Genomic DNA, 56,727 nt, shown 5'->3' on the forward strand with positions numbered 1-56,727 from the left:
TAGTAAATTTGATATGTAGTCAATAATTGCCTTCATTGCGGCTGATTTTTCAATTACACTTTTAATAGAAAAAACAACTTCATTCATATGCTGAGTGATTTTCGTGATTATTGCTAGCTGTGCTTCGATGGATGTATCAACCGTAGAACCATTATTCTGGAGGATTTCCGTTTGCAAAAATATATGGTTAGTGCACATTTTAACATTTTCAGCTAGTTGTCTAACCTCTTTAGATATAACGCTAAATCCTCTTCCCGCCTCACCTACTCGGGCAGCTTCAATCGCTGAATTTATTGCGATTAGATTTGTATGATTGGCAATTTTTTGTATGTCTTTAATTGCATCATTAATTTCAGTCAGTGATAACTTCAGATGAGTCATTTGTTTTTGAATTTCTGCTGATTCTTTGCCTGCCTCATTGATCTCAATAACGAGTGATTCAAGGGAATGCATTGCTTTATTATTTTGTGCGTTTAGTTCTGTTATTTTATCTTTTTCTGTATTTAATTGTTCATGAGTTGAAATTAATGATGTTCTGATCAGGTTGAGTGTTGATATGCCAGAAGTGAAATGATGGCAGATGATTTTATTGTAGTTTTCTGCTTTTTGTTCAGCGATGGGGGTGTCAGCTTCGATGATGTCGGAAGAAGTGTTGTAATTATAGTTACTATTTCTTTTAACTATCTTAGCGATAATTTTCCTGATCATCTTATCAATCCTTTTTCGATAATAGGTTTAAGAAAATAATGGTTTAATAGTTTATCGCCTATGTTATAGATTACGTCAATATATTTTTAATTAGTATTGTTTGATGTATTATAATTTCTTGATAATTGTTTTGTTGAATTGTTTTACAGAAATGGCCTGGTGTTTTTTAAATGCGCGTGTTATCTATTAAGATAAGGATTATACTTCAGTTGAACACTACAGATAATGATATTTCAGAGTATTAAAATCTCCATCTGTTAGTTTTATATTTTAGCTTAACCTAAATATTCCTGTGATATCACTCTCCAGCCTGGATGTGTAGTTGGATTACATCATTTATGTGTGCATTGAAAAATTCAGAGAGTGGTTAGATGTATCACTATATATCGAGTACATGACCAAAATTGAGAATGTGATAACCGCCGGTTAAAATGCAACATTATTAATGTATTTATAATAACAGCGGTGCCCGGATCCGGACTAACGCAGCAGGCGGTGAACAACGCGCTTGTCGCGCTGGCCCCGCAGGGGTGAGCCGCTGGAGACGAATAATCGAACGGAGCTTGATGGAGAGTCCGTTTCTCCAAAAGCAAAAACCCGCCTCTAGGGCGGGTTCTTTAAATAGTGGTGCCGGACTCGGAATCGAACATGTATACAATCCTATGTTTTATCGAATAAAAATAAGTATGTAGTGTTTTTTACCAACGTATATTTACCAACAAATCATAGGTGTTGTCAATTTAAATCAATAAGTTACGCTATTATTCGTTAGTAGACATCAGTAAACATCGGTTTTTAGATAGTGTAAACATCGTGTTGTCAAATAAAAAAGCACTTTTTGCTAAAAAGGATAACTAATTGTTTTTAATTAAGTTATCTTCTTTTATCTCCGTTTCCACTCTAAAAGCCATGAAAATGCCAAAAATAGGTGTTGATCGTCATAAGCGATATTCGAATAATACATTCCATCAAATAACAAAAGGAAAAATATATGAAAGAAAAAACAAAACTAATCCGTATCTCTGAGGTAATCGATCGCACAGGATTTTGCAGAGCTTGGATTTATCGACTGATTAAAAATAATAGTTTCCCGGCTCCCGTAAAAACAGGTGAACGATCTATCGCATTTATTGAAAGTGAAATCGATGCGTGGATTGATGAAAAGATTTTTTATTCACGTAATCAGGCTGCGTAAAAACACTCTCACTTACTATTTGTTATCTTGAATATGATTACACTATTTATAGTGTAAAACGTCTAAAATCGCATACAGAGCGTTTTAAGGCTATATATGGAAAATATTAAATACTTCGAGTAAAGGCCGGATAAAATCCAGCCTTTTTTGTTTTCTTTTATCTAATTGATCATGATGTTTAAAATATTTTTCATTCTATATTGACAGGTAATATATAGAGATCTATAAAGAATAAAGATACAAAAAAAGCCAGATATTAAATCTGACTTTTTAAGGACTAAAAAAGTTTTCGCTGACTTTTTTAAGTCTTGTAATCAGTTATACGAGAACGTGATTACAAATATAAATAAAGTATTATCTAATCAACTTATATTTGTCAAATCTAAATCCCAACTTTTTACAAGTCTTTTAAATACCATTTCCAGAACCCTTTTTAATCCTCAAAAGCAATAACGTTAAAACCTGCTGTATCAGGTATAAGAATGAAGGTTCCTCAAGTGATTGGCGGTTCTTATGTTATTGTGGCAGTGCCGGGTGATACGTAGCTGCCAACCTGAATCGCAATACCTAAAGTTTTTTAGAACATTAGTATAGCTTCTTTAGTAAAACGAGAAGTGTTTTAAAATAACAATGGTATTGTTTGCGTGGGTCGTGGGGGAAGTATCAGAATGGAAACGTTCTGAATATTTTCAAGACGCAATGAGCATCTTCTATCTTTCCATTTTTGGCGTGGGGGGTAGGGGGGGAATGCTTAAAGAAAAACTAAGTTTTCCTGACGGAAAACTACTACGACTGAAAGTCGCCATCTAAAACCCCAGAACCTAAGCTGATAAAATTCTAGTACTACTAGTACAAAAAATAAATAAAAATGGAATGGAAAACTAGAGCGGGAAATATAAAATAGTAAGGTGCCATTTTATCAGGCACCAATAAATATAAACTAAAGATATTATTTTTTCCTTGCTGTTCTTATATACCCATCCTTGTCATAAATCTTTAATCCTTCAGTATCTATTATATAATAAGAACCGAACTTATCATTGTTCTTTTTATATTTATTATCAAGTTTTGTTATTTTATAGGTCCCACTACTACCATCACCATTTAATCGTTTTAAAAAATATCCTTGTGATGTTTTTGTTATTGTAAATGTTGCATCCAAAAATTCAGGCGAACCAACGTCGTCATACCATGAGCCTATAACAATATCTTTATCGCTTTTATCTGATACTGATTCAGGTAATTGCATACTTTTAAAGCAAACTGCCATTCGTTGTATATCACCTTTACTTATTAGAGCACCGCTGACCATATCAATATTATTTTTTAACATGAAGTTAATCAGATCTGGCTGACAAAATTTAACTTCCCATGCTTTAGTTATTGCTAAGTTTTGCAATTTAGCTGTTTTATCATGAGCAGCATTTGGCACGCTCAAAAGATTTTTTTCAGAGGTATCAAAATCCATTCTATACGCATTTAATGGTTTTTCAGTTGTTCGATATGATTTAATATATTTTATTGCTCCCTTTTCGGAAGTCGTCGATACTTTTTTACCGTATTCATCTAAACCATGATTAATATTATCAGCCCATGCTATAGATTGTGTGGATAATGTAAATAAAATGGCTAAGGTAAATTTATTTATTTTCATCATAGATCCTTTAAGGTATTGATGTTTATAAAATAGCATATTGGAGTTTTTATTGAAATCTTTAATTCGGCAATTGGTTTGTTGTTTTTATGTTATTGATTTTATTGTTGTTTGTAATGCATGGACGCCAGCAAAAGCAGAAAAACAAGTTTTCTACTTTTCTGTCGCCGCCGATCAAAAGCAGCGGCATTTTTTACGCAAAGCTACCTATTACGCACAGCTACCAATAGACAGTATATTATTTACCCTATCTTTTATTTGCTTTTTATTCGGCGTGAAGTGTATTTATTTATGTAGCCGCTATTGACTAGATCTTATTATCGGTTATTTATTTAAATATAAGTTGAGTTCAGCTTTATTTTTAGCTTTTCGGAAACTGAGGCAAGGTGTAATCCCGTAGCCGGTATTATACCCCAATCTTCGATTGGCCCTATCTCGCTTTGCTCGTAGGGTTGAAAAATATCTACCCTTCCGCCTATTCCCCTTATCAAAGGGGAGGCGGTAAAATCCGGTAGTTTTTATAAATATATATAGGAGTGTTTAAAATGAATGAGAATGATATAGATCAGTCCTTGCTAGAACTATTAGCAAGATATTTTTATTATATAGACCCAAATGAAGAAAATACAGCATTTCTTGAAGCAAATAAAGATGAACAAGATTTATGTTATTTTGTAGCTTATCGCTATATTAAAGAAAATAAAACTCAAGATCTTATTGATGCTTTGAAAGATCAAAAAGATGAAGATTATATCAAAGCAATGAAAGATTATGTTTATGGAGGTGGTAAATATGGATACAGATAGAAAAAGAGGCCGCAAGGGTTTAAATCACGCAGAACGTAGAGATATATCTATACAGTTTAGATTAAACAAAGCAGAGTTTGACTATTTAAAAGAACTTGTGGAAGCCTCCGGCCTTGAAAGAGGCCATTACATTAGAAAAGAGATTTTAAACTCTGAACCTATTGTTAAAAGAAAAATGCCGGATTTTGAACAATCCTTGTTTAAGGAAATACAGCATCAAGGTAATAATATAAATCAGATTGCTAAAAAACTAAATACCAACGAAGACTTTAAACAATCTGTAGCCGCAGAAGCTAACTTTGCTATAAAGCAACTTATGAAAAGAATATTAAAGGCTTGTGAGGTTTATACTGTATGAAAGGAAACGTAGCTAAAACAGGGAGATCATTTAAAAATAGAGTTGAGTATATATTAAAAGATGATCACGATTTCATATGTAGCAACATGGCAAGTGATTATAATAATGTTAGTGATTTAACTGATGAGTTTAAAACTGTAAGCAGCTTTAGACAAGATATAAAAAAACCTGTTTTTCATGCGTTTTTATCTCTTCCAAAAAATGAACATTTAACAGATGAACAATGGCAGGAGATAGCAAAAGACTATTTGAAAGAAATGAATATTGATATAGAAAAGCATCAATATATTTGTGTGCGTCATAACGATACAGATAAAGAACATATCCATATTGTAGCCAATAGGATTGGTTTAGACGGTTCTGTATGGCATGGTCAGCACTCAGCATTTAACACAATAGCAGCTTGTGAACGTTTGGAGATAAAGCACGGCTTAACCATTACACAAAGTCTCAAAGGGCAAAAATCAGAGGTATCAGCACCAACCAAGAACGAGATCGAGCAAGCCCTACGCAAAGGTGAGAAACCAGCTCGTATCGTTCTACAGAACGCATTACAGGCGGCTATGGTAGGAAAACCAGACCTTGAGACATTCATAGACAGACTGCAGGCTGTAGGCATCGATCCGGCCTTCAACGTTGCAAGCACTGGCAACGTCGCCGGAGTGTCGTTTGGTATCAAAAATAATGAAAAAAATATTTATTTTAAAGGCTCACAGTTAGGTAAAAAATACAGTTGGAACACTATTAAAGGCAAGGTGAAATATGACAAAAATAGAGATGATGAACTCATTAGAAGATTCGCAGCAAGAAAAACAGATGACGAAAATAGTATTGGACGATCACCTATTGAACCAAATATCAATGACGGTAGAACCATTATCAGAAACGATGATGATATTATCGGAGTCGGTCAGTACAGCATTAAACCAGACACAACAGACACTTACGAGGGTAAACAACTCGTTAGAAGCAACCACAACAGCTTTAAACTCAGCGAAAAATATAATAGACCAACAGGCCCAAAAGTTAGAAGAACAACACAAAAAGCTGCACAAGTACTCAACAGAGTTAAAAAACAATACAATAAAGAACCAATCAAAACTTATAATCAAGGTGGCTTCAATAGTAGGAGTTCTAAACTTAGCAGCGGTTCTATCAGTAGGATACTTGATCATGCAGAAACAGCCACAACAGCCACGAATAACTTTAGACTCAAAGGCCGTCGCAGTTTCAATAGTAGAGCAACTAAGATCGAAGAGATAAGAGAAAGGTTAAATATTAGAAAACCTGTTATTCAGCCCAAAAATAAAGAAAAAGTGATTAAAGAAGAAATAAAGAAAAAACCATTATATATGTTTGATTATGAAAATAGATTTAAATCCAAATTGAAATCAAACTTAAAAAAAGAAACATTAAAACTACAACAGCAGGAAGCAGAACAGAGTGTCAAATATCCAACCTTTAAACCAAAATAAAAGAGGCTTGAAACCTCTTTTATTTTTTAGTATTAAATTGTTATATATCTACATGCTTAAAACAAAAAGAACAGCGTTTAATGGTCGTTAGTCCTGTAAGTTCTTTAGCTTTGTTATAAGCAGACTCCTCTGATACAGAACATATTTTTTGATACTGGCCTGTTGTAAATCCAGTTTTTTCTTTATCTGACACTAAAGGATTTATAGCGAAACAGTTCACATGGTGGAGGCATGTGCTATTTATGTCAGATTTACTTGCCGTACCTTTGGCTTTCTCTAACAGGTTAACAACGTATCCTTCTGGATTATCGTTTAACCACTTTTTGTACGCATCTTCATTGTTATTGAAAATCACAGTATCCATAAATCCCCCTATAACATTTTAGCGAAGTCAAACGGCATAATATGTCTTTCTTTGTTTGCGTCCAAATAATCAGCCCACCATTGTATCATCAAACGACGCTGCGTAATATGTTTTGCTTTATGAGTATAAGCAGCACGAACATTGTTTTGCTCTTTATGACTCATTTGTCTTTCAATTGCGTCTTCAGTCCATATACCTGACTCAACAAGAGAACTACAGGCCATTGTGCGGAAACCATGCCCACAAATTTGAGTTTGAGTGTCATAGCCCATAAGTCGCAATGCTTTATTAACGGTATTCTCGCTCATAGGTTTACGATAATCATGACAACCGATAAATATCAAACCCTCACCATTGCTAATATCATAGCTAATATCTTTTAGCTCTTTTAATATTTCAATGGCCTGATGACTTAACGGTACATAATGAGGTATGCGCATTTTAGATCCTCTTTCAGAAAATCTAAGGAAGGTGCGAATAAGCGGGGAAATTCTTCTCGGCTGACTCAGTCATTTCATTTCTTCATGTTTGAGCCGATTTTTTCTCCCGTAAATGCCTTGAATCAGCCTATTTAGACCGTTTCTTCGCCATTTAAGGCGTTATCCCCAGTTTTTAGTGAGATCTCTCCCACTGACGTATCATTTGGTCCGCCCGAAACAGGTTGGCCAGCGTGAATAACATCGCCAGTTGGTTATCGTTTTTCAGCAACCCCTTGTATCTGGCTTTCACGAAGCCGAACTGTCGCTTGATGATGCGAAATGGGTGCTCCACCTTGGCCCGGATGCTGGCTTTCATGTATTCGATGTTGATGGCCGTTTTGTTCTTGCGTGGATGCTGTTTCAAGGTTCTTACCTTGCCGGGGCGCTCGGCGATCAGCCAGTCCACATCCACCTCGGCCAGCTCCTCGCGCTGTGGCGCCCCTTGGTAGCCGGCATCGGCTGAGACAAATTGCTCCTCTCCATGCAGCAGATTACCCAGCTGATTGAGGTCATGCTCGTTGGCCGCGGTGGTGACCAGGCTGTGGGTCAGGCCACTCTTGGCATCGACACCAATGTGGGCCTTCATGCCAAAGTGCCACTGATTGCCTTTCTTGGTCTGATGCATCTCCGGATCGCGTTGCTGCTCTTTGTTCTTGGTCGAGCTGGGTGCCTCAATGATGGTGGCATCGACCAAGGTGCCTCGAGTCATCATGACGCCTGCTTCGGCCAGCCAGCGATTGATGGTCTTGAACAATTGGCGGGCCAGTTGATGCTGCTCCAGCAGGTGGCGGAAATTCATGATGGTGGTGCGGTCCGGCAAGGCGCTATCCAGGGATAACCGGGCAAACAGACGCATGGAGGCGATTTCGTACAGAGCATCTTCCATCGCGCCATCGCTCAGGTTGTACCAATGCTGCATGCAGTGAATGCGTAGCATGGTTTCCAGCGGATAAGGTCGCCGGCCATTACCAGCCTTGGGGTAAAACGGCTCGATGACTTCCACCATGTTTTGCCATGGCAGAATCTGCTCCATGCGGGACAAGAAAATCTCTTTTCTGGTCTGACGGCGCTTACTGCTGAATTCACTGTCGGCGAAGGTAAGTTGATGACTCATGATGAACCCTGTTCCATGGCTCCAGATGACAAACATGATCTCATATCAGGGACTTGTTCGCACCTTCCCTAACGTTCTCGATCTCGTCTCTTTCTGGCGGAATAACCCATAAGGCATTTTTAAAATCTATTTCAGGCCAGCGAGCGAAGCGTAGTTCACTCGACCGAATGAAAACTAATAAAGTGAGTTTTAAAGCTAATACAGTGAGCCTACGGCCTTTATACGCATCTATACGACTTAAAAGATCAGGTATCTGCTCAAGTTCAAGCGCTGGATAATGCGTTCTTTTAGGTGTGATTAACGTGCCGCCAAGTTCATTAGCGGGATTATGGGTAATCATATCTTCTTGGACAGCATAACGCATAATAGCGGTAATACGCTGTTTTAAACGTGAAGCGGTTTCGTGTTGGCCCTTGCCCTCAATTTTACGCAGAGGTAGCAACAGATCGCGCGTAGTCAACTTGGTAATATCTTTTGAGCCGATAGCAGGGAAAAGATGATTAATAAGACTGTTTAAAATACGCTCACTATGCTGAGGTATCCACCGCTCACTAACAGACATTTTTTTGTGCCAATCACGAGCTACGGCTTCAAACGTAAAATCTCCTCGCTCTTCGGCCTTTACAGCTTTTTTCTGTTGAAGTGGGTCGATACCACTGGCTAACAGAGATTTCATCGCTAAGAGGCTTGTACGAGCTTCTGAGAGCGAAACAGAAGGGTAGGTGCCAATTGAGAAGACTTTTTGCTTACCATCATAGCGATAAGCCGCTTGCCAATACTTCGAGCCGTTAGGATGAACGAGCAGATACAGCCCTTTGCCATCAGAAATTTTAGTTGGCTTGTCGGAAGGCTTGGCGTTTTTTACAGCAATATCAGTTAAGCGCATAACAAGCCTCCTGTGCAAATGTTGGTAAAAATCCCATCGAACTGAGATTACCAACATTTTTACCAACAAATAGAGGGAGCTGCCAGTAGATTTTAACGGACAGTAGTAGACAACTGGAAGGGGATAACTTGTTGACTTTATAAAGCAAAACGGACGTCAGTAGACGTCCGTTTCTAAATGAGTGGTGCCCGGACTCGGAATCGAACCAAGGACACGGGGATTTTCAATCCCTTTAAAAGAGCCCAAACGATCCATCAGCACTAACAGTTTTTACTGGTTTACCTTGAGAAAAATGTTTAAGTTTGGTTCTTCATGACTTAAGTATTGCTTAAATACGGCGTTTCGAAGCTACCAGAATCCTACCATTATGAGCCTATACCCATAGAAGAGAAATTATCTCCCGTTCTCGCGATTCAATGACTAAAAATCAGACGGTGCAGGCTTTTAGATACTGATATTATATCTTTTGGGTAAAGTATTAATCTCTGTTGAGATAGGCTCTTAGCCCTAAAATAGCCGAGCAGCAAACGCCAAAACAACAATACTAACATTACCATTAACTGTCGCGATGGTTCTGAGTCGATCGTCTTTAAGTGTTTTACCATCAAATGTTGCGATGGTGCGGAGTCGGTCGTCTTTCAGGGTTTTACCGTCAAAAGTTGAGATGGTTCTGAGCCGGTCGTCTTTCAGGGTTTTACCGTCAAACGTTGCGATGGTCCTGAGTCGGTCTGACCTGCTCCCCGTTGATTAGTACACCCCGATGTTAGTAATGTCTTCATAAGCCACATGAGGACATCCCCATGAAGAAGCGTTTTTCCGACGAACAGATCATCAGTATTCTCCGCGAAGCCGAAGCTGGGGTACCCGCCCGTGAACTCTGCCGCAAGCATGCCATTTCCGATGCCACGTTTTACATCTGGCGTAAGAAGTATGGCGGTATGGAGGTGCCTGAAGTTAAGCGCCTGAAGTCGCTTGAGGAAGAGAACGCCAGACTCAAGAAGCTGCTTGCCGAAGCCATGCTGGATAAAGAGGCGCTTCAGGTGGCTCTTGGGCGAAAGTACTGACGACAGACCAGAAGCGGGAAGCCGTGATGTTGATGTGTGATGCGACCGGTCTGTCGCAACGTCGTGCCTGCAGGCTTACAGGTTTATCCCTGTCGACCTGCCGCTATGAGGCTCACCGTCCGGCTGCTGATGCGCATTTATCAGGGCGCATCACTGAGCTGGCACTGGAGCGCAGGCGTTTTGGCTACCGTCGTATTTGGCAGTTGCTGCGCCGTGAAGGGCTTCATGTTAATCATAAGCGCGTGTACCGGCTTTATCACCTCAGTGGCCTGGGCGTAAAACGCAGAAGACGTCGTAAAGGGCTGGCAACAGAACGTCTGCCGCTGCTCCGTCCGGCGGCGCCCAATCTGACCTGGTCGATGGATTTCGTCATGGACGCACTTTCCACCGGTCGCAGGATCAAGTGTCTTACCTGCGTCGATGATTTCACAAAGGAATGCCTGACGGTCACTGTTGCCTTTGGGATTTCAGGCGTTCAGGTCACGCGTATTCTGGACAGCATTGCACTGTTTCGAGGCTATCCGGCGACGATAAGAACTGACCAGGGGCCGGAGTTCACTTGCCGTGCGCTGGATCAATGGGCCTTTGAGCATGGTGTTGAGTTGCGCTTAATCCAGCCGGGCAAGCCAACGCAGAACGGATTTATTGAGAGCTTTAACGGACGATTTCGCGATGAATGTTTGAATGAGCACTGGTTCAGCGATATCGTTCATGCCAGGAAAATTATTAATGACTGGCGGCAGGATTATAACGAATGCCGCCCGCACTCCACGCTGAATTATCAGACACCGTCTGAATTTGCAGCGGGCTGGAGAAAGGGTCATTCTGAGAATGAAGATTCCGACGTTACCAACTGAGTGTTGTATCTAATCGTGGGGGCAGGTCAGTTGCATTGACAGATTGAATCTACAGCGGCTTTTTTTAATATGTCCCGTTCGTCGGTAACCCGTTTCAGCTCTTTCTGGAGACGGCGGATCTCGGCCTGAGCATCTGACTGTTCTTTATTAGTGGAAGAATCCGGACCGTACTTCTTTATCCAGGCGTAAAGGCTGTGGGTGGTGATATCGAGACGTGTTGCAACGCTGGCAACAGAATAACCGCGATCAACAACCTGTTTGACTGCTTCAGTTTTAAACTCTTCGGGATAACGCTTACCGCTCATGGGCACCTCTCTTTAAGCCATCTTAAATGACTCTGAGGTGTCTGTTAAACCCATGGCGATTCAAACAGCAAGCATTTATAGAGGCTTACGAAGCGTTAAAGGCAAGCTGTGGCAAGGATGAATCGATAGTCTTTATCGACGCAGTTCACCCAACACTATCAACAAAAATATCTCCTGGCTGGATACGAACTGGTCAGGATAAAGTGATTGAAACAACGGGTAATCGTAGCCGATTGAACATTATTGGCGCACTGAACTTGTCGGATATTGGAGCAACCATTGTTCACAACTATGAGAGCATTAACAGTGAATCGATTGTTCGCTTTTTCTGTGAGTTAAGAAAGAGTTATCCCTTAGCTCATAAGCTTCATATCATCTTGGATGGCGCGGGATATCACCGCAGTGACTTAGTCAAAGATGCGGCGTTTGTCCTGAATATTGAACTGCATTATCTTCCACCTTACAGTCCAAACCTCAACCCAATCGCGCGGCTATGGAAAGTAATGAATGAGAAGTCGAGGAACAACGTTTACTTCAAAAGAAAACGGGACTTCAAGGCGGCAATAGACCAATTTTTTGCAGTGACTCTTCCAGAGATCGCAGGCTCTTTGACATCTCGAATTAATGATAATTTTCAGGTTCTCAAGCCAGCATCTTCAAGTTGATTCGGTATATAATATGTTTTCAACGAATCTGGAGAAATGAAGTGCCATGTGTGTATGGCACTTCATCTCTTATTTACTCATTGACTCCGTTACCGTCTGCCAGGTTATGAAACCACCACTCAGATTATATGTCCGGAAGCCGTGAGCCTGCAGAATACGGTATGCCACATGCCCGCGCAGGCCACTCTGACATCCTATAAAAATTTCTTTATCTTTAGGCAATTTTCCAAGGTTTTCCCGCAGGGAATCAAGAGGGATGGATAGCGCGTCAGGATATTCACCAAATTGTTTCAGTTCGGCAGGAGAGCGAATATCAAGTAAACAATAACTGCCCGGTTCCCGTTGTAACACATCGCTGACATGACATATGACCGTATCTCCTTTCATTACATTTGTCGCCACCATACCAGCCTGGTTAACGACGTCCCTTGCACTGTTAAAAGGTGGAGCATAAGTCAGCTCAAGATGTTCGAGATCGTTGACGGTAAGCCCCGCGCGCTGTGCGACAGACAGGACATCGATGCGTTTATCAACCCCTTTTTTCCCTGATGCCTGAGCCCCGAGAATTTTACCGGTATCGGGGCTGAACAGCAGTTTCAGACTGATCATCGTTGCCCCCGGGTAGTAACCGGCATGATCAGCGGCATGGACGTAAACCTTCTCGTATCGGGTGCCATGAACTTTCAGCTGCTTTTCATTCGCACCGACGCTGCCAATACTCAGCGAAAATACCTTACAAATGGATGTCCCCTGACTGCCATGGTAAAGGCTGTGACGATCTAGCATGTTATCAGCAGCAATGCGTCCCTGGCGGTTGGCGGGCCCTGCCAGAGGAAAATTAGCGGGTTCCTGAAAGACAAAGTCTGGGGTTTCAACGGCATCCCCCACGGCGTAGATGTCAGGGATACTGGTCTGCATACAGGCATTGACGCTTATGCCTCCCCGTTTACCCACTGCGAGCCCGGCTCCTGTGGCAAGGCTGTTCTCAGGTTTTACCCCGATGGCGAGAATAACCATGTCGGTCTGCAGAAACCCACCCTCAGACAGTGCAACGCGGAATCCCGTCTCTGTCCGCAGTACCTCGGTGAGCGCCGTTCTGAGACGCAGATCCACGCCATGACTCCGGATTTCCTGATGCAGGGCAGATGCCATTTCAGGATCAACCGGAGCCATAACCTGTTCCCCCATCTCCAGCAGGGTCACACTGATCCCCCGTTCGCTCAGAGCCTCCATCACTTCAAGTCCGATAAATCCCCCCCCGACAAGCGTGGTGTGAGCTACGTGATGTTGCTCAATCCACCCCAGGATAGCATCCATGTCAGTAAGATTTCGCAGCGTAAAGACACCCTCTTCCTGTAGCCCGGGCAAAGGAGGGACAACCGGAGCGGCGCCGGTACTGAGGAGCAGACGATCCCATTCTTCGCTATAGACCTCCCCTGAGGTCAGATTTTTAACCGTCACCGTTTTATTAACCGGATCCACTGACGTCACTTCATGACAGATACGGACGTCTATGTTAAAGCGGGATTTAAAATCCTCCGGGGTTTTCAGAATCAGTGACTGCCTTAAAGGAATTTTTCCGCCTATATGATAAGGTAATCCACAGTTGGCGAAAGAGACATCGCTTCCCCGTTCAAACACAACAATACTGACATCCTCTGATAACCGACGAGCTCTGGCTGCAGCGGATGCCCCGCCGGCAACACCACCAACAATCACTATTTTCATTACATCCTCTCTGTTCACCCGGGGCAAAAATGCCTGCCAGATATAATCGTTTCCCCGGGCCGGCAGGACGCTACAGACCTGACGAACACGATGGCAAAATTACGATACCGTCAGTATACTAAATTATATTATATAAAAACACATAGTATGAGAAATCAGCAATGCTCATGAATGAAGACACAAAACGTCAGACAGATATGAAGAATGCGGCCCTGAGGGCAGCAGATGTCTTACGGGGACTGGCCAACAGCGACCGGTTGCTGTTGATGTGTCAGTTAAGCCTGGGGGAAGCGAATGTGGCCGGGCTGGAAGCGGCGGTCGGTATCACTCAGCCGACCCTGTCCCAGCAGCTGGGTGTAATGCGCCGCCTGAAGCTGGTCGAGACCCGACGGGCAGGTAAAATGGTATATTACCGTATTGAGGATAACCGTATCATGACGTTGTTAAATACCTTATATGATCTCTACTGCCCGCAGGCAGGCACCGGTAAAGGAAGCCATAACAACGAATAATATGATCCTGCTTTCCCCGTAAACCGTTTTATCCGTGCATCATTAACCCTGTTCAGGCTGTGAAATGCCAGACCGGAACCTGCGATACCTTAACGGGAAAACAACAGTGGTCCGGATATACCAGCCGATGATGCCCGTCACGGACTGTATTTCTCGTTCACGCATTCACTGATTAACCCACTGATTCAATGGTGTTTAATACTGTGACGGTCAGAAAAAACAGCCACAGGAACACGGATGATTCTGCACTGTCAGTAATAGCCTGTGGCTGACAAACCGTTTTTTCTGCTGCCACGGGGTGACATTATTCAAGCAGGCTACGCAACATCCAGGCAGTTTTCTCATGTAACTGGATACGTTGTGTAAGCAGATCTGCTGTGGCTTCATCATTCGCATTATTAACGAGCGGGAACAGGGAGCGTGCAGTTTTAACCACGGTCTCCTGGCCCTGGACAAGATTTTCAATCATGTTTTTTGCTGCCGGAATATCCTTATCTTCATTAACCGCTGTTAAACGTGAAAATTCATGATATGTGCCGGGTGCGAAGCATCCGAGCGAGCGTATACGTTCAGCGATATCATCAACGGCAGTGGCCAGCTCATTGTATTGATTTTCAAACATTAAATGTAAGCTGTTAAACATGGGGCCAGTTACATTCCAGTGATAGTAATGTGTTTTTATATACAGGGTATAGGTGTCAGCAAGAAGCCGGGACAGGCCGTCTGCAATCTCCACCCGGGATGATTCAGCAATACCAATATCAATGATTTGTTTACTCATAACTACCTCTTACACGGTTTCAGTGGAATATACGATATGCGATTATTCTTTCCGGTCTGAGCAAAACACGCCTCAAATTTTTATAATAACCAGGTACACCTGTCGTCTGTCACACTAGCGATGCGCCAGAGCAATATCCTGCGACGGAACAATGAATTTCGCCGTGGCACGTGCCACTGTCTGCTGTCCTTTTGTCAGCCATGCTTCAAGCAGGTAAATCCCCCTGCGTTGCCCAAGCAGTCTGGCACATACCATCAGTTTGTCTCCGGTACAAACGGGTGAAATGAATCTTACCGTCAGTTCAGCCGTCAGGGCTTGCACACCCTGCATGAACAAACAATGAGTCATTGCTGCATCCAGCAGGGTACTCGTCATTCCGCCATGTAAAAGACCCGTATACCCCTGATGCCTGTGATTGGCCGTGTAGTCCGCACATACAGAGCCATCCGGGTGCTCTGAAAACATTAAGTTCACCGTATCAGGGTTGTTGTCGCGGGAACTACAGACCATACAACAGGTATGGGCCTTTCTGGCATCAAGATAACAATTCATCTGTTTCTGCTCAGCGTCCGGTTGTACTGACGGGAGGCATCCGGAATTCAGTCAGCTGAGGGGCTCCCCCGGCATCATTACTGCCTCCTCCACACATTCCGGCTCCTGGTTTATACACAATACGGGTCTGATAAAAATCACCGCCCGTGATGAAATAAACTCATGAATGGCAACAGCGCCCGTTTCCGTGATGATGCTGACGCCCACCCTGGCACGCATTTTCTGCTGTGTTCCCGTCAGAGTGACAGCATTTTTTCCCTTTCGCCTCATGATGAAAGGACTGGCGTCCCTGCTCCGGCTTATTCAGTTCAGTCAGAACACGGGTATCCGGATCACACAGTTCAGTGAACAAACGACGACCACAGTCAGTCTGGTACACCGCGATCTGATGCCCCAGTAATTTACCCAGCATCCGTTCCCCGATGTTACGGACCACAACGCGGCTGACTTGCTGTTGAACCAGCAGGTCAACCAGCTTCCGTTTACCTGAACAATCTGCGCCCAGCGCGGGATTTTCTGTCCGGCTGAGCTCCACACCGCGCTCATCCACCAGGACAAGGTGACTCGCTTTGGTAAAATGATTTGCTACCCGGTCGTCATTCACTGGAATGGCTGTGATCATCTTGTGTAACTCCTTCCCTTTCAGAGTGCATTATTAAGGCCTTGCCCTGAGTGAGACAGTCCACAACCTTAAAACGGGCTGCTTTCAGGACATTGGCCAGTGTCTGCCTTGAAACCCCCATTGCAACAGCCGCTTCCTGCTGTTGCATGCCCAGTAAATCGACCAGCCGTAACGCTTCAAACTCATCTTCTTTTAAATGAACATGTTCAAGCTGGCTCATCGGTCGCGCATTGGGCTTAAAACAGGTATCCGCAGGGCGGCCACAGATGTTACGGGGAATTCTGGGTCTTGGCATGAAGGCTCCTTATTGGCATATGCTATATATACACTCATAAACTGGCATATGCAATATACTCTGCTCACCGGTGGAGAATTTTTTGCTTTACCCTGGAGTCTGTAAGTGGGCAGCAGGTCATGAGAGATGAAGAGAAAGAAAACAGATACTGTATAAGACTCAATTTAAAGTGCTGCCATAAGGGGGTCGTCTCAGAAAACGGAATCTATGGTCACTCCCGTTTTTGCAACACCGATTTTGACGACAAGTTGGCTTGCTTGAATCTATCCGGCGTCTGAATGGGATTTTATTCCCGCGCCTCGATGAGTTCCGCGCCTGATGAACCTCCAGAAAATATACGGCTTCAATGAGCCTTTCCGTTTTACAGGTTCCTCAACAGGCCGGTGGGCCGTTAGTATCATCAATATCAGTATTCGCAAAACCAGATGAATGATTGTTTAAACTGGTGTATTTCTGCCTTTATGCTTCGTAAGTTTGCTGTCGCGCCGTCAGTGCCCAGGCTATTCTGGCCAGCTTGTTTGCCAGAGCACAGGTGACGACAAAGTTGCTTTTCCGACACAACAACTCCCTGACCCAGTCGGCCAACTTGCCAGACTGGTGTTCCAGTTTTTGTATGAATACCCTGGCACACTGAACCAACAAAGTTCGGATCTTTTTGTTGCCCCGCTTGCTAATCCCTAACAATGTCGTCCGACCTCCCGTGCTGTACTGTCGGGGTACCAGCCCTGTTGCCGCCGCAAAGTCACGGCTGCTGGCGTACTGCTTCCCGTCGCCAATCTCAGTTGAAATAGTACTGGCAGTCAGCGTTCCAACGCAGGGAATACTCAGCAAGCGCTGTCCAACCTCATCTTCGTCCAACTTTCGTTTCAACTGAGATTCCAGATCTTTAATCTGCTCAACAAGATAGTGATAATGCTGTTGTAATTTCAGCAGTAACTGGCTGAGATAAAGAGGCAAACTACTGTCCTCAAGAAGGGTACTCAGTCGACTAATAACGGCAGCACCTCGCGGAACGCTGATACCAAATTCCAGCAGAAAAGCATGCATCTGATTAGTTGTTTTCACCTTATCCTGAACCAGGGATTCACGGACACGATGCAGAGCTCGCATTGCCTGCTGAGATTCGGTTCTGGGCTGCACGAAACGCATAGATGGACGTGATGCTGCTTCACAGATAGCTTCAGCATCAACGAAGTCATTTTTGTTGCTTTTAACGAATGGGCGGACAAATTGCGGTGATATCAGCTTTGGAAAATGCCCTAACTCTGCCAGCTTGCGTGCCATAAAGTGAGAACCGCCACAGGCTTCCATCGCGATGGTTGTTGCCGGGCATGTCGCCAGAAATTCGATTAGCTTTGGTCGGGTGAATTTTTTACGGTAAACGGCCTTCCCACGATGATCCTGACAATGAATATGGAAAGAGTTCTTACCCAGATCGATACCAATAAGCGCAATGTTTTCCATGATGGTTCTCCGAATGAAAGCCTGTCCTCAGCATAGTACTGGGAAGGAGGGAGTGACCATCTCATTAAATAAAGCACGCTAAGCCGGTGGCAGCGGTCGCAATGGCCTGAACTTCCCCGCACCGACCTTGGCACTGCTGCGCCATAGGTAATCGCCGGTCAGGTTGATATGCTCCCACCCCAGCGGGGACAGATATTGCAGCAACGTGTCGTCCAGCGCCTCGCCCTTATTCAGCCCCGCATGGACGCGGCGGCGCAGCTCCACGCTTTGCAGCCAATCCAGAATGAACAGCGTGCGCTCGATGCGCCCATACATCCGCACCTTGTCGTTGATCGCCTTGCCGGAAGCCTGGAACTGCTGTTGATGCTTGTTCTTGGCCGCATTGAACAGCTTGCCGATGATACGGTCGTGAAGGTCGATGATTTCATCAGTGACGGTGGCCATGCCCTCGATGGCCAGTGCTACCAAGGTGGCGTAACGCCGCTGCGACTCGAACTTGGCCAGGTCGGCGGGCGTCATCTGGCCGCCTTCGCGGGCGATCTTGAGCAAGCGGTTTTGGTGTACCTGCCGTTCGATGCCAGCAGGTAGGTCAAGCGCCTGCCAGGCTTTGAGGCGTTCGATGTGTTCAAGCATGTGGCGCGAGTTTGGCTTGGCGGGCGATTGGCGCAGCCACGCTAGCCACGTCATTTTGCTACCATCCTTGCGCTTGAGCAGTTCGTCCAGGCACTGGCGATGGACAGGTATCAAGGAATCGGCCAATGCCGCATGGATGCTTCGGTTGGCACGGGTAATGGCCTCGGCGCTTGCGCGCTCGATGGCATTCATGGCGGGTAGGATGATGCTCTGCCGCCGCAGGTTTTCAACAAGGGTGCTGGCCAGCACAATGCCTTTGTCTGTTTGCAAGGCCAGTTCGGTCAATGTATGCACGGCTTGCCGGTAATGACTCATGGTGAAGGGCTTGAATCCAAACACCGTTTGCAGCTCGACCAAGTGCTCCCGCCGTGTCTGCTCGCGCTGGCCGTAATGGTTCCAGCTTCCCACCGGCACCTTGAGTTGTGCGGCCACCATGCGCAGCAGGGGCAGAAATGGAGGATCATCGACGCCCAAGAAGATGCCAGGGAATCGCAAGTAGCAAAGCTGCACGGCGAAGCCCAATCGATTCGCGGCGCCGCGACGCTGACGGATCACCGACAGGTCGGTTTCGTTGAACGTGTAGTGCCGTATCAGTTCGTCTTTGGCATCTGGCAGTGTCAGCAGACTTTCGCGCTCGGTGGCGGACAGGATTGAGCGGCGTGGCATGGTCAGTCTTCCCGCAGGTACTGGTACAAGGTTTCGCGGCTGATGCCGAAGTCACGGGCCACCAAGGTTTTCTGCTCGCCTGCCGCAACTCGCCGTTTCAACTCGGCAATTTGTTCGCTGTTCAGCGATTTCTTTCGTCCCCGGTAGGCCCCGCGCTGCTTAGCCAGCACGATTCCCTCGCGCTGACGTTCGCGGATCAGAGCGCGCTCGAACTCAGCAAAGGCTCCCATGACCGACAGCATCAGATTGGCCATCGGTGAGTCCTCGCCGGTGAACGTTAGCCCTTCTTTGACGAACTCCATGCGCACGCCCCGTTGTGTCAGCCCTTGGACGATGCGGCGCAGGTCATCAAGGTTGCGTGCCAACCTGTCCATGCTATGCACCACCACGGTGTCGCCCTCGCGGACGAAGGCCAGCAGCCTTTCAAGTTCGGGACGTTGTGTGTCCTTGCCTGAAGCCTTATCGGTGAATACCTTGCCGACTTCTATTTGTTCCAGTTGTCGATCAGGATTCTGGTCGAAGCTGCTGACGCGAACGTAGCCGATACGTTGACCTTGCAAGATGCCTCCAAAGGTAAAAATGTCAGGATGAAATCTATTACCCTTGGCTGAATGTGTCAATAAATATAAATTAATACCCTACTCTGACGTTGTTTGTGCTCAACATCTGACATCAGGTTAGGGTTAGTCTTAACTGACACCACCTCCCAGGGCCTGATATAAAGCAACACTATCGACTAGGCGTTGTGCCTGGACCGCAACCATATTGATCCGGATTGACTGTGCCTGTTGCTGCGCGATGAGCAGTTGCAGGTAGCTGGCCGCGCCCAGCCGGTATTGCCGCTCGACCGACTGCAAGGAGGCCTGTGCAGCCATATCAGCGGCAGCGAGGGCAGTCAAAGTTTGTGCATCGCTTTCCACCGCGCGCAGGGTGTCGGCGACGTTACGCAAAGACTCCAATACGACGCTCTGGTAATTGGCTACGGCGGCATCAAAAGCGGCGAGCGCCGCTCTTTTTTCAGCGGGTAGCCCTGGATTAAAAAGAGGCTGGGTGAGCTGCGCAACCAGGCCCCACACTGCCGAGCCACCACCGAACAGGGCACCGGTGGTCAGCGCCTGAGAACCAAGGTTGGCGCTCAGGTTGATCTGTGGGTAGAGCTTGGCGACAGCCACACCATAGTCTGCATTGGCCGCATGCAACAGCGCCTCTGACGCCTGGATATCCGGTCGGCGGCGCACCAGTTCTGAGGGCACGACGAGCGGCATCTCGACGGGTAGAGTGAAATCGGCCAGAGTGAAGGCCGGGATGCCACCCGTGCCTGGGGCACGACCGGCTAGCACCGCCAGTAGATGTTCGGTTTGTTGCAGTTGTTTACGCAGCGCAGGCAGTTCTGCCCGCGTTTGCTCCGCCTGAGCTTGTAGGCTCAACGCTTCATCAGGTGAGGCCTGACCGATACGCACGCGTTCATGGGCCAGGCGCAGTTGCTCATCCTGCACGCGCAAAATGGCAGTAGTGGCTTCTAGTTGCGCGGCGAGGCGTGCTCGGGTAATGGCAGCGGTTGCCATGTTGCCGGCAAGGGCCAGGCGCGCAGCATTCAGTTCGAAGCGACGGTAGTCGGCGCGAGCAGCCAAGGCTTCGAGTGCGCGCCGGTTGCCGCCAGCCAGATCGAGGTTGTAATGCACGCCAACGCTGGCGTTGTAGAGGCTGAATTGACGTGCGTCTCCGCTCAACCCTTGGCTACTGGGACTCATTTGCTGGCGCTGAGATCCCAGTGCGACATCTACCTGTGGATATTGCGTCGAGCCCGCCTGTGCGGCAAGAAGCTCCTGCGCCTGTCGCAAATTGGCGCTGATGCTCGCCAGCGTCGGGCTGACATGGAAAGCTTCGTTTATCAGTCCGTCGAGTGCGGATGAACCCAAGCTTTGCCACCATTGCGTTTCGATCGGAAGCCCTTCGACTAGACGTTGTGTTTCGCCGAACTGCGTGGGAGCGGACACGGTTCTATCAGCTACCGGTGTTGCAGTGTAGCGAGCCACATCGGGTGCGGTGGGACGCTGAAAATCAGGGCCGGCGGCGCAGCCGGCCAGACCGGCGGTGACCAGACCAGCTACCAGGTAAGTTGCCGCAAGCCGTCTTTCGAGGCTGATGGGGCGCTGGCATGTTTTAGCGTGCTCCATAAAAATGCTCCACGAAAGGTTTACGGAAAGCTTGGTGGCAGCCCAAGCAGCTTTCCTGCACGTGGGCGAATGATTGGGTCACCGCCTTGCCGTCGCTGCTCGCAGCAGCCAGCTTCATGGCCAGCGCCGCCTCGTGAGTCTGCGCGTCAAAGTTTCTGAACTTGGTCGCATCAGCGCCGAGGTAAGCAAGGATGCGCATTTTTTCAGTAAGCGGTGGCTCGGGGTGTGCAGCAACTTTTGGGGCGAGCTGAACGACCTGAACCCATTCCTCCTGCGAAATCGCACCGGTAATAGCCTGCATGTTGCGCCCGAGTTCCTGCATGATCTTGCGTAGCGCCAGTGGCTCAACCTGGGTAGCGTCACCAGCCCAAGCTGGCAACTGAAAACCCCATAAAAGCAGGCAGGCCGTAACGGTCAGGGTGATAGTTCCAAATGCGTGGCTGTGTTTGCGGTGGGTCATGAAATTCTCCTGTAATTCAATCGTTCTCTCATTCGAACTCCCGCCCTTCGCCAGCTTCCTCATGGGTCACGCCGTCGCGGATGTGGTAGATGCGCTTGAATGTGGGGATGATCTTTTCGTCATGGGTGACGACGATGATGGCGGTCTCGAACTTCCGGGCCATGTCGTTGAGGATGCGGATTACAGCCATGGCGCGCTCGGAATCCAGCGGCGCAGTGGGTTCATCGGCCAGGATCACCGGCGGACGATTGACCAGTCCGCGCGCGATGGCGACCCGTTGCTGCTCGCCACCGGAGAGTTGCGAGGGCATTGCGCGAGCTCGGTGTTGCACATCAAGCGCTGTGAGCAATTCCAGTGCCTTCGCGCGCGACTCTCCATTCGCGACGCCTGCAAGCATCGGCAGCAGCGCCACGTTGTCGGTGACATCGAGAAACGGAATCAGGTACGGCGCCTGGAAAACGAAACCGATCTTGTCACGCCGTAAGGCGCGCAGGTCGCGGACTTTCCAGCCATCGGCGTAGATCACTTCATCGCCCAGCGTCATGCGACCGGCGGTCGGTTCGATCACCGCACCCAGACACTTGAGCAGCGTGCTCTTGCCGGACCCGGAAGGGCCGATCAGTCCCACCACTTCACCAGGCGCAACATGCATATTCACGTCTCTCAAGGCAAAGACAGCGGTGTCACCATCGCCATACCGCTTGCTTAAACTTTCGATGTGTATCCCTTTGCCACTCATCTCAACCTCCAATGGCTTCGGCCGGATCGACCTTGAGTGCTATGCGAATGGCGACGAGGCTAGCTAGAACGCAGATCACGAGCACGGCAAAAAAACCGGCGACAGAATCCATTGGCGTGAGCAGGACATATTTTGGAAAAGCCGGTGCTGAAAAGGTGGCTGTGATCTTGCCGACCACGAAGCCAATCACGCCCAGGGCGAGCGCCTGCTGCATGATCATCGCGGCGATGGTTCGGTTGCGTGTGCCGATGAGCTTCAACACCGCGATCTCACGGATTTTGTCCATCGTCAGCGAATAGATGATGAAGGCAACGATGGCCGCGCTAACGATGGCCAGAATCACAAGGAACATGCCGATCTGCTTGGCCGAGGTGGCGATCAGCTTGCCGACGAGGATGTCTTCCATCTGTGCCCGGGTGTAGACCGTCAAACGCTTCCAGCGCTGGATGGATTCGGCAACCTCGTCCGGCGCATGACCAGGTTTCAGAGTGACCAGCACGGCATTGACGAACGCGTTGCTGCTCTGTGAAGCAATCACGGCATCCAGCAAACCTGGATCACCGGGTCGATTGAAGACCGGGTTGGCTTCGGTGCGACGCCGGCTTTGCCAGATGGCATCGTTGTCCTTGAGGAACTGGGCCTCCTGGGCATCTTTGAGCGGAATGAATACCATCGGGTCGCCGCTGGACGACACCATGCGCCGTGTCAGCCCCACGACGGTGTAATGATTGCGGCGAATGGCAAGACGATCTCCCAGTTTGAAGCCGGTGGCGATGTCGGCCACAGCCTCGTAGTGACCGCGCGTGATCTGGCGTCCAGCGACGAGATAAGGAGGCCATCCGGGTGTAGCCCCCAACGCACCGGGCGCGATGCCGACCACCATGGTGCGTACATCACTCTCGCCCTTGCGTACCTGCATGGTCAGGTAGGTCGCGTTCGCTGCCTGTGAGACTCCCGGCATGGCGAGAATGGCGCGATACACGTCATCGTTGAGGCTGGACGACTCCGCATAAGGACCCAGAGTATCCTTTTGCACCACCCAAAGGTCAGCGCCACTGTTGTCGAGCAACGCCTTGCCGTCGTCCACCATGCCTCGGTACACCCCAGCCATGACTAGGGTGACGCCGATCAGCAGACCCAGACCGATGCCGGTGAAGACGAATTTCCCCCAGGCATGGAGAATGTCGCGGCCGGCCAGGCTGATCATCGTGAAACTCCCGGGATATGCTCGACCACATGGATGCGGCTGCGCGCCGTCAGTGCCTTTTCGCTATAGGTCACAACCTGGTCCCCATTCTTGAGCCCTTCGCGCACCTGCACGTAACCATTGAGGTCGGAAGTGCCGAGCTTGACCGGGGAGAAATGCAGATCACCATCCACGATTTGCCAGACACCAACTTTATCGCCTTCACGCTGGACGGCAGCGTTGGGGATCAGTGGAGCGGCCGGAAGCGCCGGCAAGTCAACCGTGACTTCGGCCAGTTCACCCACTGGTGGCAAAGGTTCTGGTTTGTTATCGAATGTCACCTTGGCAAGCGTTTCCTCGGTTACCGCGTCGGCCTTGGGTTCCACCCGCAGCACGCGACCTTTCAAGGTCTGGCCACCACGCGAACGCAGGACGATATGAGCCGGCAGCCCCCCAGCCAGCCCCGATGCGCTGATCTGGTCGAAGCGCACATTGATCCACAAACTCTTGGGGTCGATCACTTCCACCACGGCCTGGCCCGCGACGATGGTCGTGCCGGGATCGGCATCGCGCACGGCGACTACACCGTCGACCGGCGCGATCAGGCGCAGATTGCTCCGCTGCGCGACGAGTGCTTCGCGGTCGGAGCGTGCCCGGGCAATATCTTCCCGAGCGGCGGATAGGGCGGCATCGGCGATCTGCAGTTCCTGCCGCTTGGTGGTGACGATTTCCTCGCTGGTCGAGCGCACCGCAAACAATTGCTCATAGCGGCGCGCCTGGGTTTGCGCGTAGGCTTGCCGGGCTTCTGCCTCGCGCAAAGCCGCTTCCGCCCGCTTGAATACAGACTCCTGTGAGCGCACCCGATCATCAAGGTCGACCGGCTCCATCTCGCCGAGCACCTGTCCGGCCTTGACCTGGTCGCCTACATGCACCTCCAGGCGTTTGACGCGCCCGGCAAACGTCGGTCCGATCTTGTAGGTGTAGCGCGCCTCCACCGTGCCGATGCCGAACAGCGCCGGTGTGATAGCCTGTGATTCCACGCTTGCCACCGTCACAGCGACCGGGGCGAGCGGCCCTGATCGCAGACCGACATAAATAAAAAGCACCAGCAAAGGAATGATGACGGCAAGCAGTGCCAGGGTGCGGCCTTGCAAGGGTAACTTTTTCATTGCGCACTCCTTATGCCACGCCGATAAATTGCAAAGACGCGCGGCGCATCGCGGTGCATACGTCCCACATCACCCGCCAACAGCGATTGCATGACCAAGCCCTGGATCGTGCCAATGAACAGCGTTGCCGCCGCCTCGTTGTCAAGCGAGGGAGACAACTCGCCGCTGGCCTTGCCTTTCTCGATGAGACGATGCAAACGTTCGCCGTAGCGCTGAATCAAGGTTTGCACCATGCGCTTGGCCGGTGTCGATTCGGCACGCTGAAGCTCACCAAACATCATTCTTGGCACGCCTGGGTGCTCAGCTACGAATTCGATATGACTCATGAACATCGCCTCCATGGCTGCCAAGGGCGACTCGATTCCTTGTGCGGATCGATCGATTCTGGCTAATAGGCGCTCTGCTACCCACTCCATGACCGCCTGCCAAATGGCTTCCTTGTTCGGGAAGTGCCGAAACAGCGCACCCTGGGTCAAGTTCATGTGTTTAGCGATAGCCGCAGTGGTTATCTCGCTTGGGTTTTGTGAACCGGCAAGCGCCACGACGGACTCGACAGTTACGGCACGACGTTCATCGGCCGGCAGATGCTTTGGATGGGTGTCCACGAGCACTCCTGGTAAGATAGTAATTGATTACTATCTTACCACAAGAGGCAACTCAAACAAGAGAAAACCCGACGTACTCGTCAATATCTAGAGTCTGCAATGGGCTTAACGTGCTTTATTTAATGAGATGGTCACTCCCTCCTTCCCGGTACTATGCTGAGGACAGGCTTTCATTCGGAGAACTATCATGGAAAACATTGCGCTCATTGGTATCGATCTGGGTAAAAACTCTTTCCATATTCATTGCCAGGATCGTCGCGGGAAGGCTGTTTACCGTAAAAAATTTACCCGGCCAAAGTTGATCGAATTTTTGGCGACATGCCCCGCTACAACCATCGCAATGGAAGCCTGTGGCGGTTCTCACTTTATGGCACGCAAGTTGGAAGAGTTGGGGCATTCCCCAAAGCTGATATCACCACAATTTGTCCGCCCGTTCGTTAAAAGCAATAAAAACGACTTTGTCGACGCCGAAGCTATTTGTGAAGCTGCATCGCGTCCGTCTATGCGTTTTGTGCAGCCCAGAACGGAATCTCAGCAGGCAATGCGGGCTCTGCATCGTGTCCGTGAATCCCTGGTTCAGGATAAGGTAAAAACAACCAATCAAATGCATGCTTTTCTGCTGGAATTTGGCATTAGCGTTCCCCGAGGAGCTGCCGTTATTAGCCGACTGAGTACCATTCTTGAGGATAATAGTTTGCCTCTTTACCTCAGCCAGTTATTGCTGAAATTACAACAGCATTATCACTATCTTGTTGAGCAGATTAAAGATTTGGAATCCCAGTTGAAACGAAAGTTGGACGAAGATGAGGTTGGACAGCGCTTGCTGAGCATTCCCTGCGTCGGAACACTGACAGCGAGTACTATTTCAACTGAGATTGGCGACGGGAGGCAGTACAGCACGGGAGGTAGGACGACATTGCTGGGAATTAGTAAGCGAGGTAATAAAAAGATCCGAACTTTGTTGGTTCAATGTGCCAGGGTATTCATACAAAAACTGGAACACCAGTCTGGCAAATTGGCCGATTGGGTCAGGGATTTACTGTGCCGGAAAAGCAACTTTGTCGTCACTTGTGCTCTGGCAAACAAGATGGCCAGAATAGCCTGGGCCCTAACGGCACGACAGCAAACTTATGTAGCATAACGGCAGAAATACACCGGTTTAAAGAATTACTGATCTGGTTTTGCGAATACTGATATTGATGATACTAACGGCCCACCGGCCTGTTGAGGAACCTGTAAAACGGAAAGGCTCATTGAAGCCGTATATTTTCTGGAGGTTCATCAGGCGCGGAACTCATCAAGGCGCGGGAATAAAATCCCATTCAGACGCCGGATAGATTCAAGCAAGCCAACTTGTCGTCAAAATCGGTGTTGCAAAAACGGGAGTGACCATAGATTCCGTTTTCCAAGCGGCCCCCTTCCTCAGTGGAACGAAAACTCACGCTAACAGGGTAGTGACCGGGTAGCCACGATAACTGCCAACAAAATTAGCTTATAGGTTAATTCTACCTTGTCTGAAATTAGCCTATAGGTTAATATTAATAGAAATGGGAGGTCACATGTTTAGCGTTGTTTATCACCCGGAAGCCAGGGAAGAAGCCACAGCATTACCCGTAAAAATCAGGGTGAAGTTTGACCGTCTCATCGGCAAACTGGAGTATGACGCCCGATTACTGCGGGAGCCGGACACGAAGCCCCTGGGCGATGGACTTTTAGATCCGCACGATGGGGACGGACATAGCCAGGGGAATCTGGGTATACCACAAAGGCAATACCATCATCATGCTCCGTGTTTTCATCAAGAAGTCACAGAAAACGCCAGCGAAAGAAATCGATCTCGCCAAAAAGCGGTTAGCGGAGGTACTTAATGAAACTGGTAAGCCATAAAGAACTGCATAACGAGTGGATGCAGGACGATGAATATCGCGCTGCATGGCAGGAAGAAGAACGTAAGGAAAAGCTCAGGGAGCTGCTTGCTGAATGGCGCAAGCATGACAACCTGACAAAAGCGCAGGTTGCTGAACGCATGGGGGTTACACCTCCGGTTATTTCTCGCCTGGAAAACAACATCACCAAAGCCAGCATCGACACACTGACCCGCTACGCTCACGCCTGCGGCATCAAGAAACCTGTCATTGCCCTGTACTGAATAGCCAGCCCTCCGGGGCTGGCCTTTTTGTTTCGGTCAGTCCCAAAATTTTGTTAAAGCAAGTTTAAAATGTCACCTGTTTCTCCAAAGTTGAAATGTCACTTCTAAGCCAATCTATTTATACATAATCTTTACATCTTTCCCCGGTGACAAAGTGCTAATTGGTCTGTAATGTTCAATGTGTGGCAGGCAAGCCGCCGGTGACTTAGGGAAGGTGCGAACAAGTTCCTGATATGAGATCATCATATTCATCCGGAGCGCATCCCAGAGGGACATCATGAGCCATCAACTCACCTTCGCCGATAGTGAATTCAGCACTAAGCGCCGTCAGACCCGAAAAGAGATTTTCCTCTCCCGCATGGAGCAGATTCTGCCATGGCAGAATATGACCGCTGTCATCGAGCCGTTTTATCCCAAGGCGGGCAATGGCCGACGGCCCTATCCGCTGGAGACCATGCTGCGTATTCACTGCATGCAGCATTGGTACAACCTGAGCGACGGTGCCATGGAAGATGCCCTGTACGAAATCGCCTCCATGCGCCTGTTTGCCCGATTATCCCTGGATAGCGCCCTGCCGGATCGCACCACCATCATGAATTTCCGCCACCTGCTCGAGCAGCATCAACTGGCCCGTCAATTGTTCAAGACCATCAATCGCTGGCTGGCCGAAGCAGGCGTCATGATGACCCAAGGCACTTTGGTGGATGCCACCATCATTGAGGCACCCAGCTCTACCAAGAACAAAGAGCAGCAACGCGATCCGGAGATGCATCAGACCAAGAAAGGCAATCAGTGGCACTTTGGCATGAAGGCCCACATTGGTGTCGATGCCAAGAGTGGCCTGACCCACAGCCTGGTCACCACCGCGGCCAACGAGCATGACCTCAATCAGCTGGGTAATCTGCTTCATGGAGAGGAGCAATTTGTCTCAGCCGATGCCGGCTACCAAGGAGCGCCACAGCGCGAGGAGCTGGCCGAGGTGGATGTGGACTGGCTGATCGCCGAGCGTCCCGGCAAGGTAAAAACCTTGAAGCAGCATCCGCGCAAGAACAAAACGGCCATCAACATCGAATACATGAAAGCCAGCATCCGTGCCAGGGTGGAGCACCCGTTTCGCATCATCAAGCGGCAGTTCGGCTTCGTGAAAGCCAGATACAAGGGGCTGCTGAAAAACGATAACCAACTGGCGATGTTATTCACCCTGGCCAACCTGTTTCGGGTGGACCAAATGATACGTCAGTGGGAGAGATCTCAGTAAAAACCGGAAATAACGCCAGAAATGGTGGAAAAAATAGCCTAAATAGGCTGATTCGATGTGTTTGCGGGAAAAAAATCGGCCCAGATCCGCGAAATTTTAATCAGCGAGTCAGCTTGGGAAGAAATGACCTGCTTATTCGCACCTTCCTTAATATAAAGACACAAGCAGAGACATTTTTGGCACGATATAAAAACGCTAAGTTAAAAAATCACTATGACGTGTTGGGTATCAAATGTTCACTGGCATAAACCTCTGTTTCTGATGTAAAACAGATTTTCTGAGGAGGCGTAAAACCTCCTCGTACTGCGAAATTGATTTAGTGATAGCGATCGATCACGCCAACCAGATAGTGGTCGGTTTGCTGCATGTTGATGCCCGCTTTTTTAGCGCTGCGGACTTCATCCAGAATGATTTGCAACAGCGTCCCGTCCACGATTTCCTCTTTTCTGTATCGCTTCAGGAAGTTAATCGCTGACTTATCGTTTGCTGCCTGGGCGTCTTCCGTCAAAGAGGTCAGCGCATTAATGCGCTTCTGGTAATCGCTTACCGTCTGCTCAAACAGATCTTCCAGCGTGGAAAATTCACCGCACCGGGCGTGTTGCTCCTGTAACACCGGCGTGGCGCCGCTCTGTTTGATGTATTCGTACATGCGCATCATTTGCGTCACCGTATTTTGCGCCTGATGACGCAAAAATAGTGCGGTGCCATTAAGGCTATTCTCGCTGCACCTCTGGCTGAGCTGAAGATACAAATTTGAGGTATAAAACTCCTGATTCATTTGCGCATTCAGTTTTTGAACTATTCCGCTAGCGATCATAGGACTTCCTTATTTCTTGTCATCTCAGAAAACGGTCACTCTTCGAAAAAACAACCAGAATAAAAGCGATTCTTTCGCTTTTTTTATTGCGCCTGGTTACGCAGTCATATTCATTTTAAGTCGGGATGCTCCTTATTTAAATATCCAACCCTACTATCGCATTTCTATCTGGCATTATTCTGTGATGGTGTTTCGATATTCACACTCCCTGTGCCAATCCTTTCTTATCGACAGTAGGAAACTTCCTCCGGCTATTCTGCTGAACACGATTAGGGGCACTGTTGCAAAGTTAGCGATGAGGCAGCCTTTTGTCTTATTCAAAGGCCTTACATTTCAAAAACTCTGCTTACCAGGCGCATTTCGCCCAGGGGATCACCATAATAAAATGCTGAGGCCTGGCCTTTGCGTAGTGCACGCATCACCTCAATACCTTTGATGGTGGCGTAAGCCGTCTTCATGGATTTAAATCCCAGCGTGGCGCCGATTATCCGTTTCAGTTTGCCATGATCGCATTCAATCACGTTGTTCCGGTACTTAATCTGTCGGTGTTCAACGTCAGACGGGCACCGGCCTTCGCGTTTGAGCAGAGCAAGCGCGCGACCATAGGCGGGCGCTTTATCCGTGTTGATGAATCGCGGGATCTGCCACTTCTTCACGTTGTTGAGGATTTTACCCAGAAACCGGCTTTGTTGAATAAATAAGATTTCGTGCGAACGACCCTGTAGCTGGCTGGATTTTCAGGCAATACGCACGCTTTCTGGCATCCCAGCCTTTGTCATCCTGTTCAACGCACGCACCATGGCCATAGCTTCCGCTACCTGACCATCGTAGTCACGCAGCGTCAGTGAATCTCCCAACAACTGCTTCATTCTGTACATTGCCGTTTCCGCTATCGAGCGACGGTTATATTCCGTTGTCCATTTCCACCGTGCATTGCTTCCGCTCAGCCGCTGATTAGCAACGGCACGGTTGCGGTCTGCGTACTCACCGGGCCAGTAACCTGCTCCTTTTCGGGGAGGAATAAGCGCGCTGATTTTTTTGCGGCGCAGTTCATCGTGACAGAGCCGGGTATCGTAAGCCCCGTCTGCCGCGGCTGCCCTGATTTTTCTGTGAGTCTGCCGGATAAGGCCCGGGAAGGCTTCTGAGTCCGTGACGTTATTCAGCGACAGGTCTGCACAGACAACTTCATGTGTGTTGCTGTCAACAGCAAGATGCAACTTTCGCCAGATACGACGGCGCTCTTTGCCGTGCTTTCTGACTTTCCATTCGCCTTCACCAAAGACCTTCAGCCCGGTGGAATCAATCACCAGGTGTGCGATTTCACCCCGGGTGGACGTTTTGAAACTGACATTAACCGACTTTGCCCGCTTACTGACACTGGTGTAATCCGGGCAGCGCAACGGAACGTTCATCAGGGCAAAAATGGAATCAATAAAACCCTGCGCAGCCCGCAGGGTCAGCCGGAATACGCGTTTAATCACCAGAACGGTGGTGATGGCGAGATCAGAATAGCGCTGGGGCCTTCCTCGTGATGAAGGCGTTGCCGACTCATACCAGGCCTGAATCGCCTCATCATCCAGCCAGAAAGTGAGGGAGCCACGGTTGATGAGAGCTTTGTTGTAGGTGGACCAGTTGGTGATTCTGAACTTTTGCTTTGCCACGGAATGGTCTGTGTTGTCGGGAGGATGCGTGATCTGATCCTTCAACTCAGCAAAAGTTCGATTTATTCAACAAAGCCTCTTTATCCTTACATGCTCGAATAACAGTCATGCGTGATACGCCAGCGAGCCTTGCCGTTTCGTTTATTGACTTTCCGTTTTTCTTGCGGAGAGTTCTTATTTATTCATGTTTTCCCTTGTCTGCCAGCCTTCCCCTGTATTTTCCCTTCCCCTGGCGCTTGTAATTCCCTCCATCTGCCTTCTGCGGCGATCTTCATAATCTTTACGAGCAATTGCGGCTAACATATCCAGCATCATATTATTCACTGCCCGGAGCATACTACGGGTAAAGTCATCAGTTGAGGATTTGGATAGCGCAATATGACTTGTAGGCAGATCAAGGCTTATTATTGAAAGCGATTTCTCATGAATCATCTTTTTTAAAGACTCCCAGCCGTTATCATCCAAACGTGAAAGCCGATCTACTTGTTCTATAACTATCGCATCTCCTGGCTCTGCATCCTGAAGCAGTCTCATCAGTTCCGGTCGATGCAATGCTGCACCTGAAGCATTTTCAACATACCAGCCAGCTATACCCATTTGATACCACAGTTGACATAAGCTCCATTTGCTCTGAAAATGAACAGGCTTATACGTTGCTTTTGCAATCACCAATGGTTCAGTAGCCTGTGAGAATCGCCTTCGGGTGGCTACAAAAAAGCTCCTGCAACCTGAAAGGGAGCAAACTTTGGTAAATCTGCACACCTTTGAGAGCAGATATCGTCAATGTAAGCGCACTATGACGCGACGATAAAGGTTCCTTCTGTACTAACCAGACAGTCAGAATGTTGTTTTTTCTGACTCCCCGACGGGAAACACTTCCCGGTCGGGCAGGTGTTTCCCTTTTTTTATGGAGAAACACCATGTCTGTCATCTCTTCTGCGGTTTTCCCTGAACATCTCCTTACTCAGCTTCAGCAGTCTGCTGACGCAGCTGTCCGGAGATTGAAATCTTTCATTTATCTGCATCGCAACAGCAGCTGGTATGTCAACGGTTCGGGCAATTATGCCGTCCGTGCGCATATCACTGCTGTCAAACACCAGGGCGTTAACGTCTTTCTTACCGTTCGTACAGGTTGCCACCGCGCCGAGTATGTTTTTCACCGCCTGCCGGTTTCCTTTCCTGAGGGAATAACAGGTCGTCGAAACGCATACCGCCATGCTTGCCGTCAGGCACAGCATCTGGCACACCTGCGCTACCGTTTTCTTTTCGGAGGGCATTCTCATGACTGAAGCACTGCACGATGTCACTTTCCGTATTCTGTCGATGTCTGAGACGCGACGGGATGTATGCCCCACTCAGTATGGCCCCGTAAGTGGCGTTTTCATCCGTGGCGAAATCCTCAGAGATAACGTCTCCTGTGGCGAACAGGTTTTTGTCGCACCGCTCGGTGATTGTGATCCGGCTGACCTCGAACTCTGTGTATGGTGTCAGTATTACGGATATTCTCCCCGGGTGGAGGCTGGCGACATACTGGATGGCGTGGCCGTTTCGGGCATAAATTCCGTAGATCCACTGTCGGTAGCTGCGTTGAAAAGCCTGCGCTTTAATCCTGAATATGTGTATCAGGAGCAATCTGATTCATATGCACTGAACTGATCGGTTGATGAACGCCGGTCAAAAAATGTTGTGGACCCTGACGGGGATATCTCTCCGTCGGAGGGAATATCCCGTTATTTACCTGAGGATATACCCATGCACACAGACGTTTATACGCTTAAAACTCCACTGGACACGCTCAGCTGGCTTTGCCTGCTTGAAAGTGAACTTCTGAGCATAAGGGCATTCCAGCGTCTCGATCTTCATACGGACCGGGATGAACCGAATGAACTGACGTTTCTGGAAGATTCCATCATTGGCACCGGCACAGCTTATGGCTGGTTTGTCTTTTTACTCGGGGAAGGCGATATTCCGCCTTTGCCTGATACGTCTAAAAATTTGCTCTTCACGCTGGACGAGCTGGGAAAAGAAATTAACCGGCCCTTCTGGGAGAAGGCCGTGGATGAAGGTATCCAGGATGCCCGGTGTGATCGGGCTATAGCGGCTCTCGAACGGATGTAACCAGCAGTCAGAACACACCCTGACGGGGATTTACTCCCGTCCGGGGGATAAATCCCCCCTTTTTTATTCGCGGAGGATTTATCGATGAAAAACCTGTTTTCTTCGCCGGCTTCCATGTCGGTTGTCTACACCATCGAGCACGTCAGCACGGTTCCGTTGCGACACTGGCATGCTTTCGTTCTGGCCGTCACAGAAACTTTCTGACAACTGCCGGTGCGTCTGCGTCCGGGGAATACGTATTTGCCGTCGCTTAATCGCGCTGCCGATCTGTTTCCGGTTGCTGATGTCATGGCGTTTTGTGGCGACACAGGCGGCAGTGTCTGGCCGGTCAACATGACCATTGAGCGTGAGCGCAACCGCAATACGCTGAGTATCCAGGAGCTGGATTTTCAGCATCAACCCTGCGATTTCTTTGCACGCATTGTGATGGTCCTGCTGCATAACCAGTGTCCGGGCAGCTTTCGGATACATTCTTCTGACGAAGGCCGCAGCTGGGCGTTACCGTTACGCTGGATTGAGCGACATCTCGGCCTGCCTGAGCAGCCGACGCTGACCGCGCCTCAGCCGGTACTGAAAACGCCGGTGCGTGGTGATGCGTTTGATTCCCTGCTGCTGCAGCTGCTCTCCGGTGGTGAGCGTGTGCTGAGCAACGACGACTGGAATGCGTTTACGGAGGCTGAATTTCAGCTGTATGAACTGAAACGGGTCGCGGAAGAAACTGACGCGCTGTAAACGGTACTGACTTTAACCCCGTCGGGAGAGATCACTCCGGACGGGGCGGCTCTCCCGTTTTTACAGGAGAGCCCATGCTTTTTTTCGACAACAAAGATTTGACGAACGTCCTGCTGACCGCCCGCATGCAGGGAGGTCAGCTTCACCTAGCAAAGGATGAGGGTGTTTATCTTATGCCGGCCACCGGTGCCTGGCAGGGCAACGATCCGGTGCCGCGTATTGCGAATGCCGCAGGGTGTCACCCTCAGAAAAATGAGGACTGGTACGACACGGCACGCCTGCTTGCCGGCGGCGATGATTTCATTGAATCACTGTCGATAAGCGACGCGGTAGCCACCTCTGTACTGTCCGGCAGGACGGACTTGAGGATCCTGATTACCGACACACAGATACAGGTGCTCACCGCAGCGACTGACCGGGTGAAAGTCGCGCAGTACCGCCAGAAAGCCGATCAGCTTTTGACGAGTGCAGTCTGTCACTTCAGTGCCTGTGTCTGGCCTGATGAACTTTGCCGCTGGCGTGAAAACACCGTGCGTCTGCTAAAGCAGGCGGCCTTCATCAGTTGTAAGCGGGCGAAGCCTGAAGATCATCAAACCTTTCTGAACGCCTGTGGCAGGCTGCAGGCCAGGTTATCGCAGGTGACCCCGCAGGGGGCGCTGCGAATAACCGGACGTTAACTCACCCCGGCAGGGACTTTTCCTGCCGGAAAAGTTCCTGCCGGAAAAGTTCCTACCTCTTTCTGAACCGAAGGAGGCCCATATGGGACTGGATATTTTTCTCTACAGCCAGCACAGGCAGATCGTCGCAGTACCGGCACCGTATCATCCGGTGTGTGAACTGAGCCGCGATTTTTCACTGATTACCTAGGTGGATAAGCATGTCGGTGAGGTGGAAAACGCGACCTGTCTGGAACTGTCACGCGAGCATATTCAGCAACTGAAAGAGAGGCTGGACTGTGCGATTGCGACATTTACAGAGGGTAATGAGGATAATCCGCTTCTTCAACGCCGGCTGCAGTACGTTTTCACCCTGCGTGACAGGCTGGAAAGCCTGCTCAGTGATTTTGACTTTGAACATGAATACCTGTGGTTTTATGCCGCATGGTAACTGACTTCTGAATTTCCCGTCGACGGGCGTATCTCTGCGCCCGCCGGCGCAGGGGTATGCCTCTGATTAAAGGTATATCTCATGAAAAAAACGACTTCACACAAGGCGGCCCGCCGTCCGGCAAAACAGACTGACCTTTATCGCCAGATCACCGACCGCATTGTTATCGCGCTGGAAAACGGCGTCGCGCCCTGGCGTAAGCCGTGGCGCGCGGCTGCCGGCAGCGGTCTGGCCGGTCTGCCCCTGAATGCCACAACCGGACGTCACTACAGCGGCGTGAATGTCCTGCTTCTCTGGATGTCAGCGGAAGAGCAGGGTTTTCGCAATAACCGCTGGATGACTTACCGGCAGGCACAGCAGGCTGGCGGGCAGGTGCGTAAGGGAGAGAAAGCCACCCTGGCGGTGGTTTATAAGGACTGGACGAAGCAGGCGGAGGATCGCGAAGGCAACCGCCTTTATGACAGTGACGGTAAACCGCTGATGGAAACCGTGCCGATGCTCAAACCCCTGCAGCTGTTCAACGCTGAGCAGTGTGAGGGGTTGCCGGCAGAGGTTGCGGCCTCTCCTGAACAACCCCCGACGGTGGATGAGGACGGCATACTCTGTCCGGATGTGATGAACAGGGTGATCCAGATGTTTAACGCCACAGGGGTTAAACACCGGATGCTGCCTCAGAACCGGGCTTATTACCGCCCGCTGACGGATGAAATTGTGATGCCGATGGCTGAGCAGTTTTTTACGGAGGCGGACTGCTGGTCCACGCTGTTGCATGAGCTGGTACACAGTACCGGTCATGCGAAGCGACTTAACCGGGAGGGGATAACCTCCTCATCTCGGCAGTTCGGGGACCCGGTGTATGCCTTTGAGGAGCTCATCGCCGAAATGGGCAGCGCGTTTTTGTGTGCTCAGCTCGGCGTGTTCGGTGAGGTTCAGCACGACAGCTATGTGGACCACTGGCTGAAGGTGCTGAAATCTGACAAAAAGGCCCTGTTCCGCGCCTGCCGGCATGCCCGGGAAGCGTCGGAATATCTGCTGGCACTGCATGAAAGTCAGGCTGTGGCGGCGTAATTAACTTATCCGGTGACGGTTATTCCGTAACTGTCGCCGTCCCGTGAGGACACCGCTCCTCACGGGGCTGTGTCCTCTTTTTTTTATGAAAGAGGAGTATTCACTATGTCAGAATGGTGTCATAACCGCCTGGAAATCACCGGTAAATCCGTCTGCATCGACGTCATGCTGCAGTGGATAAACGGGACTGACGTCCCGCGTCACCGCCATGCCGTGCAGCAGAGCATACAGCTTTTTCTGGCCGGCGCGGCGGGGATACTCAAGCCGGTGCGCACCACGTCGTATCCACCCTTTCAGGGGCTGGTCCGTGCAGGCACAGGGCTTTCCACTGCGGCCAACCAGGCGTTTGAAAACTGGCTGGCATTGTTGCTGAAGGATGCCGTTCTTGATGCGGAAACCATCCGGGCCATTGACCGGCTGTATCACCAGTCAGGTCTGGGTGCGCTGAAATGGGAAAACATCCCCGTCTCAGCCCGTGACGTTATGGCAGAGCTGACCGGCCGGCAATACACCGACTGGTTTGGTCTGGTCAGTGCCGGCGAGGAGTCTGATCCTTCGGCTGCCTGGGAGCGGCTCAGCCAGTATCCTGAACGCTCCCAGCCCTGCGATATGCTGGCCGTCATACCTACGCGGCTGGCAGCAGAACTGAACGGTTCCGGGGGGCTGATGTCAGGCGTATCGACCACAACCAGCCTCTACTGCCGGCAGTACGGCATGGAGTGGCCTGCCGGGCACAATGTCAACTGGCAGCGGCATTCGCCAAACAGTCTTATGTTGCAGATGGATACGCCCTGGCTCCCGCCGTCAGGTGAGGTTGTCGGGGAAATCTCAGCGGTGTTTGACTGCGAGGTGCGTCACAGCTACAGCGAGCCCGTGAGCGGGCTCAGCGGTTACGACTGCTATGACGGCGGTGAACATGTCGACGGATACAAAGGTGCGGCCGGCGCGTCTCAGCCTGGTCAGGTGCTTTATCTCGTCAGCGATGAGCCGGCGTTACCGGCTCAGGAAGCAGCATCTTATCGTGAGGTCCGGGGGTAAAATCCTGTTCCTCCGTTAACCCCGCCACGGCAATGCCGTGGCTTTTTACCCTCAGGGGACACGTCCCCTGGTCAGGGTGCATGTTCCCTTTTTTTATGGAGAAGACGCATGCATGGCATGATTAACCACGAAAAAGCCTTTGTTAAGTTGTTCAGTCAGACGGCCCGGTATCATCACCGGTTTAAAGTGTTCGAAGACTTCATCTGCTGCAGCGTCATCGCGCTGGAAAACCGGCTTTGCTTTAGTGAAGCCCGGGAGCAGAAGTATTTGCGTATAGTTCGTGGATACGAGAAGTAGGACGTCACGCGCATGTCGCAGCTGCTGGCCCACGTTGTTAACGGGCTGGGTGAAGCGTCCGGGGACTTCCTGGGGCGCGTCTTCATGCAGCTGGAGCTGGGTGATAAATACAGGGGGCAGTTTTTCACGCCCTGGGACGTGGCCAGAATGATGGCTGCCATGCAGCTGGGCGATACTGAAGCGCTGTTCCGTGACAAACCCTTCATCACCCTGAGTGAACCTGCGTGCGGTGCCGGCTGCATGGTACTGGCATTTGCCGATGTTCTGCGAAAAGGGGGGGTGGCCACCGCACCGGTATCTGTGGGTCTCCGCGACAGATATCGATCCGCTTGCGGCCGGAATGGCATACATACAGCTGTCCCTGTGCGGGATTGCCGGCGAAGTGGTGGTAGGCAATACCCTGGCGAATGAACGACGCCGGATACTTTACACACCCGGGCATTATCTCGGCGGCTGGCCTGTTCGTCTGAGTTCACGGCTCTTTCAGGCGGCATAATCACATCCACACGCTCCCGGCCGGGAGCGTTTTTTATTTCTGAAGCAGGGTATCTGGTTTTTTATCGTAGTGAACGCTTCCCGCTGTCAGGCTGTTTTTTTCACATCTGCTGCTGCGGGAGAACACAGTGACCTGGAAAACAACAGCCGAACAAAACGCCATCATCGAATGGAAGGGTAATCATCTTGTGGTAAATGCGTTTGCAGGCACAGGAAAAACCTCCACGTTAGTGAACTACGCTGAAGCCAACCCGGAAAGTAAGATGCTTTACCTCGCCTATAATCGCGCTGTGCGGGATGAGGCTGAACGCAAATTCCCATTTAATGTAGAGTGTAAAACGTCGCATCAGCTTGCATGGGCCCGTTTCGGCAAGCATTTCCGTGACCGACTGACAGCCAGTCTGCGCATTACGGATGTGGCCAGAAAGCTCAATACCCGCCACTGGCCGCTGGCGCGGCTGGCGCTCAGCGGGCTGAACATGTTCCTCTGCAGTGCTGACCCCGAGCCGGGGCTGATACATCTGCCGTCTGAGGATGATCGCCACGGTCTCGATGCAGGTAAAATTCTGGGGGCGATCCAAATCCTGTGGTATGAAATGAGCCGTACTGATTCAGTCTTTCCCGTCACGCACGACACCTACCTTAAACTGTTCCAGCTTTCTCATCCTGACCTGTCAAAACGCTGGGACACCATCCTCTTCGACGAGGCACAGGACGCCAATCCGGTGACCAGTGCATTTGTGCTGAATCAGCCCTGCCGGGTCATTCTGGTCGGCGACCGTTACCAGCAAATATACCGGTTTCGCGGGGCAGATAATGCACTGAGTGCCCCGCAGTTGGCGCAGGCAGACAGATTGTGGCTGACAGCAAGTTTTCGGTTTGGCCCTGAGGTCGCGCGGATGGCCAACATCCTGCTTGAACGTGCCGGAGAGGAAAAGCGCGTGACAGGTAACGGGGGGCAGGATGCTGTCGTCAGCAGCCTTCCGGCAGGGGCTGAGCATATTGCTGTACTGAGCAGGACGGTGTCCGGCGTAATCGGCAGCGCCCTGACGGCAAGCCTCATGGAGAAAAAAGTCTTCTGGATCGGAGGGATTGAAGGCTACAAAACGGAGGAGCTGGAAGACCTGTACTGGTTCTCCGCCGATATGCCTGAAAAGATGCAGTCCCCGCGCCTGGGCCGGGACTACCGGGATTTCGATGAATACTGCTCGATAGCAAAGGCCACCCAGGACGTGGAGATGAATCAGGCTATTCGCCTGCTCGATGACTTTTTCCCGCTTCCGCAAAAACTGGCCATTATGCGCCGTCAGGTCGTCACTCATGAAAAAGACGCTCAGGTCACGGTTTCAACCGCACACCGCAGCAAAGGCCTGGAATGGCCGGTGGTAATGCTGAGTGAGGATTTTACTGACATTACCGATCCGCTCCTCTCGCAGGAAGAGCGACAGGATGAGACTAACCTGCTGTATGTGGCTGTCACCCGGGCAAGAGAGACGCTTGTGCTTAACGAGCTGATGCGCTGGCTCAGCGAGGCCGGCGAGGACGATGATGATAACGGCAGCGAAGCCGGTGAGGGCGATGATGAAAACGATGCCGTTATGCCCGGCGACACGGGAGAAACTTCCGGGACTGAATAACTGGTTTTTTATGGTGCGGAGCAGGGAGGGTCATAACACTGAGCAGCCCTGTACCAGGAGAACATCATGCTCAGCAGAATCCGGACCCTGAGGTCTCTGTTTTCAAAAGGCGAACCAGAAGCAGTACATCCTATATCCACAGTCACGCCCGTCGGCTACCACGCCCCGCGTGGGGCCGGTATGCTGTGCGCCACCCCGCTACGAAAAACCTGCCTGCAGCAAATATGGGAGAACTGCTCTCTGCCCGCAGACCTGTATCAGCGACTCTATTTAGCGCCCCTTAATGGTTTATTAGCCAGGGTACAGAATGTGCCGGCCGCGCAGCAGGGACGGTGGTCGCAGTCAGACGGCTTCGGCGACCTTACGCTGCAGTTCACGACCTGTGCGGTCAGGCTGGCAAAAGGGTACATGTTCCCCCCCGGCGCGGCACCGGAAGAGCAGGCAGAGCAAAACGTGATGTGGAATGCGGTGATTTTCTGGTCGGCGCTGTTCTGGCACCTGCCTCTTCTTGCGACTCTGGAGGGGGAGTTGCTTGACGGTAAAGGCTGGCTTCCGGGAATGACCGTTCCGGACTCGCCTTATCGTTTTCGGTTTCGGGAGGCAGAGAACGCATCAGCATTTGCGGCCCTTGCCGCCGGACAACTTATGCCGGCAGAGGCGACGGGCTGGCTGGCAGAGAATCCCGAGGCACTGGGCAACCTTGCCGGCGCGCTCTGGAATCAGCATTCGGGCATGCCATTGATACGAAGCCTGATGAAGCAGGCCGCTGAAAAGGTGGAATCGCCTTCGCAGGAGATATCAGGGGCACATGAGACAGTCAGTACCCTCGCAGAGCCGGCCCTTTCCATTCTACAAACGCCGCCTGATCAAGAGACTGAATTACAACCCTCATCAGATGTAACACCCAAAACTGCATCGCCCGAAATCTCAGATATGCAGGTTACTCAGCTTGCATCTTCTATCACACCTGTCTCAATGGTCGATGGCTTCAATCCGGTCAGCAATGAGAAGGCAGGTGGGGTTACGGAATGTGATCCTGGCGATAAAGAGGAAGCTGATACAGAGATGCTACTGAGTCTTTTCAGTGCAACCGAAATGACTGAAGTGACCGGGGCCAAAGCGGGTGAAGAAGATTCCTCAGCCAGTACTAAAGCAGATGACGGGTCAGAGTTTTTATCTCTTAATGAACTGCCTCTCGAAACTGATAAGCATCAGATAAATCAGAAGGTAGCAGAAGACTCTTTCCCTGAGCAAGGTGTTGAGGATAACATCCCGTCACACAGCGTTGACATTGACGTAAAAAAAACACTAAAAAAAGAACAGGCTGGAACTGACTTCCTCAGGTGGCTTTCTGAAGGGCTTAAGAGCAAGCAAATCGACATTAATCAGCCTGATTCCAGGGCGCATGCCGTCGCAGGATTCATCTTTCTCAGGGTGCCGGACATATTTTATCTTTACATCAGAGAAAGCGGGACAGAGCTGAGCAGGGATTCCATACAGCTGGAATTTGAGAAGCTGCATATTCACAGAGTGCGGCGGGGCGAGCGTTTTAATAAGGCAAAACTTTACCACTCGCCTGACAAAGCAGGCACGTTTAAACCTGTAAGTGGGTATCTCGTCAAGACTACACACCTTTTCAGAGGGGTATCTTCCCCTGAAGACAGCGGGCTTCTGTCTTTCCTTTAAAGGAGGGGCAGTCCATGAGTGCCCTTACGGGCAGCTTGATATAGAAAAAGGAAATGCTGTATGTCTGACAAAAACCATCATACCACATGGGAAGAATTGCTTGAGGAGTACTTCTTCGCCCGAAACCTGCGCGCTGCAACAGAATGGAGCTATACGAAGGTTGTGAAGGGGTTCCGGAAATTCACGGGTGCTGACAAAACCCCATTAATGGTTACTCATCATGAAGTACTAAGATGGCGGCGATATGTACTCAGAGAAAAGCAACAATCTGCGCAAACCTGGAACAACAAAATTGCACATCTCAGGGCCCTCTATAACTATGCGATGGAAAGCGGTTTATTGCCTGAGGGCAGAAATCCTTTCAACAATTGTACCGTACAGCGCGACAGAAAGAAAAAGCGCACGTTAAACCGCTCTCAGCTAACCCGACTTTATCTGATAATGCAGCAGGCTGAAATTGAGTCAAACAGGAAAATTTTTGCACGTGGCGGGCGGAGTGCGCTTTACCCGGTCTGGTTCTGGATAACCGTTCTGGATACGCTCAGATATACGGGAATGAGGCAAAATCAACTGCTGCATATTCAGCTCAGGGACGTCAATCTGACAGAAGGCTATATAGATCTGCGCCTTGAGGGGAGTAAAACGCACAGGGAATGGCGCGTTCCCGTTGTCAAACAGCTGCGTTTGCGGCTACAGCTTCTCCTCACACGGGCAACAGAAGCCGGAGCCGGGCCAAAAGATAATCTTTTCGATGTCAGTTTTTATATTGCCGGGAGAAAGCCGAAGTTCGAAAGAAACGATGTGAGTGTGATGCATCAAAAGATCCGCTCTTTCTTTCGCCGTTTGTCAAAGGAGTGCGGTTTTGCCGTTTCGCCGCACCGTTTCAGACATACTCTTGCTACGGAACTGATGAAAGCACCTGAAAGGAATCTTCAACTGGTTAAAGATTTACTGGGTCATCGTTGTGTCAGTACAACAATGGAATACGTGGAGCTCAAGATGGACATTGTGGGAAAAACACTGGAAGAAGAATTGTCGCTGCACACAGATCTTTGTGTAGAAAGGGAATTACAACTATTGACACAAAACTGATTGACTGGGATTATTGCCAGTGATCGAGAACAGGGAGCCTGCTGTCACAGGCTCCCTGACTTGAGGGACTGATTCAGAAACGTTAACCAGTGCAGATACGCCTACACCGGAGGACATTCCGTAATGACCGGCCCCTGTATTAACCGCCCGTTAAGGTTCTCATCTCTTAACCAGCGTGCTTTGATGCAAAATTAGTGGTGCCCGGACTCGGAATCGAACCAAGGACACGGGGATTTTCAATCCCCTGCTCTACCGACTGAGCTATCCGGGCAACGAGGCGCATTAAACCCGATTCGCTTCGCTTCGTCAACGAAATTTCTTCAAATCAATGCAGACTGCACAATCTATCACCACATTGCTGCTAATGCACGCATTCTCAGCCAAAAAATGCCGTCCAGGCGGCGGAAAGCGGCATTGCCAGCAGCAGGGCAGGAAGCATATTCACAACCGCAAACATCTTGATGCCGCAAATACGCAAACCGGTTGCCAGCAGCAATAGACCGCCTACGGCGCTGAAATCGGCCATCATAGCTGGCGTCGTCAGGGGTAAAATCAGTGCTGCACAGGTGGCAAGCGTTAACTGGATTGCCAGCATCGGCATGCAAATGGCGGATACCGCGATTCCTAATGAGCAGGCAAAAATGATGGCCGTGAAGAAATCCAAAAATGACTTGGCGATTAAAATATTCGGGTCGCCGGTCATCCCTTCATGTATCGCACCGAAGATCCCGGTACCGCTGGCGCAAAACAGCACAATGATAGCCACATAGCTTTGAATAAAGGATTCGTGCGTTACGTTGGCGTCCGAGCGGGTGAAAAGCTGCTGCGCTTTGGCTACCGCAGCATTGATCCCTTTTTCCAGATGACAAAACTCGCCAATTAACGCGCCGACGAGCGTTGCCAGAACCATCACCGGTAGATTGGCGCATTTGATAACCAGCAAGATACCAATCCCTAACGAGGCCAGCCCGAAAATAGAGGTCATGGAGACCCGAATGCGTTCTGGTATATGCTGGCTGAGCAGCGCGCCGAGAATGCCACCAAATAAAATAGCGCTGGCATTAATAAAGGGTCCGATTACCACATTTGCTCCTGCTTACCCATCATCGTCTTGATACTAAAGGCAATTAGCTGGGTGAAATTATGTTTCAGATTGCATTATTATGCCGCAACTTTCAGACGAAATGCTTGCTGATCTGTAAGGTTTTCGCGCAAGATTTTATCTTGCGCCTGTAATTGAAAGGTGCCATGATTGCGCGAATTTTCTCCTGTCTGAATGGGGCTGCCTGGGATGATATTACTCCCCCTACATCGCCTTCAACATCGCCTTTTTGCGCGACGTTTGCCCCTTCCCGCGACTTATCTTTACGCTCGCACCATGCGGTGAGGGCAGCGCACGCTCACTGCAGGATAACAGTAAAATCAGAGGCTATCTGCTTTTACTGATGTCTGGCGGTCGGGGCTGGTAACCAGTTTGACCTGTCATTTCGTGGGCAAAGCCATGCGGCGTTGTCCGGGACTTTTGATTTTCCCGAAACGGGTTATTGCGCTTATGAAATCAATGAAAATTGCCGCCAGTAGTGAACTGGTTTCTCGTCTGTCCAGCCATCGTCAGGTGGTGTCGCTGGACAGTACCGATTTTACTGACGTTGCGGCAGTCGTCATTACCGTTGCGGACAGCCGCAGTGGGATCCTGGCTTTGCTGAAACGCACCGGTTTTCATCTACCTGTGTTTCTGTTCGCAGAGTCTGATGTTGATGTGCCTGCGGGCGTTAATGCGGTAATTCGCGGTCAGGCTCAGGACTGGCTGGAGCTGGAATCTGCTGCCTGTCAGTATGAGGAAGATTTGCTGCCGCCGTTCTATGACACGCTTACCCAGTATGTCGAAATGGGGAACAGCACGTTTGCCTGCCCGGGACACCAACACGGTGAGTTTTTTAAGAAGCATCCTGCGGGCCGACATTTCTATGAGTTCTTTGGTGAGAATCTGTTTCGCGCGGATATGTGCAATGCTGACGTTAAGCTTGGCGATCTGTTGATTCATGAAGGATCAGCGAAACATGCGCAGAAATTTGCCGCGAAAGTTTTCCACGCGGATAAAACCTACTTTGTGCTGAATGGGACCTCTGCGGCCAATAAAGTGGTCACCAATGCGCTGCTGACGCGCGGCGATCTGGTGCTGTTTGACCGCAATAATCATAAATCGAACCACCACGGGGCGCTGATCCAGGCGGGTGCTACGCCGGTTTATCTGGAAGCGGCGCGTAATCCGTTTGGCTTTATTGGCGGCATTGATGAGCACTGCTTTGATGAGGAGTATCTGCGCCAGCAACTTCGAGAAGTTGCGCCGCAAAAGGCTGATCAACCGCGCCCGTTCCGTCTGGCGATCATTCAGTTGGGTACCTATGACGGTACGATCTACAACGCCCGGCAGGTGATCGACAAGATCGGTCACCTGTGCGATTACATCCTGTTTGATTCCGCATGGGTCGGTTACGAGCAATTTATCCCGATGATGGCCGATGGGTCGCCGCTGCTGCTAGAGCTCAATGCTAACGATCCGGGGATCTTTGTCACTCAGTCGGTACACAAACAGCAGGCCGGATTCTCGCAAACCTCGCAGATCCATAAAAAGGATAACCATATTCGCGGCCAGGCGCGCTTCTGCCCGCATAAGCGTCTGAACAATGCGTTTATGCTGCATGCTTCCACCAGCCCGTTTTACCCGTTGTTTGCGGCGCTGGACGTTAACGCCAAAATCCATGAAGGCGAGAGCGGCCGTCGGCTATGGGCGGAATGTGTGATGCTGGGGATCGAGGCCCGCAAAGCGATTATTACCCGCTGTAAGCTGCTTCAACCGTTTATTCCTCCGATAGTGGATGGCAAACCGTGGGAAAGCTATCCGACACAGGTGATTGCCAGCGAGCGTCGCTTCTTTAGCTTTGAACCTGGAGCTAAATGGCATGGTTTTTCTGGATATGCACGCGACCAGTATTTTGTCGATCCCTGCAAACTGCTGTTAACCACTCCGGGCATTGATGCGCAAACCAGGCAATATACTGAGTTTGGTATTCCGGCGACGATTTTGGCGCATTATCTGCGTGAAAACGGTATCGTGCCGGAGAAATGCGACCTTAACTCGATTCTGTTCCTGCTGACCCCGGCAGAAAGCGCTGAGAAACTGGCGCAACTGGTCGCGATGCTGGCGCAGTTTGAGCAGCATATTGAAGACGATACGCCGCTGGCAAACGTGCTGCCCACCATCTTCAACAAGTATCCGGTACGTTACCGGGATTACACGCTGCGTGAACTGTGTCAGGAGATGCACTCACTGTACGTCAGCTTTGATGTGAAAGATCTGCAAAAAGCGATGTTCCGTCAGGAGAGTTTGCCTGCCGTGGCGATGAACCCACAGGATGCTAACAGCGCCTTTATCCGCGGTGATGTTGAACTGGTGCGTATTTGTGATGCCGCTGGTCGCATTGCGGCAGAAGGCGCGCTGCCTTATCCTCCGGGCGTACTGTGCGTGGTACCGGGCGAAGTATGGGGCGGGGCGGTGCAACGTTACTTCCTGGCATTGGAAGAGGGCATAAACCTGCTGCCGGGCTTCTCGCCGGAGCTGCAAGGGGTTTACAGTGAAACGGATGCAGACGGTATTAAACGTCTGTATGGATATGTTCTGAAGTAAGCGTCATCTGACCAAATAGGGCCACTATCAGGTGACCCTATTTAATCAATAAAGATTAGTGCGCGATAGTCTGGGCGCCTGCCGGAACGCGTACGTGTTTGTATTTAAACAGCGCAACGAAGGCAAAAGCCAGAACCAGCGAGTAACCTGCGAAGATCAGCCACACGGTCTGCCAATCGGTAATACCGTTCAGCGTATAGTGTTCAACTACTTTACCGCTCACCAGACCGCCCAGAATACAACCGAAGCCGTTGGTCATCATCAGGAACATGCCTTGTGCGCTGGCGCGGATTTCAGGGCGAACTTCTTTCTCTACAAACACGGAGCCAGAGATGTTGAAGAAGTCGAAGGCGCAGCCGTAAACAATCATCGACAGAACCAGCAGCACGGTACCGAACGGTGTTGGATCGCCGTAGGCAAACAGGCCAAAGCGCAGCATCCACGCCACGATACTGATAAGCATCACGTTCTTAATACCGTAACGGCTTAAGAAGAACGGGATGGTCAGGATAAACAGCGTCTCGGAGATCTGCGAAATCGACATCATCACTGACGCGTGTTCAACGATGAAGCTGCCGGAGAACAGCGGATTGTTATCGAAGCTGTGCAGGAAGGTATTACCGAACATATTGGTAATTTGCAGCTCTGCGCCCAGCATCATAGAGAAGATGAAGAAAATCGCCATACGCTTGTTTTTAAATAGCGCGAAGGCATCCAGGCCCAACATGGAAGACCAGCTCTGGTTTTTCTGCTGATTGGCGACCGGGATATGCGGCAGCGTCAGGGTAAACAGCGCCAATACGACGGACAGCGTCGCGCCGATATACAGCTGCATATGGCTCAGTTCAAAGCCGGAGAAGCTTACCGCCCACATCGCCAGAATAAAGCCGATGGTGCCCCAGATACGGATTGGCGGGAAGTCTGTAACAATATCCATCCCGGCTGATTGCAGGCGATAGTAAGAGATGGTGTTGATTAACCCCAACGTTGGCATATAGGCCAGGGAGTTAAGCAAGATCACAAAGAACATGGCGCCTGGCGTGGTGACTTCCGCTGCGGCGAACAGCGTTGCTGCGCCGACCAGGTGACAAATGGTGTACACCCATTTCGCACTGATCCATTTGTCAGCCACGATCCCTAACAGCGTAGGCATAAACACGGCGGCGATCCCCAGCGAGCTGTACACCGCGCCAATGGATGCACCATCAAATTTAAGGGTGACAAACATATAGGAGCCGAGGGTAGTGAGCCAACTACCCCATAAGCAGAACTGCAGAAACGAGAGAACTTTCAGCTGCAGCTTAAGATTCATGTTAATTTCCTCACACCGTAATGCGGATGAATGTTTTAAAAGGCACATTTGCCGTGGCTATATGATGTGATTCTATCAACGAGAGGCACTCTTTTTTTGTTACCTGTGACAAATATTTGCAAACAATTTCGGATTGCAAAGCAAAAGAGTGATGGAGTTAACGTTTTTCCCTCTTCAGGCCCCCGTTTTAGGGGGCAAGAGAGGGATACATTAGCGGCGACGATATGATTTTTGTGCGGAATTGACCTTGTAAAGATATCGGCGTGATTCAGCAGATGGGTGTCGGGTGGTCAGCGTTTGATAAACGTCCCCAGGGGACATGCTGTTAATGATGTTTGCGGCCTGTATTTTATCGTTCGAGAACACGCGCAGCACGCTGCCCGCGCCGCCGTTATACGCGGTGATCACCGCATAGCGACGCGAGGTCGGATTATCAATGCCGCCCAAATAGACATTATTCAGCATTGCCAGATAGGCAGTACCGGTATCAATGTTGCTGGCCGGGTCAAACAAGAAGCTACGGCTTGGCGTGCCTGAGCGCCCCTGGGAACGGAACACATCTTTTCCGGCGCTGTGTTGTACCACCTGCATGAGTCCCAGCGCATCGGCATGGCTGACCGCATACGGGTTAAACGAGGATTCGGTTTGCATGATGGCCAGAATCAGCGACTCGTCGACGCCATACTTACGTGAAGCCTGACGTACCATGCCGACGTATTTATGCGCGCGCTTATCAAGGTGGTTCGGGACCAGATTGATCGTCACGCTATAGATGATACGCAAGCCATTGCTGCGCTTTTTCAGTCGCGTTTGTAGCAGGTAGTTGGCAAAGTTGGTTGCACGTCCCTCCCAACGAATAGGCTGGCCGGTATTATCGACTACCTGCCCGTACAGGAACGGCTCTTTGGAAATCTTAATGTCGTCGACATCGGAATAGAGGTCGATAGAACCCGGATCATCACCCATCAGCAACGTCTTGATAATCGCTAGACGCAGATGTCCGGCTGGATCTGTCCCGGCAATGGTCTCGACGGTTATCGTACCGTCATCAAAATTGATATGGCTGCGGGTTTGATACTGATCGGTATACTTTACGTAGTCCTTCGGACCTGCAATCAGCACTTCCTTAAATCCCCACAGATTCTCAATGTTATGGGCAAATTGCCCCATCAGAATATCAAAACCGTTGGTATCCTTGACCCAGGCTTCGTTATAGGAATCGCCTTTTTTGGTCGAACTGGAACAGGAGATGAGCAACGGCGCGATAACGGCAAGCGCGAGAAATTTTTTCATCATTCCGGGAGTGCGTGTTGTGTTTGTTGTTGTATCGTTTTGCCGGATGGCGGTGCAAGCACCCTATCCGGCCTACGAGATTGCCAGCAAGCGATGCTTATTTTTTTTCTTCAGGCGTATAGCCTTCAATATGCACATCCTTACCTTCAAACAGGAAGTTAATCATCTCCTGTTCCAGTAACTTACGGTGTTCAACGTTCATCATATTGAGTTTCTTCTCGTTAATCAGCATGGTTTGTTTTTGTTGCCATTGCGCCCATGCTTCTTTAGAAATCTCGTTATATATGCGTTTTCCCAGATCGCCCGGGTACAGCTGAAAATCCTGTCCTTCTGCTTCGCGTTGCAGGAAAGTGCAAAAAATTGTTCTGCTCATAAAAAATCCTCTTTATCGACCGGTACGTTAAACCTGTGTGCCGGCACGTAATTGCTGTAACAAACGCTCCACGGGGGCCGCCAGTCCGACCGACGGCGGTTGCGCTAAGTTATACCAGAGCGCGTTGCCTTCATCCATGCATGAGGTGAATGAGGACACGGGAAGCCACATAGGCACAATATCTAAGTGGAAATGGCTAAAGGTATGGCGAAACGCATTAAGTTGGGTCAGATTATCTGCGTTAATTTGCCGTTGCGCCAGCCAGTCGCGTAGCCCATCCTCATCATCAAACTGCGGAAAACAGTATAAGCCACCCCATAAGCCGCTGGGTGGTCGCTGCGCGAGCAACACCTCGTTTTCATGCTGCATCAGTAAAAAATAGCCCGTCCGTTCTGGTAATGTCTGTTTGGGTTTTTTACCTGGGTACAGCGCCCAGCTTGCATTGGCGCTCGCCACACAGCCATTTTCCAACGGACACAGGGAACATTTGGGTTTTGAGCGCGTACAGACCATGGCGCCTAAATCCATCATCGCCTGATTAAACCGCTCAACCCCATGGGCTGGCGTAACCTGCTCACTCAACTCCCACAGTTTCTTTTCGACCTCTTTTTTACCCGGCCAGCCGCTTACAGCATAACAGCGAGCCAGCACACGTTTGACGTTACCGTCAAGAATCGGAAAATGCTGACCCAGGGAGAGCGAAAGGATCGCGCCTGCAGTTGAACGTCCGACGCCTGGCAGGGCGGCCACTTCATCAAAGGTTTGCGGGAATGAGCCGCCGTGCTGCGTCACAACCTGTTGCGCGGCTTTATGCAGATTACGCGCTCGAGCGTAATAGCCCAGCCCGGTCCATAAATGCAGGACTTCATCCAGCGGCGCATGGGCTAAATCCGTTACCGTTGGGAAGCGCGCCATAAAGCGCTCAAAGTAGGGGATAACGGTCGCAACCTGAGTTTGTTGCAGCATCACCTCAGAGAGCCATACTTTGTAAGGCGTCTTGTCAATTTGCCAGGGCAGCGTTTTCCGCCCGTATTTGTCGTACCAGCTCAAAACCTGAGCCGAGAATTGAGACGCTTGCATGATTACCGTTTCATTATTGCCGGGGGCAAGATTGCAGCACAGCGGCAACGGGGTGTAAACCGGAACTTTCCGCTGCTCACTTTCTTCCTTTACTTGCATCCGGCAACTAACTTTGGATAATGCCCGTTTTCAGAACTCAAACACAGCAGACTAAACTTTTATGAAGAACGACGTCATTTCACCGGAATTTGATGAAAACGGCCGCCCGCTGCGCCGGATTCGTAGTTTTGTTCGTCGCCAGGGGCGACTGACGAAAGGGCAGGAACACGCGCTGGAAAACTACTGGCCGGTGATGGGCGTTGAGTTCAGCGAAGAACCTGTGGATTTCGCTGCGCTGTTTGGTCGCGATGCGCCAGTCACGCTTGAAATTGGTTTTGGTATGGGGGCTTCGCTGGTGGCGATGGCGAAAGCGCGTCCGGAGCAAAATTTCCTCGGCATTGAGGTTCACTCACCGGGCGTTGGCGCGTGTCTGGCTTCAGCTCATGAAGAGGGCGTCGAGAACCTGCGTGTCATGTGCCATGATGCCGTCGAAGTCCTGCATAAAATGATTCCTGACAATTCTTTATCTATGGTTCAGCTGTTTTTCCCTGACCCGTGGCATAAAGCACGTCATAATAAACGCCGTATCGTTCAGGTACCGTTTGCTGAGCATATCTTAAGCAAGCTGAAGCTGGGCGGCGTGTTCCACATGGCAACCGACTGGGAAGCCTATGCGGAGCACATGCTTGAAGTGATGTCCTCGATTGACGGGTATAAAAACCAGTCAGAGAGTAACGATTATGTACCGCGCCCGGAATCGCGCCCGGTAACCAAATTTGAACAACGTGGTCATCGTCTTGGCCACGGCGTATGGGACTTAATGTTCGAGAGGGTGAAATAATGGCAAAGAACCGTAGCCGTCGTCTGCGTAAAAAAATGCACATCGACGAATTCCAGGAAGTAGGATTTTCGGTTGCATGGCGTTTCCCGGAAGGTACATCTGGAGAGCAGGTCGATCAAATCGTTGATGATTTTATCAATGAAGTTATCGAACCGAACAAGCTGGCCTTTGACGGCAGCGGCTATCTGGCCTGGGAAGGTCTGATCTGTCTGCAGGAAATCGGCAAATGCACCGAAGAACATCAGGCTATCGTGCGTAAGTGGCTGGAAGAGCGCAAACTCGAAGAAGTGCGCACCAGCGAACTTTTCGATATTTGGTGGGACTAAGTAGCAAAGGGTCGGCAAATGCCGGCCCAATTTGTATTGAGGGAAAGATATGATGCGCAAAACGCTGCTGGCGGCAGTCCTAACGTTCACGGCGATGGCCGCACATGCTGATTATCAGTGCAGCGTCACCCCGCGTGACGATGTGATTTTGAGTCCACAAACGGTACAGGTGAAGGGTGAGAACGGCAACCTGGTCATTACCCAGGCCGGTGATGTCACCTTTAACGGTAAACAGTACAACCTGAACGCCGCGCAGCGTGAGCAGGCTAAAGATTATCAGGCGGCGTTGCGTAGCAGCCTGCCGTGGATTGACGAAGGTGCCAGAGCGCGCGTGGAGAAAGGTCGCGTAGCGCTGGATAAAATCATCGCCAAAGAGGTCGGCGAAAGCAGCAACATGCGTGGCCGCTTAACTAAGCTGGATGCGCAATTGAAAGAGCAGATGAACCGCATTATTGAGCATCGCACTGACGGCCTGACCTTCCATTATAAGGCGATTGATCAGGTTCGCGCGGATGGACAACAGCTGGTCAATCAGGCGATGGGCGGTATTTTGCAGGACAGCATCAACGAGATGGGGGCGAAAGCCGTGCTCAAAGGCGGTGGTAATCCGCTGCAGGGCGTGCTCGGAAGCCTCGGAGGTTTGCAAACCTCAATTCAGAACGAATGGAAGAATCAGGAACAAGACTTCCAGCAGTTTGGCAAAGATGTTTGTGCCCGCGTCGTGACGCTGGAAAACGATCGTAAAACGCTGGTTAGCACTCTGAAATAATCTTCACCTCTTTTTAACGGCACAGAAACATTCTGTGCCGTTTTATTTTGTACTTTTCTGTTTTTTTGATATCCATCTCTAAGAATAACAATTTGATGGAGATATAAATCTGGTTAATTGGATGGCGTCACATTATTCATCTGTAAGATAGACATAATGCTGCAAATTCAAGTAACTGGAGAAATAACATGGAGTTTTTCAAGAGAACGGCACTTGCCGCACTGGTTATGGGTTTCAGCGGCGCGGCGCTTGCACTGCCAAACATCACTATTTTAGCTACCGGCGGGACGATTGCCGGCGGCGGTGACTCCGCAACAAAATCTAACTACACGGCAGGCAAAGTCGGCGTAGAAAATTTGGTTGATGCCGTACCTCAGTTGAAAGATATCGCCGTTGTGAAAGGCGAGCAGGTGGTGAACATCGGCTCCCAGGATATGAATGACGAAGTCTGGCTAACGCTGGCGAAAAAGATTAATACCGAGTGTGATAAAACTGACGGCTTCGTGGTAACACATGGTACGGATACCATGGAAGAAACCGCCTATTTCCTCGATCTCACCGTCAAATGCAACAAGCCGGTGGTGCTGGTCGGCGCAATGCGTCCGTCTACAGGTATGAGCGCTGATGGCCCTTTCAACCTGTATAACGCCGTGGTAACCGCCGCAGACAAAGCCTCTGCCAACCGTGGTGTGCTGGTGGTGATGAACGACACCGTTATGGATGGTCGCGACGTGACCAAAACTAACACTACGGATGTCGCTACTTTCAAATCCGTTAACTATGGTCCGCTGGGGTATATCCATAACGGTAAAATCGACTACCAGCGTACGCCTGCGCGTAAGCACACCACATCCACGCCGTTCGATGTATCTAAGCTGACCGAGCTGCCGAAAGTTGGGATTGTTTACAACTACGCTAACGCCTCCGATCTGCCAGCCAAAGCATTGGTAGACGCGGGTTACGCCGGGATCGTCAGTGCGGGTGTAGGTAACGGTAACCTGTATAAAACCATTTTCGATACGCTAGCAACTGCCGCGCATAAAGGTACCGTTGTGGTGCGTTCATCCCGTGTACCAACGGGCGCTACCACCCAGGATGCTGAAGTTGATGATGCGAAATACGGATTTGTGGCGTCAGGCTCTCTGAACCCGCAAAAAGCGCGTGTTCTGCTGCAACTGGCTCTGACCCAAACCAAGGATCCTAAGCAGATCCAGGAAATGTTTAATCAGTATTAATCACTCCGGCCCCGGTCATTCGACTGGGGCGTTTTCTCAAAATCTTCTGAATATGCGTAACGATTAATTCACTCATCATTTTTGTGGTTATGATGATTGCCGATCGTTATTTTGCATATTTATACACCTTAGTGGGAATGGTCGGGGATTATAAAAGTTTTGAAAGACCTGGACGAAAGGCCATCCTGTAAAGTTTTCCGCCATGCTGGCCACTAAAGACACACCTGTCAATAATGCGCCCGTGGGCGCATCGAGCATCACTCCGCCAGAAACAGCTCCAGCAGAGAATTCAAAAATAGCTTACCGTGCTGGGTAATCTGCCAGTATTCATCGCATTCACTCAGATAGCCCTGGGTAATGGCCTCATCGATCTGTCGACGAATAACGTCTTCGGTAAGCCCGGTATATTGCGTGAACTCCGCGCGAGGCGCGGCTTCCAGCAGCCGGAAACGGTTCATAAAGAACTCAAACGGCTTATCGGCCTCGGCGACATCTCGCTGGCTTTCCAGATAACGTCCTTGCATGTATCCGCGCGGATGTCGCGTTTTGGTAGTGCGCAGGATGCGACCGTCTGGGAAAGTGACTTTGCCGTGCGCGCCGCAACCAATGCCTAAGTAGTCGCCAAAACGCCAGTAATTTAGGTTGTGCTGACACTGATAACCCGGTCTGGCGTAGGCTGAGGTTTCGTACTGCTGATACCCCGCGGCGGTCAGCAACTGGTGGCCTTGCTCAAAAATATCCCACAGCGCGTCGTCGTCCGGTAATACCGGTGGTCGGGACCCGAACAGCGTATTCGGCTCGATGGTCAACTGATACCAGGAAAGATGCGGCGGGTTGAGCGCGATGGCCTGCTGTAAATCGCTCAGCGCCTCTTCCAGCGTCTGATCCGGTAAACCGTGCATCAGGTCGAGGTTAAAGCTGCGTAGTCCCAGACCGCTCGCCAGGTGCGCTGCACGTTTGGCTTCTTCCGGTCCGTGAATACGTCCCAGACGTTCGAGTTTGGCGGAGCTAAAGCTCTGTACACCAATGGAGATACGGTTTACGCCAGCACGTTGATAATCCACAAAGCGATCGGCTTCCACCGTACCGGGATTCGCCTCCATCGTGATTTCTGCATCTGCGGCGAGATTCAGCCGTGCGCGCACGCCGTCGAGCAGCGTTTGCATTGCCGGGCCAGAAAGCAGGCTCGGCGTACCACCACCGATAAAAATCGTCTTTACCTCGCGGCCCTGGGCGTGGGCCACCTCAGAATCCAGATCGCTCAGCAGATGCTGCACATAGTCGTCATGAGGGACTTCGCCTTTTAGCGCATGCGAGTTGAAGTCGCAGTACGGGCATTTCTGCACGCACCACGGGATGTGAATGTAAAGACTTAACGGCGGAAGCTTAACCATTACGCAGGGCATCCAGCAGCAGCTTCAGCGCTTGTCCGCGGTGAGAAATCGCGCTCTTTTCTTCGCGGGTCAGTTCGGCGGCGGTTTTCCCTTCAGAGGGCACAAAGAAGATTGGGTCGTAGCCAAAACCACCGTTTCCGGCAGGTTCACGGGCAATAACGCCCGGCCAGCGTCCGTGGCAAACCACAGGTGTTGGATCGTCTGCATGGCGCATATACACCAGCACGCAGTGGAATTGTGCCTGGCGCTTGTCATCAGGAACATCCTGCAGGGTGTGGAGCAGTTTTTCCAGGTTCTGCTGATCGGTTGCATCTTCGCCGGAATAGCGGGCTGAATAGATGCCCGGCGCGCCGCCAAGGGCATTTACCGCCAGACCGGAGTCATCAGCAATGGCGGGTAAACCGGTAATTTGCGCGGCATGACGTGCCTTCAGAATGGCGTTCTCAATAAACGTCAGCCCGGTCTCTTCTGCAGAATCAACACCCAGATCCGTTTGAGCAACAACATCAAGACCGAAATCACTCAGAAGAGAGGCGAGTTCACGCACTTTACCGGCGTTGCCGGTCGCGAGGACAACTTTTTGCATGGGATACCTAATCAGTTAGTGCCGCAATTTCGGGCGGGATCTGTTGCGGATGAATGATTTTAACCTGTTTGTGACGACCAAGCTCGCCCTTCTCAATGACGACCTGGCTTTTTGCCACACGGAACTGTTTGCCGAGAAACTTCACCAGATGGCTATTGGCTTGCCCATCAACCGGTGGGGCGGTAATGGCGACTTTTAGCTCGTCGCCATGTAAACCTACAATACTGTCACGGCTGGCTTTAGGCTGAATGTAGAGCCGTAAAACCAGACCGTCATCGCAGGGGGTAACGGCACTCATAGCGCCATCCACAGCCCCGGCAGCAGCATGTTACCTGTCGCCTGTAACACTTCTGCGATGCCCATGTTAATGACATACAGCAGCAGAACCAGGATCATTGGCGAGAAATCGATCCCGCCCATGCCTGGAAGTAAGCGACGAATAGGACGCAGCAGCGGATCCGCCAGTTGAATCAGCACGTACTCCACAGGGCTGCGGCCCTGGCTGACCCAGCTCATAATCGCCATTACCAGCAGAACCCAGAAAATCAGCAGTCCGATGGTCTTCAGAACAATCAGCACGGCGGCGATCCAGATGATCGGCTGGAACGTAACCACCTTAAACAGCACGATGGCCTTGATAAAGCTCAGAACGAGCGCAACTAATGCCGATGCGCTGTCAATTGGCCCCATCGGGGGAATAATACGGCGTAACGGCCCAATAATGGGCTGAGTGATTTTCACAATAAACTGCGAGAACGGGTTGTAGAAATCGCAGCGAGACCATTGCATCCACACGCGCAGCAGCAGCGCCATGGTATACAGCTCAATTACCGTTGAGAGCAGGAAGGTCAACGTATTCATGGTGTTCCTTAGTTTTCCTTATTTTTTAGTGTAATCACGAGCACCAAAAATGGCAGTGCCGATGCGCACCATCGTGCTACCCGCCGCAATGGCAGCATCCATATCATCAGACATCCCCAGTGAGAGCGTGTCGATACTTGGGTAGCGTGTTTTCAACCCGGCAAATGCTACCGCCATTTGCTGTGCAACTTCAAACTGCCTTACATAATCTGACTCTGGCGCCGGAATCGCCATCAGACCACGCAGGGTAATGCGT

General features: G+C 50.2%; 53 protein-coding genes, 1 tRNA gene and 10 pseudogenes (2 of these 64 running past the window's edge). 28 read left to right on the forward strand and 36 right to left on the reverse strand.

The features are described 5' to 3' along the window. Window positions 1–708 carry the 5' portion of a methyl-accepting chemotaxis protein gene (locus tag HV037_RS04180; protein ID WP_103284223.1) on the reverse strand. Its footprint begins 369 nt before the window's first position, so 708 of the gene's 1,077 nt are visible here — the first part of the coding sequence; its start codon is at window positions 706–708; its stop codon lies off the left edge, out of view. Between the two features lie 991 nt (window positions 709–1,699). Here HV037_RS04180 and HV037_RS04185 point away from each other — a divergent pair. Next, window positions 1,700–1,903: an AlpA family transcriptional regulator gene (locus HV037_RS04185; protein WP_016240318.1), complete on the forward strand. Its 204-nt coding sequence runs from the start codon at window positions 1,700–1,702 to the stop codon at window positions 1,901–1,903. Window positions 1,904–2,852: 949 nt separating this feature from the next. Here the strand turns inward: HV037_RS04185 and HV037_RS04190 are convergent. Next, complete coding sequence (locus HV037_RS04190) at window positions 2,853–3,560, reverse strand: hypothetical protein (protein ID WP_130939267.1); 708 nt, start codon at window positions 3,558–3,560, stop codon at window positions 2,853–2,855. A 542-nt stretch (window positions 3,561–4,102) separates the two neighbouring features. Between HV037_RS04190 and HV037_RS04195 the strand changes: the two genes are divergently transcribed. The 3 genes from HV037_RS04195 to HV037_RS04205 are packed head-to-tail and all read left to right on the forward strand — an operon-like array spanning window position 4,103 to window position 6,196. After that, window positions 4,103–4,363, forward strand: coding sequence for a hypothetical protein (locus HV037_RS04195; protein WP_063617446.1), 261 nt, complete (start codon window positions 4,103–4,105; stop codon window positions 4,361–4,363). Beyond that, the gene (gene mobC, locus HV037_RS04200) at window positions 4,350–4,721 is read left to right on the forward strand and encodes a plasmid mobilization relaxosome protein MobC (protein WP_044352151.1); all 372 of its coding nucleotides are present in this window, start codon (window positions 4,350–4,352) and stop codon (window positions 4,719–4,721) included. The genes HV037_RS04195 and mobC overlap by 14 nt, the downstream gene beginning before the upstream one ends. Beyond that, window positions 4,718–6,196, forward strand: a complete 1,479-nt coding sequence (locus HV037_RS04205) for a relaxase/mobilization nuclease domain-containing protein (RefSeq protein ID WP_049109143.1) — start codon at window positions 4,718–4,720, stop codon at window positions 6,194–6,196. The genes mobC and HV037_RS04205 overlap by 4 nt, the downstream gene beginning before the upstream one ends. A gap of 40 nt (window positions 6,197–6,236) precedes the next feature. Here HV037_RS04205 and HV037_RS04210 read toward each other — a convergent pair whose 3' ends face one another. From HV037_RS04210 to HV037_RS04225, 4 genes and pseudogenes are all read right to left on the reverse strand, one after another. After that, window positions 6,237–6,560, reverse strand: a complete 324-nt coding sequence (locus HV037_RS04210) for a hypothetical protein (protein WP_016240325.1) — start codon at window positions 6,558–6,560, stop codon at window positions 6,237–6,239. Window positions 6,561–6,568: 8 nt separating this feature from the next. Beyond that, window positions 6,569–7,027: pseudogene (locus HV037_RS04215) on the reverse strand (tyrosine-type recombinase/integrase); the annotation flags it as partial. Window positions 7,028–7,172: 145 nt separating this feature from the next. Then, the gene (locus HV037_RS04220) at window positions 7,173–8,153 is read right to left on the reverse strand and encodes an IS5-like element IS5 family transposase (protein ID WP_220131381.1); all 981 of its coding nucleotides are present in this window, start codon (window positions 8,151–8,153) and stop codon (window positions 7,173–7,175) included. 40 nt (window positions 8,154–8,193) lie between these two features. Continuing rightward, window positions 8,194–9,039, reverse strand: coding sequence for an integrase arm-type DNA-binding domain-containing protein (locus HV037_RS04225; protein ID WP_249414960.1), 846 nt, complete (start codon window positions 9,037–9,039; stop codon window positions 8,194–8,196). An 800-nt stretch (window positions 9,040–9,839) separates the two neighbouring features. On the opposite strand from HV037_RS04225, the gene HV037_RS04230 reads away from it, so the two are divergent. Continuing rightward, window positions 9,840–10,960 (forward strand): IS3-like element ISSen4 family transposase gene (locus HV037_RS04230; RefSeq protein WP_096147877.1). Its coding sequence is split into 2 segments (ribosomal slippage): window positions 9,840–10,098 and window positions 10,098–10,960, totalling 1,122 coding nucleotides; the frame shifts between segments, so codons are not numbered across the junction. A 59-nt stretch (window positions 10,961–11,019) separates the two neighbouring features. Here the strand turns inward: HV037_RS04230 and HV037_RS04235 are convergent. Continuing rightward, window positions 11,020–11,265, reverse strand: a pseudogene (locus tag HV037_RS04235) (transposase); the annotation flags it as partial. A 62-nt stretch (window positions 11,266–11,327) separates the two neighbouring features. Between HV037_RS04235 and HV037_RS04240 the strand changes: the two are divergent. Further along, window positions 11,328–11,930: pseudogene (locus HV037_RS04240) on the forward strand (IS630 family transposase); the annotation flags it as partial. 69 nt (window positions 11,931–11,999) lie between these two features. Here HV037_RS04240 and HV037_RS04245 read toward each other — a convergent pair. Next, window positions 12,000–13,658, reverse strand: coding sequence for an FAD-dependent oxidoreductase (locus tag HV037_RS04245; protein WP_025760366.1), 1,659 nt, complete (start codon window positions 13,656–13,658; stop codon window positions 12,000–12,002). A gap of 161 nt (window positions 13,659–13,819) precedes the next feature. Between HV037_RS04245 and HV037_RS04250 the strand changes: the two genes are divergently transcribed. Beyond that, entirely contained in the window at window positions 13,820–14,170 is a 351-nt protein-coding gene (locus HV037_RS04250; RefSeq protein WP_000928911.1) for a metalloregulator ArsR/SmtB family transcription factor, read from the forward strand. A gap of 304 nt (window positions 14,171–14,474) precedes the next feature. On the opposite strand, the gene HV037_RS04255 is transcribed toward HV037_RS04250, so the two are convergent. The 13 genes and pseudogenes from HV037_RS04255 to HV037_RS04315 form a co-directional block, all read right to left on the reverse strand. Next, the gene (locus HV037_RS04255; RefSeq protein WP_000043177.1) at window positions 14,475–14,951 is read right to left on the reverse strand and encodes a Dps family protein; all 477 of its coding nucleotides are present in this window, start codon (window positions 14,949–14,951) and stop codon (window positions 14,475–14,477) included. 114 nt (window positions 14,952–15,065) lie between these two features. Then, window positions 15,066–15,326 carry a hotdog domain-containing protein gene (locus HV037_RS24410; protein ID WP_017901299.1) on the reverse strand — a complete coding sequence of 87 codons (261 nt, stop codon included), beginning with the start codon at window positions 15,324–15,326 and terminating at the stop codon, window positions 15,066–15,068. Window positions 15,327–15,663: 337 nt separating this feature from the next. After that, window positions 15,664–16,125, reverse strand: coding sequence for a NifB/NifX family molybdenum-iron cluster-binding protein (locus HV037_RS04265; RefSeq protein ID WP_000626969.1), 462 nt, complete (start codon window positions 16,123–16,125; stop codon window positions 15,664–15,666). Beyond that, window positions 16,100–16,420 carry a DUF134 domain-containing protein gene (locus HV037_RS04270; protein ID WP_001137910.1) on the reverse strand — a complete coding sequence of 107 codons (321 nt, stop codon included), beginning with the start codon at window positions 16,418–16,420 and terminating at the stop codon, window positions 16,100–16,102. Before HV037_RS04270 ends, HV037_RS04265 begins: the two co-directional genes overlap by 26 nt. Before the next feature lie 459 nt (window positions 16,421–16,879). After that, complete coding sequence (locus HV037_RS04275; protein WP_000427614.1) at window positions 16,880–17,884, reverse strand: IS110-like element IS5075 family transposase; 1,005 nt, start codon at window positions 17,882–17,884, stop codon at window positions 16,880–16,882. 264 nt (window positions 17,885–18,148) lie between these two features. Then, window positions 18,149–19,183: pseudogene (locus HV037_RS04280) on the reverse strand (DUF4158 domain-containing protein); the annotation flags it as partial. 2 nt (window positions 19,184–19,185) lie between these two features. Then, window positions 19,186–19,743, reverse strand: coding sequence for a recombinase family protein (locus tag HV037_RS04285; RefSeq protein ID WP_016236504.1), 558 nt, complete (start codon window positions 19,741–19,743; stop codon window positions 19,186–19,188). 129 nt (window positions 19,744–19,872) lie between these two features. Continuing rightward, on the reverse strand, window positions 19,873–21,360 hold the full coding sequence (locus tag HV037_RS04290) for an efflux transporter outer membrane subunit (RefSeq protein ID WP_011784757.1): 1,488 nt from the start codon (window positions 21,358–21,360) through the stop codon (window positions 19,873–19,875). Continuing rightward, entirely contained in the window at window positions 21,347–21,820 is a 474-nt protein-coding gene (locus HV037_RS04295) for a cytochrome c (RefSeq protein ID WP_016236502.1), read from the reverse strand. The genes HV037_RS04290 and HV037_RS04295 overlap by 14 nt, the downstream gene beginning before the upstream one ends. Window positions 21,821–21,848: 28 nt before the next feature. Further along, the gene (locus tag HV037_RS04300) at window positions 21,849–22,559 is read right to left on the reverse strand and encodes an ABC transporter ATP-binding protein (RefSeq protein ID WP_004393997.1); all 711 of its coding nucleotides are present in this window, start codon (window positions 22,557–22,559) and stop codon (window positions 21,849–21,851) included. Window position 22,560: 1 nt separating this feature from the next. Then, entirely contained in the window at window positions 22,561–23,766 is a 1,206-nt protein-coding gene (locus HV037_RS04305; RefSeq protein ID WP_022652303.1) for an ABC transporter permease, read from the reverse strand. Continuing rightward, on the reverse strand, window positions 23,763–24,914 hold the full coding sequence (locus tag HV037_RS04310; RefSeq protein WP_022652304.1) for an efflux RND transporter periplasmic adaptor subunit: 1,152 nt from the start codon (window positions 24,912–24,914) through the stop codon (window positions 23,763–23,765). Before HV037_RS04310 ends, HV037_RS04305 begins: the two co-directional genes overlap by 4 nt. Further along, window positions 24,911–25,519, reverse strand: coding sequence for a TetR/AcrR family transcriptional regulator (locus tag HV037_RS04315; protein ID WP_004393990.1), 609 nt, complete (start codon window positions 25,517–25,519; stop codon window positions 24,911–24,913). Before HV037_RS04315 ends, HV037_RS04310 begins: the two co-directional genes overlap by 4 nt. 187 nt (window positions 25,520–25,706) lie before the next feature. Between HV037_RS04315 and HV037_RS04320 the strand changes: the two genes are divergently transcribed. The 4 genes and pseudogenes from HV037_RS04320 to HV037_RS04335 all read left to right on the forward strand — a co-directional run bounded on the left by HV037_RS04320 (window position 25,707) and on the right by HV037_RS04335 (window position 28,926). Continuing rightward, window positions 25,707–26,660, forward strand: coding sequence for an IS110 family transposase (locus HV037_RS04320; protein ID WP_103284222.1), 954 nt, complete (start codon window positions 25,707–25,709; stop codon window positions 26,658–26,660). A gap of 418 nt (window positions 26,661–27,078) precedes the next feature. Next, window positions 27,079–27,406 (forward strand): annotated as a pseudogene (locus HV037_RS04325) (type II toxin-antitoxin system RelE/ParE family toxin). Continuing rightward, a complete protein-coding gene (locus tag HV037_RS04330) occupies window positions 27,387–27,668 on the forward strand; it encodes a helix-turn-helix transcriptional regulator (RefSeq protein ID WP_000780222.1) in 282 nt (93 codons plus the stop codon). The pseudogene HV037_RS04325 and the gene HV037_RS04330 overlap by 20 nt, the downstream one beginning before the upstream one ends. A gap of 277 nt (window positions 27,669–27,945) precedes the next feature. Continuing rightward, the gene (locus tag HV037_RS04335; RefSeq protein ID WP_000019445.1) at window positions 27,946–28,926 is read left to right on the forward strand and encodes an IS5-like element ISKpn26 family transposase; all 981 of its coding nucleotides are present in this window, start codon (window positions 27,946–27,948) and stop codon (window positions 28,924–28,926) included. A 316-nt stretch (window positions 28,927–29,242) separates the two neighbouring features. Here HV037_RS04335 and HV037_RS04340 read toward each other — a convergent pair whose 3' ends face one another. From HV037_RS04340 to HV037_RS04355, 4 genes and pseudogenes are all read right to left on the reverse strand, one after another. Further along, window positions 29,243–29,743: a non-heme ferritin-like protein gene (locus tag HV037_RS04340; protein ID WP_001752509.1), complete on the reverse strand. Its 501-nt coding sequence runs from the start codon at window positions 29,741–29,743 to the stop codon at window positions 29,243–29,245. Window positions 29,744–30,069: 326 nt separating this feature from the next. Then, window positions 30,070–30,426, reverse strand: a pseudogene (locus HV037_RS04345) (IS6-like element IS26 family transposase); the annotation flags it as partial. A 54-nt stretch (window positions 30,427–30,480) separates the two neighbouring features. After that, window positions 30,481–31,404 carry an IS5 family transposase gene (locus HV037_RS04350; RefSeq protein ID WP_001118645.1) on the reverse strand — a complete coding sequence of 308 codons (924 nt, stop codon included), beginning with the start codon at window positions 31,402–31,404 and terminating at the stop codon, window positions 30,481–30,483. Between the two features lie 46 nt (window positions 31,405–31,450). Further along, window positions 31,451–32,073: pseudogene (locus tag HV037_RS04355) on the reverse strand (recombinase family protein). Between the two features lie 251 nt (window positions 32,074–32,324). On the opposite strand from HV037_RS04355, the gene HV037_RS04360 reads away from it, so the two are divergent. From HV037_RS04360 to HV037_RS04415, 12 genes and pseudogenes are all read left to right on the forward strand, one after another. Beyond that, window positions 32,325–32,693: a hypothetical protein gene (locus HV037_RS04360; RefSeq protein WP_158655790.1), complete on the forward strand. Its 369-nt coding sequence runs from the start codon at window positions 32,325–32,327 to the stop codon at window positions 32,691–32,693. Further along, the gene (locus HV037_RS04365; RefSeq protein WP_103284216.1) at window positions 32,686–33,060 is read left to right on the forward strand and encodes a hypothetical protein; all 375 of its coding nucleotides are present in this window, start codon (window positions 32,686–32,688) and stop codon (window positions 33,058–33,060) included. The genes HV037_RS04360 and HV037_RS04365 overlap by 8 nt, the downstream gene beginning before the upstream one ends. A gap of 96 nt (window positions 33,061–33,156) precedes the next feature. Continuing rightward, on the forward strand, window positions 33,157–33,522 hold the full coding sequence (locus HV037_RS04370; protein ID WP_006781400.1) for a hypothetical protein: 366 nt from the start codon (window positions 33,157–33,159) through the stop codon (window positions 33,520–33,522). 84 nt (window positions 33,523–33,606) lie between these two features. Then, window positions 33,607–34,254, forward strand: a pseudogene (locus HV037_RS04375) (hypothetical protein). Between the two features lie 74 nt (window positions 34,255–34,328). Next, entirely contained in the window at window positions 34,329–34,931 is a 603-nt protein-coding gene (locus tag HV037_RS04380) for a DUF3085 domain-containing protein (protein ID WP_103284215.1), read from the forward strand. 190 nt (window positions 34,932–35,121) lie between these two features. Continuing rightward, window positions 35,122–35,361, forward strand: a complete 240-nt coding sequence (locus HV037_RS04385; RefSeq protein WP_233896654.1) for a hypothetical protein — start codon at window positions 35,122–35,124, stop codon at window positions 35,359–35,361. A gap of 81 nt (window positions 35,362–35,442) precedes the next feature. Next, on the forward strand, window positions 35,443–36,429 hold the full coding sequence (locus HV037_RS04390; protein ID WP_103284214.1) for an ArdC-like ssDNA-binding domain-containing protein: 987 nt from the start codon (window positions 35,443–35,445) through the stop codon (window positions 36,427–36,429). Between the two features lie 105 nt (window positions 36,430–36,534). Beyond that, window positions 36,535–37,353, forward strand: a pseudogene (locus HV037_RS04395) (DUF1281 domain-containing protein); the annotation flags it as partial. 222 nt (window positions 37,354–37,575) lie between these two features. Then, window positions 37,576–38,260: pseudogene (locus tag HV037_RS04400) on the forward strand (N-6 DNA methylase). A 127-nt stretch (window positions 38,261–38,387) separates the two neighbouring features. Next, entirely contained in the window at window positions 38,388–39,896 is a 1,509-nt protein-coding gene (locus tag HV037_RS04405) for a UvrD-helicase domain-containing protein (protein ID WP_103284212.1), read from the forward strand. Between the two features lie 180 nt (window positions 39,897–40,076). Then, window positions 40,077–41,582, forward strand: coding sequence for a TraI domain-containing protein (locus tag HV037_RS04410; RefSeq protein ID WP_233896653.1), 1,506 nt, complete (start codon window positions 40,077–40,079; stop codon window positions 41,580–41,582). A gap of 60 nt (window positions 41,583–41,642) precedes the next feature. Then, a complete protein-coding gene (locus HV037_RS04415; protein ID WP_103284210.1) occupies window positions 41,643–42,674 on the forward strand; it encodes a site-specific integrase in 1,032 nt (343 codons plus the stop codon). A 195-nt stretch (window positions 42,675–42,869) separates the two neighbouring features. Here the strand turns inward: HV037_RS04415 and HV037_RS04420 are convergent. Both HV037_RS04420 and HV037_RS04425 read right to left on the reverse strand, forming a co-directional pair. Beyond that, window positions 42,870–42,945 (reverse strand) — tRNA-Phe (locus HV037_RS04420). A gap of 105 nt (window positions 42,946–43,050) precedes the next feature. Then, window positions 43,051–43,758, reverse strand: coding sequence for a DUF554 domain-containing protein (locus tag HV037_RS04425; protein WP_016157451.1), 708 nt, complete (start codon window positions 43,756–43,758; stop codon window positions 43,051–43,053). Window positions 43,759–44,226: 468 nt separating this feature from the next. Here HV037_RS04425 and HV037_RS04430 point away from each other — a divergent pair, with 468 nt between their 5' ends. Beyond that, on the forward strand, window positions 44,227–46,362 hold the full coding sequence (locus tag HV037_RS04430; RefSeq protein WP_103284473.1) for an ornithine decarboxylase: 2,136 nt from the start codon (window positions 44,227–44,229) through the stop codon (window positions 46,360–46,362). 55 nt (window positions 46,363–46,417) lie between these two features. Here HV037_RS04430 and HV037_RS04435 read toward each other — a convergent pair whose 3' ends face one another. The 4 genes from HV037_RS04435 to mutY all read right to left on the reverse strand — a co-directional run bounded on the left by HV037_RS04435 (window position 46,418) and on the right by mutY (window position 50,420). Then, on the reverse strand, window positions 46,418–47,674 hold the full coding sequence (locus tag HV037_RS04435) for a nucleoside permease (RefSeq protein ID WP_016157449.1): 1,257 nt from the start codon (window positions 47,672–47,674) through the stop codon (window positions 46,418–46,420). Window positions 47,675–47,884: 210 nt separating this feature from the next. After that, window positions 47,885–48,970, reverse strand: coding sequence for a membrane-bound lytic murein transglycosylase MltC (gene mltC / locus HV037_RS04440; RefSeq protein ID WP_016154410.1), 1,086 nt, complete (start codon window positions 48,968–48,970; stop codon window positions 47,885–47,887). A 94-nt stretch (window positions 48,971–49,064) separates the two neighbouring features. Then, window positions 49,065–49,340: an oxidative damage protection protein gene (locus tag HV037_RS04445; protein ID WP_049268550.1), complete on the reverse strand. Its 276-nt coding sequence runs from the start codon at window positions 49,338–49,340 to the stop codon at window positions 49,065–49,067. Between the two features lie 27 nt (window positions 49,341–49,367). After that, entirely contained in the window at window positions 49,368–50,420 is a 1,053-nt protein-coding gene (gene mutY / locus HV037_RS04450) for an A/G-specific adenine glycosylase (RefSeq protein WP_032932009.1), read from the reverse strand. A gap of 160 nt (window positions 50,421–50,580) precedes the next feature. Here mutY and trmB point away from each other — a divergent pair, with 160 nt between their 5' ends. From trmB to ansB, 4 genes are all read left to right on the forward strand, one after another. Then, a complete protein-coding gene (trmB, locus tag HV037_RS04455; RefSeq protein ID WP_016154407.1) occupies window positions 50,581–51,300 on the forward strand; it encodes a tRNA (guanosine(46)-N7)-methyltransferase TrmB in 720 nt (239 codons plus the stop codon). After that, window positions 51,300–51,626 (forward strand): YggL family protein, encoded by a 327-nt coding sequence (locus HV037_RS04460; protein WP_019077661.1) that lies wholly within the window; start codon window positions 51,300–51,302, stop codon window positions 51,624–51,626. The genes trmB and HV037_RS04460 overlap by 1 nt, the downstream gene beginning before the upstream one ends. 49 nt (window positions 51,627–51,675) lie before the next feature. Then, window positions 51,676–52,395: a DUF2884 domain-containing protein gene (locus tag HV037_RS04465; RefSeq protein ID WP_016157447.1), complete on the forward strand. Its 720-nt coding sequence runs from the start codon at window positions 51,676–51,678 to the stop codon at window positions 52,393–52,395. A 188-nt stretch (window positions 52,396–52,583) separates the two neighbouring features. Then, on the forward strand, window positions 52,584–53,630 hold the full coding sequence (ansB, locus tag HV037_RS04470) for an L-asparaginase 2 (protein WP_016154404.1): 1,047 nt from the start codon (window positions 52,584–52,586) through the stop codon (window positions 53,628–53,630). A 257-nt stretch (window positions 53,631–53,887) separates the two neighbouring features. Here the strand turns inward: ansB and hemW are convergent, their stop codons facing one another. The 5 genes in view from hemW to HV037_RS04500 are tightly spaced (at most 18 nt apart) and all read right to left on the reverse strand, a layout consistent with a single transcriptional unit that may run on beyond the window. Next, window positions 53,888–55,024 carry a radical SAM family heme chaperone HemW gene (gene hemW, locus HV037_RS04480; RefSeq protein ID WP_103284209.1) on the reverse strand — a complete coding sequence of 379 codons (1,137 nt, stop codon included), beginning with the start codon at window positions 55,022–55,024 and terminating at the stop codon, window positions 53,888–53,890. Continuing rightward, window positions 55,017–55,610, reverse strand: a complete 594-nt coding sequence (locus HV037_RS04485; protein WP_016154402.1) for an XTP/dITP diphosphatase — start codon at window positions 55,608–55,610, stop codon at window positions 55,017–55,019. The genes hemW and HV037_RS04485 overlap by 8 nt, the downstream gene beginning before the upstream one ends. Before the next feature lie 7 nt (window positions 55,611–55,617). After that, window positions 55,618–55,908 (reverse strand): DUF167 family protein YggU, encoded by a 291-nt coding sequence (gene yggU / locus HV037_RS04490; RefSeq protein ID WP_005123286.1) that lies wholly within the window; start codon window positions 55,906–55,908, stop codon window positions 55,618–55,620. After that, the gene (locus HV037_RS04495) at window positions 55,905–56,471 is read right to left on the reverse strand and encodes a YggT family protein (RefSeq protein WP_016154401.1); all 567 of its coding nucleotides are present in this window, start codon (window positions 56,469–56,471) and stop codon (window positions 55,905–55,907) included. Before HV037_RS04495 ends, yggU begins: the two co-directional genes overlap by 4 nt. An 18-nt stretch (window positions 56,472–56,489) precedes the next feature. After that, window positions 56,490–56,727 carry the 3' end of a YggS family pyridoxal phosphate-dependent enzyme gene (locus HV037_RS04500; protein ID WP_016154400.1) on the reverse strand. 467 nt of this gene lie beyond the right edge of the window, so the window shows 238 of its 705 coding nt (coding positions 468–705); its start codon lies off the right edge, out of view; its stop codon occupies window positions 56,490–56,492.

This window comes from Citrobacter sp. RHBSTW-00017, from assembly GCF_013797615.1.
Lineage (GTDB): Bacteria > Pseudomonadota > Gammaproteobacteria > Enterobacterales > Enterobacteriaceae > Citrobacter > Citrobacter braakii.

Excerpts from the sequence above, each read along its gene's own strand:
- HV037_RS04185 (WP_016240318.1), top strand. The coding sequence starts at position 1,700 with ATGAAAGAAAAAACAAAACTAATCCGTATCTCTGAGGTAATCGATCGC.
- HV037_RS04190 (WP_130939267.1), bottom strand. The coding sequence starts at position 3,560 with ATGATGAAAATAAATAAATTTACCTTAGCCATTTTATTTACATTATCC.
- HV037_RS04195 (WP_063617446.1), top strand. The coding sequence starts at position 4,103 with ATGAATGAGAATGATATAGATCAGTCCTTGCTAGAACTATTAGCAAGA.
- mobC (WP_044352151.1), top strand. The coding sequence starts at position 4,350 with ATGGATACAGATAGAAAAAGAGGCCGCAAGGGTTTAAATCACGCAGAA.
- HV037_RS04205 (WP_049109143.1), top strand. The coding sequence starts at position 4,718 with ATGAAAGGAAACGTAGCTAAAACAGGGAGATCATTTAAAAATAGAGTT.
- HV037_RS04210 (WP_016240325.1), bottom strand. The coding sequence starts at position 6,560 with ATGGATACTGTGATTTTCAATAACAATGAAGATGCGTACAAAAAGTGG.
- HV037_RS04220 (WP_220131381.1), bottom strand. The coding sequence starts at position 8,153 with ATGAGTCATCAACTTACCTTCGCCGACAGTGAATTCAGCAGTAAGCGC.
- HV037_RS04225 (WP_249414960.1), bottom strand. The coding sequence starts at position 9,039 with ATGCGCTTAACTGATATTGCTGTAAAAAACGCCAAGCCTTCCGACAAG.
- HV037_RS04245 (WP_025760366.1), bottom strand. The coding sequence starts at position 13,658 with ATGAAAATAGTGATTGTTGGTGGTGTTGCCGGCGGGGCATCCGCTGCA.
- HV037_RS04250 (WP_000928911.1), top strand. The coding sequence starts at position 13,820 with ATGCTCATGAATGAAGACACAAAACGTCAGACAGATATGAAGAATGCG.
- HV037_RS04255 (WP_000043177.1), bottom strand. The coding sequence starts at position 14,951 with ATGAGTAAACAAATCATTGATATTGGTATTGCTGAATCATCCCGGGTG.
- HV037_RS24410 (WP_017901299.1), bottom strand. The coding sequence starts at position 15,326 with ATGACGAGTACCCTGCTGGATGCAGCAATGACTCATTGTTTGTTCATG.
- HV037_RS04265 (WP_000626969.1), bottom strand. The coding sequence starts at position 16,125 with ATGATCACAGCCATTCCAGTGAATGACGACCGGGTAGCAAATCATTTT.
- HV037_RS04270 (WP_001137910.1), bottom strand. The coding sequence starts at position 16,420 with ATGCCAAGACCCAGAATTCCCCGTAACATCTGTGGCCGCCCTGCGGAT.
- HV037_RS04275 (WP_000427614.1), bottom strand. The coding sequence starts at position 17,884 with ATGGAAAACATTGCGCTTATTGGTATCGATCTGGGTAAGAACTCTTTC.
- HV037_RS04290 (WP_011784757.1), bottom strand. The coding sequence starts at position 21,360 with ATGGAGCACGCTAAAACATGCCAGCGCCCCATCAGCCTCGAAAGACGG.
- HV037_RS04295 (WP_016236502.1), bottom strand. The coding sequence starts at position 21,820 with ATGACCCACCGCAAACACAGCCACGCATTTGGAACTATCACCCTGACC.
- HV037_RS04300 (WP_004393997.1), bottom strand. The coding sequence starts at position 22,559 with ATGAGTGGCAAAGGGATACACATCGAAAGTTTAAGCAAGCGGTATGGC.
- HV037_RS04305 (WP_022652303.1), bottom strand. The coding sequence starts at position 23,766 with ATGATCAGCCTGGCCGGCCGCGACATTCTCCATGCCTGGGGGAAATTC.
- HV037_RS04310 (WP_022652304.1), bottom strand. The coding sequence starts at position 24,914 with ATGAAAAAGTTACCCTTGCAAGGCCGCACCCTGGCACTGCTTGCCGTC.
- HV037_RS04320 (WP_103284222.1), top strand. The coding sequence starts at position 25,707 with ATGGAAAACATTGCGCTCATTGGTATCGATCTGGGTAAAAACTCTTTC.
- HV037_RS04330 (WP_000780222.1), top strand. The coding sequence starts at position 27,387 with ATGAAACTGGTAAGCCATAAAGAACTGCATAACGAGTGGATGCAGGAC.
- HV037_RS04335 (WP_000019445.1), top strand. The coding sequence starts at position 27,946 with ATGAGCCATCAACTCACCTTCGCCGATAGTGAATTCAGCACTAAGCGC.
- HV037_RS04340 (WP_001752509.1), bottom strand. The coding sequence starts at position 29,743 with ATGATCGCTAGCGGAATAGTTCAAAAACTGAATGCGCAAATGAATCAG.
- HV037_RS04360 (WP_158655790.1), top strand. The coding sequence starts at position 32,325 with ATGTCTGTCATCTCTTCTGCGGTTTTCCCTGAACATCTCCTTACTCAG.
- HV037_RS04365 (WP_103284216.1), top strand. The coding sequence starts at position 32,686 with ATGACTGAAGCACTGCACGATGTCACTTTCCGTATTCTGTCGATGTCT.
- HV037_RS04370 (WP_006781400.1), top strand. The coding sequence starts at position 33,157 with ATGCACACAGACGTTTATACGCTTAAAACTCCACTGGACACGCTCAGC.
- HV037_RS04380 (WP_103284215.1), top strand. The coding sequence starts at position 34,329 with ATGCTTTTTTTCGACAACAAAGATTTGACGAACGTCCTGCTGACCGCC.
- HV037_RS04390 (WP_103284214.1), top strand. The coding sequence starts at position 35,443 with ATGAAAAAAACGACTTCACACAAGGCGGCCCGCCGTCCGGCAAAACAG.
- HV037_RS04410 (WP_233896653.1), top strand. The coding sequence starts at position 40,077 with ATGCTGTGCGCCACCCCGCTACGAAAAACCTGCCTGCAGCAAATATGG.
- HV037_RS04415 (WP_103284210.1), top strand. The coding sequence starts at position 41,643 with ATGTCTGACAAAAACCATCATACCACATGGGAAGAATTGCTTGAGGAG.
- HV037_RS04430 (WP_103284473.1), top strand. The coding sequence starts at position 44,227 with ATGAAATCAATGAAAATTGCCGCCAGTAGTGAACTGGTTTCTCGTCTG.
- HV037_RS04435 (WP_016157449.1), bottom strand. The coding sequence starts at position 47,674 with ATGAATCTTAAGCTGCAGCTGAAAGTTCTCTCGTTTCTGCAGTTCTGC.
- mltC (WP_016154410.1), bottom strand. The coding sequence starts at position 48,970 with ATGATGAAAAAATTTCTCGCGCTTGCCGTTATCGCGCCGTTGCTCATC.
- HV037_RS04445 (WP_049268550.1), bottom strand. The coding sequence starts at position 49,340 with ATGAGCAGAACAATTTTTTGCACTTTCCTGCAACGCGAAGCAGAAGGA.
- mutY (WP_032932009.1), bottom strand. The coding sequence starts at position 50,420 with ATGCAAGCGTCTCAATTCTCGGCTCAGGTTTTGAGCTGGTACGACAAA.
- trmB (WP_016154407.1), top strand. The coding sequence starts at position 50,581 with ATGAAGAACGACGTCATTTCACCGGAATTTGATGAAAACGGCCGCCCG.
- HV037_RS04460 (WP_019077661.1), top strand. The coding sequence starts at position 51,300 with ATGGCAAAGAACCGTAGCCGTCGTCTGCGTAAAAAAATGCACATCGAC.
- HV037_RS04465 (WP_016157447.1), top strand. The coding sequence starts at position 51,676 with ATGATGCGCAAAACGCTGCTGGCGGCAGTCCTAACGTTCACGGCGATG.
- ansB (WP_016154404.1), top strand. The coding sequence starts at position 52,584 with ATGGAGTTTTTCAAGAGAACGGCACTTGCCGCACTGGTTATGGGTTTC.
- hemW (WP_103284209.1), bottom strand. The coding sequence starts at position 55,024 with ATGGTTAAGCTTCCGCCGTTAAGTCTTTACATTCACATCCCGTGGTGC.
- HV037_RS04485 (WP_016154402.1), bottom strand. The coding sequence starts at position 55,610 with ATGCAAAAAGTTGTCCTCGCGACCGGCAACGCCGGTAAAGTGCGTGAA.
- yggU (WP_005123286.1), bottom strand. The coding sequence starts at position 55,908 with ATGAGTGCCGTTACCCCCTGCGATGACGGTCTGGTTTTACGGCTCTAC.
- HV037_RS04495 (WP_016154401.1), bottom strand. The coding sequence starts at position 56,471 with ATGAATACGTTGACCTTCCTGCTCTCAACGGTAATTGAGCTGTATACC.